The organism is Pseudomonas mandelii (genome assembly GCF_900106065.1).
GTDB classification, from domain to species: domain Bacteria; phylum Pseudomonadota; class Gammaproteobacteria; order Pseudomonadales; family Pseudomonadaceae; genus Aquipseudomonas; species Aquipseudomonas mandelii.
This window is the reverse complement of the sequence record NZ_LT629796.1, coordinates 972166-1029427: the sequence shown is the minus strand read 5'-3', so window position 1 is coordinate 1029427 and position 57262 is coordinate 972166. Positions and strand designations below refer to the sequence as shown.

Here is a 57262-nt window from a genome sequence, read left to right as displayed (position 1 = left end):
CTGGTGGTCGCGGTGGCGGCATTTTTCTGGGCCAATCGGTTGCTGCCGGTGGAGATGGCCACCCGGGCGGATTGGGAAGTGAACAGCTTCTTCATCGTCTGGGGCTTGAGCGTGGTTCACGCAGTGTTACGTTGTGGTCGCGCGGCATGGATCGAGCAATTGGCGCTGGCCGCGTTGCTGTTCTGCGGGGTGCCGCTGTTGAGCGCGCTGACCACGCCGTATCACTTGGGCGTGACGCTGGCTCAAGGTGACTGGACGCTCGCCGGGTTCGATCTGACCTGCCTGGGCAGTGGCCTGTTCCTGGCCTGGGCTGCCTGGAAAATGCAGCGCACCGGGCAGACCGTTCGCGTCGCCAAAGAACGCGCCCGATTGATCATGCTTGAGCAAAAGGTGAACTGAATGCTGTTGGCCCTGCTGCTCTGCTACGGCGGTTTCACCGCGCTGTGTTTATCAATGGATCGGCATCACGGCGAACTGCTGGGGCGCCAGCCGTCTGCCCGGCGACGCAAAACGTTCAAGCTGGGCGGCTGGTTGCTGCTGGCAGTTTCATTATGGGCGGCGGTGGCGAAAACCGGTTGGGGGCTCGGGTTGGTGGAGTGGTTTGCGGTGTTGATGCTCAGCGCCTTGCTGCTGGTGTTGTTGATGCCTTATCGCCCGCGACTGGCCCTGGCGTTGGCTGGGTTGAGCCTGCTTGCCAGTCCCGTCGCCGTGTTGGCGCAATGATGACCAGCGATCCCCCGGAATCCCGCGACGACGAATATCGCGGCGCCCGTGCGCATTTCCTTCAGGTGTTCCTTTCCCAGCGTTCGCAGATGGAAGCGCTGGTGAGCCGGCGTGTCGGCTGCCGCGCTACCGCCGCCGATCTGGTGCAGGACTTGTTTCTGCGTTTCTGGCGGCGTCCGCTGGTGCAGGTCGAGGAACTCAGCACTTACCTGCTGCGTTGCGCCGGCAACATCGCCATCGACCATTTGCGCAGCGAAGGCACGCGGGTGCGGGTCAACGAAGGCTGGATGCCGGATCAACCGGACAGCCAGGGCAGCGAACCACAAGCGGCGCTGGAGGCGGGCAACGACCTGCGTCACGTCGAAGCGGCGTTGCGCGCATTGCCGGAACGTACCCGGCAAATCTTTCTGCTCAACCGCATCCATGGCCGCAAATACGCGGAGATCGCCAAGGCCATGGGCCTGTCCCAAAGCGCCGTGGAAAAACACATGATGCGCGCCCTCGATGCCTGCAAGGCCAGTTTGCGGGAACCGCCAACGCGCACGCCAGGGAAAGCACCGTGAATCAACTCGACCGCGTCACCCCGACGCCCGCTCAAGAGCAGGCTGCACTCGCCTGGCTGAGCCTGTTGCATGACCAACCGAGCAGCGGCGATCAACTCACTTTCAGCCGCTGGCTCCAGGCCGATCCCGCCCACGCCGAGGCTTACGCCCAGGCGCAAGTGCTGTGGGAGTTGAGCGAAATGCCCGCACGGACCCTGGCCGATGAAGACGCTTTCGCCTTGCAGGGTTACCTCAATGCGATGAACCGATCCCGACGCACCCGCGTGCGGCGCTGGTCTGGCGTGCTGGCCATGGCCGCGTGCCTGGTGCTGATGATCGGCATCGGCGCGGGTTGGCAGCCGATGCGCTGGATCGATGATCTGGGGGCGGACTATGTGTCTGCGCCAGGTGAAATTCGCACCGTGACGCTGGCCGATCAGTCGCAAGTGACGCTGGACGCCGACAGCGCCATTGCCGTGGATTTCAGTGGCGGCGAGCGCCACGTTCAGCTGCGTCGCGGTGCCGGATTCTTCAGCGTGACCCACACGGGCGATCCGTTTGTGGTCGACGCTGAAAAGGGCCAGGCCCGGGTGCTCGGCACTCAGTTCGAAGTACGTTTGCAGCCCCATGGTGCGCAGGTCACGGTCCTGTCAGGACGGGTCGGCGTGACAGCGGACAGGCACGCCGAGCAGCAGATTCTGACCGCTGGCCAGCAAGTGGCGTATGGCGAAGGTTCGGCGCAAAAGCTGCGTGTGGTTGATAGTGAAGCGCAACTGGCCTGGCGTCAGGGGTGGCTCAATTACTACAAGGTCACCCTGGCCGATGTGGTGCAGGATCTGGGGCGTTATTACCCGGGGCGGATTGTGCTGCTCAACGATGAACTGGCCGCGCGGCGGGTCAGTGGCAGTTTTCCGAGCAAGGATCCGCAGGCGGTGTTGGGTTCGTTGCAGGGCGTTTTGGGGTTTGAGCAGACCAAGGTGATGGGGCATCTGATTATTTTGCGGTGAGGCTGCCGGCCCCATCGCGGGCAAGTCCGCCCCCCTACAGGTTCGCGCGATCCTTGTAGGAGCGAGGCTTGCCCGCGAAGGCGTCAGGCTTAACGCCACATCACCCCGCAAAAATTATTTTCAAAATTATGATGAGGTAAACCCAACCCCCATCCGTGTAGTGACTGAAACTGCGAGTCATTCGCATCCCGTAGGTTCTACACAGGTCAATGAGCAATGAAGTCCAGGGCAAAACCGGGTTCGGTCAAACAGTGGTTGGGTGCTTCTGCACTGAGTATGTCGGCGTTGGCCTTGCTGCCTTCGAGCGTCGCATCGGCCGCTGAGGCGGGCAATACGCAGCCGCTTACGCCGTTCAGCTTCGCCATCGCTGCCAAACCGCTGCCCCAGGCCTTGAGCGACTTCAGCCGCGTCACCGGAATCAGCGTGGTCTACACCGATGAAGCGCCTTACGGGCTCACCGCCCCGGCGGTCAATGGCCCGTTGAGCGCCGAGCAGGCCCTGCAGCGTTTGCTCAGCGGTTCGGGCCTCACCTTCCGCCGTAGCGATGCTCACACCCTGGTGCTTGAACCGCTGCCCAGCGCCGGCACATTGAATCTGGGCACCACCACCATCAACTCGGTGGCCGATCAGTCCATGAGCTATCAGCCGCCGCCCACCAGCTCGGTGATGCGCTCGTCGGCCTTGCTCCAGGACATCCCGCAGACCGTCAACGTCATTCCGGCCCAGGTCATTCGCGATCAGGCGCCGCGCAATCTGGATGATGCGCTGGCCAACGTCAGCGGCATCACTCAGGGCAACACGCTGGCGAGCACCCAGGACTCGGTGATGACCCGCGGTTTCGGCGACAACCGCAACGGCTCGATCATGCGCGACGGCATGCCGATCGTGCAGGGCCGCGGCATGAATGCGACCGTGGACCGGGTCGAAGTCCTCAAGGGACCGGCCTCGCTGCTGTACGGCATCCAGGACCCGGGCGGCGTGGTCAACATGGTCAGCAAGAAACCCGAGCTTGAGCAATACAACGCCCTGACACTGCGCGGTTCGACCTACGGCGACGGTAAAAACGGCAGCGGCGGTGGCCTCGACAGCACCGGCGCACTGGGTGATTCCGGCTTTGCATACCGTATGGTGCTGGACCACGAAGACGAAGATTACTGGCGCAACTTCGGCACCCACCGCGACACGCTGGTGGCGCCGTCACTGGCGTGGTTCGGCGAAAGCACCACGCTGTTGTTTTCCTACGAACACCGCGAGTTCCTGACCCCGTTCGACCGCGGCACGGTCATCGATCCGCGCACCAACCATCCGTTGGACATCTCGCGCAATGAACGCCTGGACGAGCCCTTCAACAACATGGAAGGCCGCTCGGACCTTTACCACTTCGAGGCCGATCACGAGCTCAACGACAATTGGAACGCTCATTTCGGCTACAGCTGGAACCGTGAAACCTACGACGCCAGCCAGGTGCGCGTCACCGCCATCGACACCCGACGCGGCACGCTGACCCGCAGTATGGACGGCACTCAAAACGCGATCAGCACCGACCGTTTCACCACCGCCAGCCTCGAAGGCAAGGTGAACGTATTGGGTATGCAACACGACCTGGTGTTCGGCATCGATGACGAATACCGCAAGATCTACCGCGAAGACCTGATCCGCCAGAAAAGCCTGAGCACCTTCAGCTACGTCAACCCGGTCTATGGCCGCGAAGTCGCCGGCACCACGGTCAGCCCGGCGGACAGTGCGCAGACCGATGAACTGCGCAGCGATTCGATCTTCCTGCAGGACTCGATCCACCTCACCGATCAATGGATTTTCGTCGCAGGCGCACGCTTCCAGGAATACGACCAATACGCCGGCAAAGGCGTGCCGTTCCAGGCCAACACCGACAGCAACGGTCAGAAATGGGTGCCGCGCGCCGGTCTGGTCTATCGGTTCACCGATGAACTGTCGTTCTACGGCAGCTACACCGAATCGTTCAAACCCAACTCAACCATCGCGCCGTTGAGCGGCAGCAGCACCGTGCTCGACGGCAGCGTCGCGCCGGAAGAAGCCAAGTCGTGGGAAATCGGCGCCAAGCTCGACATGCCAGGGCGCGTGACCGGCAACGTCGCGCTGTTCGACATCAAGAAACGCAACGTGCTGGTGGCCAACTCCGAAGGCCCGGTGACGATTTACAGCGCCGCCGGCGAGGTACGCTCCCGGGGTCTTGAAGTGGATTTGAGCGGCCAGCTCAGCGACCGCTGGAGCCTGATCGGCAGCTATGCCTACACCGATGCCGAGGTCACCGAAGACCCGACCTACAAGGGCAAAAAACTGCAAAACGTCGCGAAGAACAGCGGCTCGCTGTCGGCGGTCTATGACTTCGGCACCATTGTGGGCGGCGATCAACTGCGGGTCGGCGCGGGCGCGCGGTATGTTGGCGAGCGGGCGGGTAACGCGGTCAACGATTTCGACTTGCCGAGCTACACCGTGGCCGATGCCTTCGCGACCTACGACACCAAGGTCGAAGGGCAGAAGGTCAAGTTTCAGCTCAACGTGAAGAACCTGTTTGACCGCACCTACTACACCTCGGCGGCGAGCCGGTTCTTTGTGTCAATGGGGGATTCGCGGCAGATCTCGTTGTCCAGCACACTGGAATTCTGATCGCAGACCGCGTAATCGTTCTTCGCGGGCAAGCCTCGCTCCTACACGTTTTACGTTGTCCGTGTAGGAGCGAGGCTTGCCCGCGAAGACGGCATGACGGGCGCTGCAAATGTCGGGACTAACGCAAAAACGCCTGCCGATACTCGCCGGGCGTTCCACCCAAAACCTGCCGAAACCGATTAGTGAAATGGCTCGCACTGGCAAAGCCGCACGCCAATGCAATCTCTCCCAAAGGCTGCGATGTCGAACGCAACAACTCCCGCGCCCGGCCCAGTCTGCGCGCCAACACATACTGATGCGGCGGCAAGCCAAAGCTCTCCCGAAACATCCTCGCAAAGTGATATTCCGACAGCGTACACAACGCCGCCAATTGCCCCAGGCTGATCGCCTCGGCCAATTGATTGTCGATGAACTCCACCAACTGCCGCCGCTGGTGCGCCGCCAATCCGCCTTTTAACCGCAAGCCCTCACGCATCCCGACTTGGCCGAGCAACACGTGGCTGAGCATTTCGTGAGCCAGGCTGCTGGTGAGCAGGCGCTCGCCGGGTTCGTCCCAGCTGAGGGTGAGCATCTGCCGAAAGCGTCGGGCCTGCGCTGGATCGTCAAGGAAAGTGGCTTCGCGCAATTGCAGTTCGCGAGGCTCGCGGTCCAGCAGCGTGACGCAGCCGAGGGCGAATTGTTCGGGGCTGAAATACACATGGGCCAGGCGAATGTCGCCGTTGATCACCCAGCCCGACTGATGCTCGGCCGGCAGGATGCACAGCTTGTCCGGGCCGCCCTTGGTGCCGGGCTGATCGCGGCGGAACGTGCCGGTGCCGCCGGCGATGTAGCACGACAGTGTGTGGTGGCTCGGCGCTTCGTAATCCTGGGCGTCGTGATGGTTGCTCCACAAGGCTGCAGCCATGCCGTCACCGAGCTCGGCGCTTTGCTCCAGACGAGCATTGGGCGAGCGGTTGAGGGCTTGAAAGACTTGCAGGGTTTCCAGTGTGGGCATGATGGCTTCTCTCCAACGCCTTGCATCCTACTCCGTAGACCATGCGCTGCCAGCCTCTGCCACGACAAAAGCGCAAGTTTATGCAAGTGCGCCCACGCTGGTCGCAGGACACTGAGTTCCTATTGAGGAGCCTTAGTCATGAACCTTTCGCTGTATTTATTGACCGTGCTGATCTGGGGCACCACCTGGATTGCCTTGAAATGGCAGTTGGGTGTGGTGGCCATTCCCGTGTCGATCGTTTATCGCTTCGGCCTCGCGGCACTGGTGCTGTTCGTCCTGTTGCTGCTCAGCCGGCGCCTGCAAGTGATGAACCGTCGCGGGCATTTGATCTGTCTGGCACAGGGCTTGTGCCTGTTCTGCGTCAATTTCATGTGTTTCCTGACGGCCAGTCAGTGGATTCCCAGCGGGCTGGTCGCCGTGGTGTTTTCCACGGCCACGTTGTGGAACGCGCTCAATGCACGGGTGTTCTTCGGCCAGAAAATCGCCCGCAACGTTTTGATGGGCGGTGCGCTGGGCTTGTCCGGGCTTGGCCTGTTGTTCTGGCCTGAGTTGGCCGGCCACACCGCCAGCCCGGAAACCTTGCTCGGCCTGGGCCTGGCACTGCTCGGAACTTTGTGTTTCTCGGCCGGTAACATGCTCTCGAGCCTGCAACAGAAGGCCGGTTTGAAGCCGTTGACCACTAACGCCTGGGGCATGGCGTATGGCGCCGCGATGTTGTCGGTGTGGTGTCTGGTCAGGGGCATTCCGTTCGACATGGAATGGAACGCGCGTTACATCGGCTCGCTGCTGTACCTTGTGATTCCGGGTTCGGTCATCGGCTTCACCGCCTACTTGACGCTGGTCGGGCGTATGGGCCCGGAGCGAGCGGCCTATTGCACCGTGCTGTTCCCGGTCGTGGCGCTGAATGTCTCGGCGTTTGCTGAAGGCTATCAATGGACCGCGCCGGCATTGGTGGGGCTAGTGTTGGTGATGCTTGGCAACGTACTGGTGTTCCGCAAACCCAAGGCGCCGATAGCGCAAGGCAATGGCAAACTCGCCTGAATACGTCGGGGCCGAGTGCGCTTAGCGCTCGGTCCGGAGTGCGACGAATATCAGCAGCGGAAGTATGAAGTCGACAATATGCCGGGCCCAGTCCTTGGCATTCCAGGTTTGTGATTCGTCCATGTTGAACCATTCAACGCCGATCACTTGCAGGCAAACGTAGTAGACAAATATGGCGATCAATAATCCGATGATTGAAAACTTTTTGGCCTCATGGAATTCCTCGGCCGGCGCATTCCTGTAATGGAAAAGATAATAGGCACCAATCAGGCAGAAGGCCGTATAGATCACTTCAAGTGTAATGATGAACCAATAGATCCGGTGGTGGAGCATGGGTGAGGTGATTGCCCGGTAGTTCAGGTTGATGTTTTCCCGGGTGGTGTCCATGCTCAGAATATGACTGACGTACTCATAGTTGGATGCGTAGTCGGTGAAGTTGCTGTACATCACCAGCAGGCCAAAAAAGCTTATATAAGTCATTAGTGCCAGCTTGCTGTATCTGATGATCTTGTCGGTAGTAATACTGTTCAAGGCTAGAGTGCTCCATCACTGTTTTTCGTGGGTCGGATAAGTGGTGGTGAGTGTATAGCGCTTGAACTATTTTAGTGGGCTGACTGAATTGCAAGTTATGTAAGGAGCGGGCAGAGACTTTATAAGTCTCTGCCCGTTTTAGTTAGCCTTTCCACACTTGCGGGTTGACCAGGTCTTGCGGGCGCTCGCCCAGCAGTGCGCTGCGCAGGTTAGCCAACGCACGGTTGGCCATGGCTTCGCGGGTTTCATGGGTGGCGGAGCCGATGTGCGGCAACGTCACCGCGTTTTTCAGCTGGAACAACGGCGACTCGGCCAATGGTTCTTTCTCGTAGACGTCCAGCCCGGCGCCGCGAATGCGGTTGTTTTGCAGCGCTTCGATCAGGGCGGGCTCATCCACGACCGGACCGCGCGCGATGTTGACCAGGATGGCGCTCGGCTTCATCAGGGCCAGTTCGCGGTGGCTGATCAAGTGCCGGGTTTTCTCGCTGAGCGGTACCACCAGGCAAACGAAATCGGCTTCGGCCAGCAGTTCGTCAAGGCTGCGAAATTGCGCGCCGAGTTCTTGCTCCAGCTGAGTCTTGCGGCTGTTGCCGCTGTAGAGGATCGGCATGTTGAAGCCCAGCCGCCCGCGACGGGCAATGGCCGCACCGATGTTGCCCATGCCGACGATGCCCAGGGTTTTGCCGTGTACATCGCAGCCAAACAGCGGTGCGCCGACGGTGGCTTGCCATTGTCCGGCCTTGGTCCAGGCATCGAGCTCGGCGACGCGGCGGGCGCTGCTCATGAGCAGGGCGAAGGCCAGGTCGGCGGTGCTTTCGGTGAGGACATCCGGCGTGTTGGTCAGCATGATCCCGCGTTCGTTGAAGTAGGCGACGTCGTAGTTGTCGTAGCCGACGGAGACGCTGGAGACGACTTCGAGTCTGGCGGCGTTTTCCAGTTGTGCGCGGCCAAGTTTGCGGCCGACACCGATCAGGCCGTGGGCGTGGGGCAGCGCTTCGTTGAACTGGGCGTTGATGTCGCCGTTTTTCGGGTTGGGGACGATGACGTCGAAGTCTTGCTGGAGGCGCTCGACCATTTCCGGGGTGACGCGGCTGAAGGCGAGGACGGTCTTTTTCATGGGAGGAGGGCTCGTCGGGGCTTGGTGAATGCCAAGCACGCTAACATTCTTCCCCGTTGTTGCGCGAGTCCGCGAATTGCCCGGGAGTTTCTGTGGGCGCTGGCCTGTCAGCGATGGCGGCCTTCGGGCCGACCATGTTGTGGTTGACCGGGTACATATCCATTCCTGCGGTTACGGCGGCTGGCGGTTTCGCCCTTACGGCGACTCACTTTTTTTCAAACGCCAAAAAAAAGTAAGCAAAAAAAGGCTCGCCCCAAACGTCCGGCCCCTCGCCTGGGCTCGGCGTTCCTTCGCTCCGGTATCCATCCGGGGACACTGCCCTCCGGTCTGCTTCGCGACGACCTACATGCAGCGTGTTCGACTGCGTCGAACGGCGCTGCGCGCCACTCCCCGGATGAACACCTCCACTCAGCCTCCCGACGGGGCGGGTGGATCAAGATCAAGAGCTGCAGGCGAGCTAACGCTCGGCCTGATGAGTGGTGAGAATCAAAAGCTGTACGCTGAATTCTTGTAGGAGCGAGGCTTGCCCGCGAAGGCGGCCTGACAGCCGACCAATCTCTTTTGCAGGTACCCACCAATCCATTGTGGGAGCGAGCCTGCTCGCGAAGGCTGTTTAACATTCGACATTGAAGTCGTCTGACTCACCGCTTTCGCGAGCAGGCTCGCTCCCACAGGGAAACAGTTCACACCGGAGGATCAGCTATGTGGCGCAGGGTTGGGTACGGCGACGTTATCGAGCATCCGGTTTGCGGCCAGTTCGGCCAGCATGACGATCTGTTGAATGGCCATCGCCTTGTGCCGGTACGGGCCTTCCAGATGGTCCGCGAAGTCGCTCGCCATCACGCTGGCCTGGGCCAATGACTCGCAGGTGTGGGCCAGCAGGTCTTCGTCTTTGATGTCCGGTGCGATCACAAACATGGTGCTGGGTTTGCGGATGGCTGGGGATTTGAGGGCGGCGGGGTTGAGGTAGTGATCCAGCGCGCGTTCGGCGGCTTCGTTGAGTTTTTTGGAATCGAGGGATTCGTAGGGGGAAACGTCGTCGGTTTCCGGAGGGTTCGGTGTTTCTTTGATCATGCGGAAGTTACTCATTGGCAGATGAAGTGGAACTGCCATCTTTCGTTTTCCAGACGAAAGGGTGGCAGCCATGCGCGGACTGGAAAAACCGGGACACCCACCAAAACCCGGTAGACCCGAAGGTCTCCCGCGCACAGCCGCCATAACAAGGATTTGCGTGCAGAAAAAAGCGCCGCAGTATGCCATGGGGTTTGGTAAGTGTTCGCCAGGTTTTCCAGACCTGGCCGCTGATTTTGCAGCGACCCACAAAGCCTACCCATTTCCCGTCTGACCCAACAACCGACAGAACCCGTCGGAAACATTCCCCAAAATCACTGCGTCTGTAGGACCGTGAAATCAGTTCGCCACCCGAGCCCCACCCAGACTCCCACTCAATTCATACGCCACCAATTCCGCCTGATGCGCCGCCAATATCTCCGGCAACGACCCGCGCAAGTACTCGACCCAGGTCTTGATCTTCGCGTCCAGGTACTGGCGCGACGGGTAGATCGCATACAGGTTCAGTTCTTGCGAGCGGTAGTTCGGCATCACCCGCACCAGTGTGCCGTTGCGCAGGCCTTCAATCGCCGCGTACACCGGCAACACGCCGACGCCCATGCCGCTGATGATTGCGGTTTTCATCGCGTCAGCCGAGTTCACCAGGAACGGCGAGCTGTTGATGGTGACCATTTCCTGGCCTTCCGGGCCGTCAAAAGTCCATTTCTCCAGCGGGATCACCGGGCTCACCAGACGCAGGCACGCGTGGTTAAGCAAGTCGCTGGGCTTGTGCGCGCAGCCGTTGGCTTTCACATACGCCGGCGAGGCGCAGACGATGCTGTAGGTGATGCCCAGGCGCTGGGAGACGAACCCTGAGTCCGGCAGTTCGCTGGCGAGCACGATGGACACGTCGTAGCCCTCGTCGAGCAGGTCCGGCACGCGGTTGGCCATGGTCAGGTCGAAGGTCACGTCGGGGTGGGTCTTGCGATAACGGGCGATGGCGTCGATCACGAAGTGCTGACCGATGCCGGTCATGGTGTGCACTTTGAGCTGCCCGGCCGGGCGCGCGTGGGCGTCGCTGGCCTCGGCTTCAGCCTCTTCGACGTAGGCCAGGATCTGCTCGCAGCGCAATAGATAGCGTTTGCCGGCCTCGGTCAGGGCGATGCGACGGGTGGTGCGGTTGAGCAGGCGGGTTTGCAGGTGGGCTTCCAGGTTGGAGACCGCGCGCGAGACGTTGGCCGTGGTGGTGTCCAGTTGCACGGCGGCGGCGGTGAAGCTGCCGGCCTCGGCCACGTAACTGAAGGCGCGCATGTTTTGCAAAGTGTCCATGGGGTGCTCTCGGGTGCGATGGCAAATTGTGACACAAGGTTTCAGAGTCTGAGACCCCGACCAAGGGATTATCGCGTTAACGGTAACAAAGATTCACAGGATTCCCAGCTTATCGCCGTACAGACCGCCCCCTAGAATTGCGCCGGTCATTGTAGGAGCGAGGCTTGCCCGCGAAGGCGGCGTGACAGTCACCAACGATGTCGCCGCCTTCGCGGGCAAGCCTCGCTCCTACAGGACCTCGTACGCCCCTTCTCTCAGGAAATCGCAGCAGTGCCGCGTCGCATCAACAGAGCGCTTCAGACGCTCAGTGTTCTGGCTTTATCCCTGACCCTCGGCGGCTGCATCGGAACCGGAGGAATTGCCCCGCAGGGCAAGGCACTGGAGGCCAATTCACTGGCCACCGACGACGCCATCCAGAGCGCCGCGCAGGACGCTCACTGGCCCACCGCACAATGGTGGCAGGCCTATGGCGACCCGCAATTGAACCGCTGGATCGACCTCGCCGTACAAGGCAGCCCGACCATGGCCATGGCCGCCGCGCGGGTGCGACAGGCCAGGTCCATGGCCGGCATCGCCGAGTCTGCCGAGTCGTTGCAGATCAATGGCGAATCCACCCTCAAGCGCCACAACTGGCCGACCGATCAGTTTTACGGGCCGGGCGAGTTGGCCAACACGACCACCTGGGACAACAACGCTGCACTGGGTTTCAGCTACGCCCTCGACCTTTGGGGCCGCGAAAGCAACGCCACCGAGCGCGCCGTCGACATGGCGCACATGACGGCCGCCGAAGCGCGTCTGGCCCAACTCGAATTGCAGAACAATATCGTGCGCGCCTACATCGAACTGTCGCTGCACTACGCACAACGGGACATTGTCGAGGCGACCCTGAAACAGCAGCAGCAAATTCTCGATCTGGCGCAAAAACGCTTGAACGGCGGCATCGGCACCCATTTCGATGTCAGTCAGGCTGAAACGCCGCTGCCGGAAACCCATCGCCAGATCGACGCGCTGGACGAGGAAATCGCCCTGAGCCGTAACCAACTGGCCGCTCTGGCGGGGAAAGGTCCAGGCGAGGGCGCGCAGTTGCAACGGCCCACGCTGTCATTGGCCGCGCCGCTGAAACTGCCGTCGTCATTGCCCGCGCAATTGCTCGGTCAACGTCCGGACGTGGTCGCCAGCCGCTGGCAAGTGGCGGCCCAGGCGCGGGGCATCGATGTCGCCCACGCCGGTTTCTACCCCAACGTCGATCTGGTCGGCAGCCTCGGCTACATGGCCACTGGCGGTGGGGCGATGGAGTTTTTGACCGGCAAGAAACTCAACTACAGCGTCGGCCCGGCGATCTCGTTGCCGATCTTCGACGGCGGGCGCTTGCGTTCGGAGCTGGGCGAAGCCTCTGCCGGGTATGACATCGCCGTGGCCAAGTACAACCAGACGCTGGTCAACGCGCTGAAAAACATCTCCGACCAGTTGATCCGCCGCGAGTCCATGGACAAGCAGCAAACCTTCGCCGCCGAGTCGGTGGCCGCTGCGCAGAAGACTTATGACATCGCGATGGTCGCCTGGCAGCGCGGGCTCACCGACTACCTCAACGTGCTCAATGCCCAAACCTTGTTGTTCAAGCAGCAGCAGGTCCAGCAGCAGGTTCAGGCCGCACGCCTGAGTGCCCACGCCGAATTGGTGACAGCGCTGGGTGGCGGGCTGGGTGCAGGAAATGATGTGCCGAAGGACAGCCAGACCCAGGCACCGAAAACCCCGGCCCTTTTAAAGAGCCTCTCGAATTGAACACGATGTTCCAGGTACATCCGCATTTGTGGCGAGGGAGCTTGCTCCCGCTTGAGTGCGCAGCACTCACAACATGTGAGGTGGCTGCCCGAATATTGGGGCCGCTACGCAGCCCGGCGCGAGCAAGCTCGCTCGCCACAGAATCTCTTTTGCCTCACGTGCTTCCAGGATACTCATGACTCCCTCGCCTGCACCTCTGCGCTGGCTGTATTCCCTTGAATGGCGCCGGGGTTTCTTCGACTGGGCACGCAGCGACGGCGTGACCTGGGTCTACATTTTCAAAGTGCTGTTCGCCGCGTTCCTCACCCTGTGGCTGGCGATGCGCCTGGAGTTGCCGCAACCGCGCACGGCGATGATCACCGTGTTCATTGTCATGCAACCGCAAAGCGGCCAGGTGTTCGCCAAAAGTTTTTACCGCTTTCTCGGCACGCTGGCCGGGTCAGCGGTGATGGTCGCGTTGATTGCCTTGTTCGCCCAGAACACCGAACTGTTCCTCGGCTCGCTGGCGATCTGGGTCGGCCTCTGCTCGGCCGGCGCGGCGCGTTATCGCAATTTTCGCGCCTACGGTTTCGTGCTCGCCGGGTACACCGCCGCGATGGTCGGTTTGCCCGCGTTGGCCCACCCGGACGGCGCGTTCATGGCCGCGGTCTGGCGGGTGTTGGAGATCTCGCTGGGGATTCTTTGCGCCACCGTGGTCAGCGCCGCGATCCTGCCGCAAACCGCCAGCGCGGCGATGCGCAACGCCTTGTATCAGCGCTTTGGTGTGTTCGCCTTGTTCGTTACCGATGGCTTGCGCGGTCGCAGCAAACCCGAGGCTTTCGAAGCCAGTAACGTGCGCTTTATTGCCGAGGCCGTGGGGCTGGAAGGGCTGCGCAGCGTCACCGTGTTCGAAGACCCGCACATGCGTCGACGCAACGGACGACTGAGTCGCTTGAACAGCGAATTCATGGGCATCACTACGCGCTTCAACGCCTTGCACCAATTGCTCGAACGCTTGCGCAGCAGCGGCGCTGACCACGTGGTGGCGGCGATCAAACCGGGGCTGCAGGATCTTGCGGAATTGCTCGATGGCTTCAGCGGTCGCGCCTTGACCAGCCCCGACGCCGCACGCCTGGCCAGCGCCTTGGCGACTTACAAGGAAAACCTGCCGGCGCGGGTTCGCAGCCTGCGGGCGACCTTTCAGGAGAGTGGTCCGAGCGACGCCGAGCAGCTCGATTTTCATACCGCCTACGAACTGCTCTATCGCTTCGTCGACGAGTTGCACAGTTATGCACAGACCCACGCTTCACTGGCCGATCACAGCCATGCGCGCGAGCAATGGGACGAGCCGTTCACCCCGCAAACCAACTGGATGGCCTCGGCGGCGTCGGGGATACGGGCGGCGTTCATTCTGGTGGTGCTGGGCAGTTATTGGGTGGCAACGGCGTGGCCGAGCGGGGCGACCATGACGCTGATCGCTGCGGCTACCGTCGGTCTGTCTGCGGCGACACCGAACCCGAAACGCATGGCGTTCCAGATGGCCTGCGGCACATTCCTCGGGGCACTGATCGGCTTCGTCGAGATGTTTTTCATCTTCCCGTGGATCGACGGTTTTCCCTTGCTGTGCGTGATGCTCGCGCCGGTGATCGTGCTCGGTTCGTTCCTCACGTCGCGGCCGCAATATGCCGGTGTCGGCCTCGGGTTGCTGATCTTCTTCAGCACCGGTTCGGTGCCGGACAACCTCACCGTCTACAACCCTTACGCGTTCATCAACGACTACATCGCCATGGTGCTCGGCATGTTGGTGTGCGCGGCGGCCGGGGCGATCATTCTGCCGCCGAACAGCCGCTGGTTGTGGCGCCGGCTCGAGCAGGATTTGCGTGGGCAAGTGGTGTATGCGATCAGCGGCAAGCTAAAGGGCCTGGCTTCGAGTTTCGAAAGCCGCACCCGGGACTTGCTGCATCAGGCTTACGGCCTCGCGGTGGGGCAGCCGCAGGTGCAACGGGATTTGCTGCGCTGGATGTTCGTGGTGCTGGAAGTCGGCCACGCGATCATCGAGTTGCGCAAGGAACAGGCGATTCTGCCGGTGCATCCGGCCTACGCCGAATCCCAGCCGTGGCGCCAGGCAATCCGCGTGATGGGGCGCTCGCTGGTGCGGCTATTTCTGCAACCGAGCCCGAGCAATCTGGAACGCGGCCTGATCGCGGTCGACCATGCCATCAGCCGCGTGCAAGCCACCGACGAACCGTTCGCGCCGCACTTCGACACCTCCGCGTTGCGGCGGGTGAAGAGCTATTTGCACTTCATCCGCACCTCGCTGCTGGACCCGCAATCACCGCTCGCCGCCTACGCCGGGACCCGGCCCCAAGGACTTGAACATGCCTCGTGAAATCGCCTTCCACGGCGTGTACATGCCCACCATGACGCTGATGTTTTTCATCGCCGCGGCGCTGGCCTGGGCGCTGGACCGGTTCCTGTCCGGGTTCGATCTGTACCGCTTCTTCTGGCACCCGGCGCTGCTGCGCCTGAGCCTGTTTACCTGTCTGTTCGGCGCTCTGGCGCTGACTGTCTACCGTTGACTCTCTATTTCTGAAGAAGGCCCTGATGAAAAAGCTTTTCAGCCTGCTCGCCACGTTGCTGGTACTGGCCCTTGCGATATGGATCGGCCGGACCCTTTGGGTGCATTACATGGACACGCCGTGGACCCGCGACGGCCGGGTACGCGCCGACATTATCAACGTCGCCGCCGACGTCACCGGGGAAGTGGTGGACGTGCCGGTGCGCGACAACCAGCAAGTGAAGAAGGGCGATCTGCTGATGCGCATCGACCCCGAGCACTACCGCATCGCGGTCAAACAGGCGCAGGCCCTGGTGGCCTCGCGCAAGTCGACGTGGGAGATGCGCAAGGTCAACGCCCATCGCCGCGCCGACATGGACGCCTTGGTGATCTCGAAGGAAAACCGCGACGACGCCAGCAACATCGCCGACTCGGCCCTGGCCGATTACCAGCATGCCCAGGCACAACTGGAAGCGGCTGAACTGAACCTCAAACGCACCGAGGTCCGTGCTGCGGTGGACGGCTATGTCACCAACCTCAACGTGCATCGCGGTGACTACGCGCGCATCGGCGAAGCGAAAATGGCTGTGGTCGATATGAACTCATTCTGGGTGTATGGCTTCTTCGAAGAAACCAAACTGCCGCATGTGCGGGTGGGCGACAAGGCCGACATGCAGTTGATGAGCGGCGAGGTGTTGAAGGGGCATGTGGAAAGCATCTCCCGTGGCATCTACGACCGGGACAACCCGGAGAGCCGCGAGCTGATTGCGGATGTGAACCCGACGTTCAACTGGGTGCGCCTGGCGCAGCGAGTGCCGGTGCGGATTCACATTGATGAAGTGCCGGAAGGTGTTCTTTTGGCGGCGGGGATTACGTGCACGGTCGTGGTTAACTGACTCGGTCCGTCAGGCATAAGACAAAGGCTCAGCCCTTGCAAAACGTCTCATGCAAATGTCGCCAAACCACCTTGCCACCGGCCTGTTTCTCAAACACTACTGTCGAGCGGCGATCCGAGTGCAGGCCCGTCGCATCGGTCTGCTGCTCGCGATAACCCACCACCGCGCCACCGTCGTACAGTGCAATACCCCGCAACTCGCTGAGCTCGATCCTGAAGCCAAGTTTCTTCCCGCCGGCCAGCAAGAACAACTCGCTCAACGCTTCGAAATCCAGCACCCGGCCGAGGGGCGAGATCATGGAAAACTGTGGTGAAAACCGGCTCAGCAGTTGTTCAAGTGCCGAGTCGTCTCGTTCTTCGGCCAGCCATTGTTCGATGGCGACGTGGGCCTGGATGACTTCGTCGAAGTAGTCGGTGTAGTCGGTCATGGTTGTTTCCTGAGTTTTTGCAGCGTCTGGTCTGACGTCTTCGCGGGCAAGCCTGGGCAAATATTGCGAACGACGCGAGCCTGTAGGCGCGAGGCTTGCCCGCGAAAAACGATAACGCAGTCCTACAGTTGCCCCCTAAGCCCAAACCGCTTCATCAACCCCGCCTCCAGCAACCCTTTAGGCAGCAACCCCGCCAACAACGGCAACGCCCGGCTGCCGTTGCCCAGACGAATCAGGCGCGGAGGTTTGCTCTGCTGCACAGCCTTGAGCAAACCACCGGCAAACTCCTTGGCCGGGGTCGGTTTATCCTGAGAGGCCTTGGCCCGCGCACGAATACCTTCGCGCAAGGGAAACCACGGCGATTGCTCGGTGATCAACTGCTCCGCCTCATGCCCGGCATTCTTGGCGAAGCTGGATTCGATGGCGCCCGGCTGTACTTCCATCACGCGCACACCGAACGGCGCCAGCTCCATGCGCAATGCATCGCTCAAGGCATGGACAGCGGCTTTCGAGGCGCAATACGCGCCGGCAAACGGTGTGACCAACACCCCGGAAACGCTGCCGATGTTTACCACGATCCCTTTGGCCCGACGCAATACCGGGAACAGCGCGCGGGTCACGCCAACAATCGCGAACACATTGGTTTCGAATTGGCGCTGCATCGCCGGCACACCGCCGTCGAGCAGCGGCCCCATGGCGCCATAGCCGGCGTTGTTGATCAGCACATCGAGGCCGCCATGTTGCTGGTTGATCCGCTCGCTCAGCTGTTCCAGCGCCGCGCCGTCGTTGACGTCCAGCTGTACGGCCGTGAATCCGGCGGCGGTTAACGCGGCCACATCTTCAGCCTTGCGGGCGCTGGCCCAGACTTCGTATCCGGCCCCTTTGAACACATCGGCGAGGGCGCGGCCGATGCCGCTGGAACAACCGGTAATCAACGCAACGGGCATGGCGCGGTCCTTGTGCAAAAAGAAGTAGGGGGATCAGTCGGAGAAACTACCCTGCAAACGCTCGGCGCGAAACTCCAGGGTTTGCGGGCGATAGCCAGGGCGCAGCGGCGGCAGGGGCAAGCAGTCTTCCCAGTTGGCGCCGGCTTGCAGTTCGCCGGGGCCGCGATAGCGCGGGGCGGTGTATTGATTGTCGGCCAGATTGACCGTATCGCCCGGCGCATACGCGGCGACACGCCAGCGCAACTCGGTCAGCGGCACGTCGTTGCCGTTGTTCATGGTCAATTTCAACGGCCGGTCTGCCGGGCAGTGTTCCGGCGCGTAGGTGATGCGCAACTCCAGGCGCGCCAGTTGCTTGACCTCGCGGTTGTCCATCCAGATCACCCACGTGGCCACCAGACCCAGGCCGATGGCGGCCGCCACCGAGACGGGCAAGGCCTTGGCCGGGTAGCGCAGCAACAGGATCAGCCAGGTAATAACCAGCAAGACGCCGATGAACATGTTTGAACGCTCCTTGAACTCATGGCCACCATCCTACCGAAGGGCTGAGGGAATGGACATTGCGCGTTCCAATGGGACGCGGAGCATCCCGGGCTGAACTCCCACGCAGAGCGTGGGAACGAACAAAAAAAAAGCCCCCGACCAACCCGCTGCGGATAGGGAAAACGCAGCGGACTGGACGGGGGCTTTTGTTTTACTGAACGCTTACTGCGCGATGGTTTTCACCGACACGCCGCGTTCGATCGGGGTGGAGCGACCGTAGATATCTTCGAACCGCTCGATATCGTCTTCACCCAGGTAGCTGCCCGATTGCACTTCGATGATCTCGAGTGGAATCTTGCCCGGGTTGCGCAGGCGGTGAACCGAGGCGATCGGGATGTAGGTCGACTGGTTCTCGCAGAGCAGGAACACGTTTTCGTCGCAGGTCACTTCGGCCGTGCCGCTGACCACGATCCAGTGTTCGGCGCGGTGATGGTGCATTTGCAGGGACAGGCACGCGCCCGGCTTGACCGAGATGTGCTTGACCTGGAAACGGCCGCCCATGTCCACCGAGTCGTAGGAGCCCCACGGACGATAGACTTCGCAGTGGTTCTGGGTCTCGCTGCGGCCCTGCTCGTTGAGGGTGTTGACCATCTGTTTCACGCCTTGGACCTTGTCCTTGTGGGCGATCATCATGGCGTCCTTGGTTTCGACGACCACGATGTTTTCCAGGCCGATCACCGACACCAGTTTGCCGTTGCCGTGGATCATGCAGTTCTTGCTGTCCTGAATGACCACGTCGCCTTTGGTGACGTTACCGTTGGCGTCTTTTTCGTTCACTTCCCACAGCGACGACCAGCAACCGACATCGCTCCAGCCGGCGGTCAGCGGTACGACGCAGGCGCGCTGGGTTTTTTCCATGACCGAGTAATCGATGGAATTGTCCGGGCAGCAGGCGAAAGTCGCTTCGTCGATGGTGACGGTGTCGGCATCCTGTTCGCTGCGTTCAAGCGTCAGCAGGCAGGTGTCGTAGATGTCTGGATCGTGTTTTTTCAGCTCTTCCAGGAAGCGGCTGGCACGGAACAGGAACATGCCGCTGTTCCAGAAGTAACCGCCGGACTGGACGAACTCGGTGGCGCGCTTGACGTCCGGTTTTTCGACGAAGTGCGAGACGCGGCTGACGCCTTCGGGCAGCAGGGAGTCAGCGGTCGATTTGATATAGCCGTAGCCGGTTTCCGGTTTGGTGGCCGGAACGCCGAACAGCACCATTTCGCCGTTTTCGGCAGCGACGGTGGCCAGGGCCAGCGCACGTTGCAAGGCTTTCTGGTCATCCAGCACGTGGTCGGCCGGCAGCACCAGCATCAACTCGTCGCGACCTTCATTGACCAGCATCATCGCGGTCAGGGCCACGGCCGGCGCCGTGTTGCGGCCGAACGGTTCCATCAGGATGCGCTGGGTTTCCAGTTTACGGTTGCTCAGCTGCTCGTTGACGATGAAGCGGTGGTCTTTGTTGCAGACCACGATCGGGGTGTCCATGCCTTCAAACACCAGGCGTTCCAGGGTTTGCTGGAACAGCGTGTGTTCGCCGGTCAGGGCGAGGAACTGTTTAGGGAATTGCTTACGCGAAAGCGGCCAAAGACGTGAGCCGCTACCACCTGACAAGATCACCGGAATCATGTTGTTACTCCTTGAAAATCGTATGGGTCAGAGCTACTGCGTTCTGTCGTTTCACTCTTGTTCTTATTCCGTGTCCCGACTGGCACTGCGGTTCAATGTGGGAGCGAGCCTGCTCGCGAAGGCGGCGTATCAGTCGACATCAATGTTGAATGTCAGACCGCTATCGCGAGCAGGCTCGATCCCACAAGGGAACAGCGTCAGTCAGGCAAAATGTTTAGCGCGTCGAAACCGGGCGTTTTACCCAGACTGGCGACAGGCTGCTGCCTTTACCGGTGACGTACAGCACGGCGGCTTCACCGCGTTCCAGGGCAACCGGTTTCACGTCGCCGACTTTGGTCGCGCCGTCGTACAGGGCCAGGCTGACTTTGACCGGGTTGATTTCACGTTCGCCACGGCCCTTGGCCGCTACGGATGGAACCACTTCGGTCTTGCCGTCAGCGGTTTTCAGGGTCAGGGCCTTGTCGCTGAGGTTCTGCACGCGAACCAGGGATTTCTGCTTGTTCTTGAACGGCGGCTCTTCGATCAGTTGCGGCGCGCCGCTGGCGTTGTTGACCAGGGTGTAATAGTGATCACCGGCCAGTTTCACCGGCAGGGTCTGGCTGCCGACCTTGGCGCTGTAGTCGCCGCCCGGCATGAAGCTGAAGTCGGTGCTGGACAGCGGCGCGACTTCGGCCAGGTTGGTGCTGCCGACGGTGGCGCTGACTTCAGCGTTACCGGCGTTGTAGACACGGACGAAGCTCGAACCTTTCGGTGCAGTCGGGCCGTAGAGTGCAGCGTCACCAGCGAAGGCGGACATCGACAACACGCTCATGCCAGCAACAAGTGCGAAGGTCTTGGCGAGACGGCGAGGAGTAGTAGTGAAAGTCATGGTAGTACCTCTCTCTTTCAGTTTTGCGCCCGGTCGGGCGTCTCGGATTTAGTGTTTGCGGCTACGTTTTGTTGGCGGGCGCCGGCTTCTTTGAGCTCTGCGACCCACTGCGGGTCGGCGTCGCCTATTTCGTTGTTCACAGGCAGATAACGTTCAGGGAACTCCCAGATCAGCACCTGTGGCGGGCTGTTCTTGAAAGCATCACTTTTCAGGTAGCTGAGCATCGGCAGAATCGGGCCGTGGCCGTCTTCGGCGTAATTGACCACGTCGCTGTTCAGCGCTTGTTTCAGCGCCCCGACGAAGTTCCAGTTAGGGTTGGCGCTGTAGCTGGTGCCGATCAGGGCCACCGGCACTTCGGTGTTGGCGAACAGCGCGTCATCACCGGCAGGCTGGTCTTGCGCGACCACGGTGTTGCGCTTTTGCAACGGCTCGGTCTTCGGCATCAGGTTTTCGAACAGCGGGTCCAGCGGCAGGAACAACCGCAGGTCGCCCTTGTGCGTGACCTTCTCCGCAGGTTCGGTGACGAAGCGTTGCGGCTCGCCACTGAGCGGGGTTTTCTCGGCAATGGTTTTGGCCAGGGTCTCGGCGGCGATTTGCGCGCCTTCCGGGGTCCAGTGGGTGTCGGTGCGCAGGAACACTTGCTCGCCGTCCAGCTTGGCTTTGAGCATCGGGCCGAACAGGTCAGGCGCGATGATCTTGTTGGCTGCCACGCGAGCGTGGAAGTCTTCATAGAGGTTGGCGTGAATGCTCGAAGGTTTCACTGCGCCCAGGTGTTCCGGGTACAGGCGAGTTTTGGCCGGCACAATCGCCATCACCAGTTTCACGCCTTTGGCCTTGAGTTCCTGGCGTACGCCTTCTACGAGCGCGTAGTTGCCTTGCAGGTTCAACTCTTCGTTGACGATCGGGTTGAATTCTTCATCGCTGTACAGCCATTGATCGCGGCCGAGCACAACGCCCGGACGACCTTCGTTGAACAGTTTGAAATCCAGCGCGGCCCAAAGGTTGGTGCCCAGGCGCTTGATCGGGAACTCCTCGTCGTAGTGCGTTTCCACAGCCTTGGCCCAGCGGCCATTGAGCACCGTCGCATCGGCGTTGGTGCTGAAGCCGAAGAAGCTGCGCGTCGACCACAGGCCCAGCACCAGCAGGGTCACCATGAACAGGGCGATGTAGAAGATACGTAATGAGCGGGTCATGGTCAGATCCCTCAGAACTGGAAGTAAAGGAACGGCGAGAAGCTTTGCGCCGAGAGTTTGAAAATCGAGGCGATGAACAGCACCAGTACCAGCGTGCGCATCACGTAGCGGGACCAGTCCGCGGTCCAGTAGGCCGGTTGCACGGTGGCTTCAACGCCAACGGTGTAGCCAGGCTCGTGGATGCTGGTCGGGTTGTCGCCCGGTACGGCTTTGATCATTCCAGGCGTGGCAGCGGCCGGGCCGTCGGCCTCGACGTTGACCACAGGCTTGGTCTTCTCAGGCGGCAGGTTGCTGTAGAAATCGCGGATGCCGAAGAACGCCAGGGTCATGTAAGCCACCACCAGGGTCGCCACTTGCAGGCCGGTGAGGCTGGCCGCGTTGAGTTCCGACAACGACCATTCGCCGAAGCTGAACATCGCGCCGTACATGCGACCGGCGACGTGCAGGTTTTCCGAACGGAAGATCACCCAGCCCATGACCACGAGCAGGAAAGTCAGGGCCCAGCGGATCGGGTTGATGCTGCGTGGCGAGGTGTTCAGGCCCAGGGCCTTTTCGATCGCCAGCCACATGCCGTGCCACGCACCCCAGATGATGTAGGTGATGTTCGCGCCGTGCCACAGACCACCGAGCAGCATGGTCAGGAACAGGTTGCGATAGGTCATCAGCGTGCCTTTACGGTTACCGCCGAGGGTGATGTACAGATAGTCACGCAACCAGGTCGACAGGCTGATGTGCCAGCGACGCCAGAACTCGGTGATCGACTGGCTGATGTACGGCTGCTTGAAGTTTTCCATGAAGCGGAAACCCATCATCAAGCCCAGGCCGATGGCCATGTCGCTGTAGCCGGAGAAGTCGAAATACAACTGCGCGGTGTAGGCGAGGGCGCCCAGCCAGGCGTCGCCCGTGGTCGGGTTCTGCAAGGCAAAGCAATGGTCGGCCACCACCGCGAGGGTGTCGGCGATAAAGACCTTCTTGATGAAACCCTGCATGAACCGCGTGGCACCTTCGGAGAACTTGTCGAGGGTGTGGGTGCGGTTGTTGAACTGGTCGGCGAGGTCGCGAAAACGCAACACCGGGCCGGCGATCAAGTGCGGGAAGATCGCCACGAATGCGGCAAAGTCGATCAGGTTGCGGGTCGCCGGGGTGTCTCCCCGATAGACGTCGATGATGTAGCTGATGGACTCGAAGATGTAGAACGAGATCCCGATCGGCAACAGCACGTGGGTCAGGATGAACGGCGACAGACCGACCGACGTCATCATCGCGTTGATGCTGTCGACGCCGAAGTTGGCGTACTTGAAGTAGCCGAGAATGCACAGGTCGACGGCCACGCCCAGCAGCAACCAGCGTTGTGCCGGTTTGGTCCGAACGCCTGCGGCACCGACTTTGAGGCCGATCCAGTAGTTCCACAACGTGACGGCTGCGAACAGCGCAAGGAAGTCCACACGCCACCAGGCATAGAACACGTAGCTGGCGAGCAGCAGCAGCAGGTTGCGATAGCGTATTCCGCTCAAGTAGTACATGCCGAGAAAGATCGGCAGGAACAAAAACAGGAACACGTTGGATGAAAATACCATCCCGGTCTCTCCATGTTTAACCAACAGTCAAGGGCCAACGGCCCCCCCAAACCCCCCATCAAAATCCAGAGGGCATTACTCAAATCTCAAACCTGACACTGACCCTCTGTAGGAGTGAGCCTGCTCGCGATGAGGGCGTGTCAGTCGACATGAATGTTGAATGTCAGGCCGCAATCGCGAGCAGGCTCACTCCTACAAGGTTTTGTGCTTTGGCTACGAACCTTTTTTGCCTTTCTCGTTGGCCGGGTCGTAGACCTTGGTCAGGTCACCCCCGAGGCGGAAGGTCTTGAACGGCTGCATCTCGTGTTTTTTCTCGAGTACATCCGGCGAGCAGGTGTAGAGCGTGCAGAACGGTTCGAGCCAGGCGAATTTCGAGTCGACCTTGAGGTCGGTCATGTCCTGTTCCTTGCCGTTCTTTTTCTCGAACTCGTCCGGGTCTTTAACCCCCGACAACACCCGGTCACCCAGGCGTTTCAGCGCGCCGTTGTTTTCCTGACGCAAGTCCACACCGTTGACCTGAGCGAAACTGGCGATCATCGCGAGCGGCGGCAGGGCGTAGTTGTGATAGGCGAGGGCGCGTTGCTGGCGCTTGAGTTCGTTGGGCAGGAAACCCTGGGCGTCAATCTGATTGGCGCCGACTTTGTATTCCTTCACTGCCCAGTCGAACAGGTCGCGACGGTTGGTGGCGATGGACGTTGCCATCACCGACCAGGCGGACCAGTACGAGTGGTTGTTGGTTTTTTCCAGCGGCAGGTTGTCCCAATCGCTGACCACCTGATCCGCCATTTTGCTGAACCAGGCTTCGATCAACTGCGACTCTTGCTGATGGTTGGCCAGCGGTTGCGAATCGGAGAACTTCAGGCGAATGTAAGCCGACGCCATGCTGCCCAATGCCCATTTGCGCATGGATTTGCCGGTGTGGTTGAAATCCTTGGACATCAACGCATCGGACTTGGCCCAGGCGGTCAACCAATTCAGGGTGCATTCCAGTTGTTCCGGACGACCGTCACGCATGTACTGCATCACGCGCTTGCTGGTGCCGCGCTCCATCTTGGTGATGTCGGCGGTGGTGTCGCGGAAGGCTTTTTCCGAGGCCTCGTTCAGGGTCGAACGGGCCTTGTCGGAGCCTTCATACTTGCTGCGAAATTGCAGTGAGCCGGTGTACGGCGTCGGCATCGCATCACAGCCTTCGCTCTTGTCGCCGGTTTTGACTTTTTCAATCGGCGCGAAGTAACCCTGTGGCGGGCGCAGTGGCGCGGCGGCCTGGGTGGCGCCGGCGAACATCGCCAACGTCAGCAGGGAGGGCGCGAGTAACTTTTTCAAAGTTCGGGTTTGCATGCATGTCATAAGAGGTTGCCTCATTGCCCGGCTTGAGCGGTACGCTGCCCAGCGCCAGGGAATACATTGCGTTTGCAGATTTTCGCTTCGACTTTCTGTGGCGTGGCACCTGCTTCAGGGCCCTGGATTTCGACGGCCAGCACATTCTGCGTGGCCCAGTCTTCGTCCGTGCGCAACTCAAAGGCAAAGCGCCCGTCGGTGTCGGAGGTTTCCGGTTTTTCGATTTTGATGTCCTCGTGGCGACCGTTCATGTACCAGAGGGTGGCTTGCAAAGTTTTCACCGATGGATCGGCGAAGCGGATGTCGACCTGGTGACTGCCGTTTTGCAGGTTCAGGTTCTTGCTGTTGACCATTAATTCGTTCTTGCCCGGTTTCAACGTGGTGCTGCCGGTCATCTGTGCATCCTTTCCTTCGCAACCGTTGTCCAGCAGCGCCATCATCTGGCGGTAGATGGTTTCCTGGTCGAGGCGATAGAGCGGCGAGAATTCCCAGATCAGAATCTTCGGCGGCTTGGTCTGGAACTCTTCGCTGCCCAGGTACTGCAGCATCGAACCTTCCAGGCCACCGCCGGGGAACGCCACGTTGAGGATGTCGGCGCCGATGGCCTCTTCGAGGAAACCGGCGAAGTTGTAGTTCTTGCCACTGTGGCTGGTGCCGACCAGGGTGATCTCGGGATTGCCCGAGTCACTGAACAGGTCGCCGTCGGCCGCTTCGCCCTTGGGCTCGGTGGTGAACTGATCCATGTACTGGATCGCGTAGCTGGTGCCACAGAGTTGACCGGCCATGTTGTGTAATGTTCCGGTCTTGCCCATGCGACCCGACTTATGGCTCTCGAATTCGCGCTTGGGAATGTCAGCGAACTCAGGCAGTTGCTTGATTTTCTCGCCGACGATTTTCGCCGTGCGCTGGGCGCCATACGGCGTCCAGTGTTGGTCGCCGCGGAAGTAGAAGTCGTGGGCCGGCAGGGTGTCGGGCAGCGATTCGTTGGTCAGCGGCGACAGGTCCGGAACCACGTAGCCCATGGCGGCGAAACGGCCGAGCATGGTCTTGTAGTTCTTCAGCGCCTTGTCGAAATCGTATTTGGCTTTTTCTTCCGGATTCAGTTTGTTGCGGTTCACCAGACCACGGGTGGGCTGGTAAACGATGACCAGTTCCACGCCTTTGCTCTTGAACGCATCGTGCAGCTCTTTCATGCGTTTGTAGCCGGCGGGGGTGGTGTCGAATTCGGTGCGCAAGTCTTCCTGGGTCCGGAACAGCCAGTCGCCCTGAGCCTGCACCAGCGTGGTGAAGTTCTGCTGATAACGCGTGGTGTAGTTCTTCGCGTCATGGGCTTCGGGGCACAGGTTGCAGCACGGTTCGGCGCTGAAGCTCGGCGGACTTACTTTACTGGCAGCTTCATCGGCACGGACGCCGGCGCTGGCCGCGAGAATGCCGGCGGTCAGGGCCGACAGGCTGAGTAATTTGATCAAGTGTGGGTGCATAAAATTATCCTCAGTCCTGCATTTCGGTCTGGCGTTCGACAGGGTCGATCAGCACGGCTTTCTGCTGGCGCACCAGCAGGTCGAGAATTTCATCCTGGCGCTCGCCAAGGATCCCGTTGAAGCTGATGCCGCTGGATTTGGTCGGGGCGAGCATGGACACGCGATACAACTCGACGCTCAGCGGCGAGTCGATGGACAGCGGTCCGCTGCCGTTGCCGGCCAGTTCGCCACCGACGATGATCAGCGACACCTGGGCGTCGAACGGGTCGAGCTTGATGTCCCGGTCGGTGTCGCTCAGGTCTTTGATGTGGCCGTAGACGCCCGTCAGGCCGTTGGCCATGGCGAGGTTTTCGTAGAGACGGATGTTCACGCTGTTACGAATACGGATGCCGTGGCGGCGATTGCTGATCACCTTGTTGCCCCACAGCAGGTTGTCAGCACTCTCGTAGAGGGTGATGCCGTCGGTGTGGTTCTTGTAGATCTCGTTGTAGGCGATGACGTTGTTCACGCTGTTACGGTCAATCACCATGCCTGACAACTTGTTGTCGTAGCTGCGGTTGTTGAAGATGAAACTGTCGTTGACCTCACGGGAAATAATGATCCCGTGCTTCTTCTTGGTCCCGAATACGGTGTTGTCCGCGATGATCAGTCCGTGGGAACGGTCATGCGGGTCAATGCCGTAGACGATGTTGTCTTTGTAAGTGTTGCCCTTGACCACGAAGTCGCGGGTCTCGTAGCAGTAGAAGCCGTACCACATGTCCGAGAACTCGGAGCCGACGATCCAGCCGGTCGGTTCAGGACGCTTGAGCACCTTGGCCATGTTCGGCGTGTACTGGGAAATACTCACGCCGTAAGACTTACTGTTGGCGTAGCCGAAACTGGCGATCTTGCTGTTGGCGATGTAGGTCTGGGTGCCGCCCCAGGACAGCAGGAACGGACGGAATTCCTTCGGCGACTTGAAGGCCGCCGGGGCGTTTGCCTTCTCGCTCCAGCCAGTGATTTTGGTATCACGCACAAACAGCTGGCCGTCGTTGACCAGGAACGAACCGGACTCTTGGGACAGGCGCAGTTCCTGGGTCTGCTTGTCGATTTCCAGGATGCCTTTCTCACCTACCACGATCGGCAACTTCGCCAGGAACACACCCGGCGAGGTTTCGCTGAAGTACTGCTTGGGCAGTTTCTTGGCCAGATCCTTGAGGTTCATGTAGCCGTCGTCGACGAAGATCGCCTGTGGGATGCCGTGCTGACGCACCACCCACTCGGCCATCTTGTTATCGCCGCCGATGAAGTCCTTCAGGGCGTTCTCCTGCATCATCCGGCGCACGCTGATTTTGCCGGCCTTGGTGCGCACGACTTTCGCGGCGATGGCTTCGGCGGTGTAGCCGGAGGTGTCCGGCAGCTTCGGCGCAGCCAGTTCCAGCGGCTCGGTCGGCGCGCTGTTGACAGTGTAGGTCTTGGCCTGTTGCAGCCCCTTGGCAATGGTCGCCGGCTGCCCTTTCTGCGCGGGCGCTACCGGCTCCGCAGTGGCGAAGGCCGCCGAGCTGGCCAGCAGCATCGCGCCGGCCAGCAAGGTCAACGAGCCTCTCTTCGGACTGTTCATGTCAGGAACTCCCTTCGCGGTTCGCATCAGAAGCGCCAGATCACGTCGATAAACGCGCGGTGCATGTACGAATCGACGCCTTTGCCATACGCATCGCCCGGCTTGAACACACCGCCACGCAAGCGCACGAGGGCCGAAGGCTCATCGATCGACTGACTCAGGGAGGCCGGCAGCAGGCCTTGCTTGAAGTACTTGGTGACGACCACGTCCATTTCCTGGCCGAGGTCTTTGTTGCCATCTTCCAGCGGCAGGGACGTGCTGGAGAGCACGGCGCCGGTCACGTCGTCGGTGTCGTTCTGCACGGCGTTGATGCCGTTGCTGCCGACCGGCTTGTTGCCGTCGACACGCCAGAATTTGTGGTAGATCACGCTGGCGTCGTATTCGTCGTTGAGCATCCACGAGCCGAACAGCGTAGCGGTCTGCATGTTGTTCATTTCGCCACGGAAGGCTTCGCCGAAACGGTGAACCCGCGAACGGGTACCGGTGTAGTTCGAGCGATTGCTTTCCAGGCCGTTCTGTTCGTAATCGGCGCTGGCGCGGGCATAGGCTGCACCGACTTGCCATTGCGGATCGAGGCGCAGACGCACGCCCAGGTCAGTGGCCCAGCCATCGACGTTGCCGCTGGTCTTGGCTTGTGCCGGCGGAGTGCCGTCGGCGTTCAGCGGATTGACCGTGTCGCGGTCGCCGCTCATGCCGGTGACGCTGCCCCAGTAATTGACGGTGTTGGTGTTGCGCCAGTTGTAGGCATCGCTGTCGGCGGTCAGGCCGATCCAGCTGATGTCGCCGTTCTCTTTCTTGTCCAGAGAATCGGCCGGAACACCAGGTTGCGGATAGTCAAGCTTGCCGTCATCGTGGGTGTGATGACCACGAATGCCGACCCAGTTGCCCGGTGTCCACTGATACGCCGCATCGGCGTAAGCGTGCAGGCGATCCTTGTCTTTCGGAGCCAGCTCGTTGAGGTCGGTGCGGTACTCGCTGAAGCGTTCGGCCACACCGGCGTTGGCACGCAACAGGGTGGTGTCGAAGGTCCAGTTCAGGGCTTCGATGTTGGTGTCGCGCCATTGGCCGTCGTCGTTGCGCAGGCGCTGGCGACCGAGCTTGAGGATCTCGCCAGGGTACGGCGTCAGGCCGCTGTAGCCGACCCAGAACTCGCGCATCGCCAGGTAGTTTTTCTTGCTCTTGCGATCACCGTTGTCGGTGGTCTGGGTGCCGTCGCTGTCGGCCTGCTGCAGCGTGTCGGTCTCGATGATGTCGGTGGACGTCACGGCCTGACCCATGGCGTAGCCGCTCCACGCGCCGCTTTCGCCGTAGATCCATGGACGCAGGTCGAGGCCGACGCCGTTGACGTCGCCGCCGCTTGCGGTGCCCAGATCGGTGTCGTCTTGGGACTGGCCGGTGATTTTCACATCAAGGCCGTAGTTTTTGCTTTCAGTCAGGGCCGCCAGGGTCGGGCACGACCACAACAGGGCGAACGACAGGCCAATACCGGCCTTCACGAATGGATTCAGCTTCATAGGGATTCCTCGCCGTCTTCTTCTTGCAGGGCATGCAGTTCCAGCGTGTTCTGGCTCAAGGCACCACGAACGTCCTGTTCTTGTTTCAACAGGCGTTTGGCCTCGGCGAGCTGGGCAGGCGGCAGTTGGGCTTCGAGTGTTTGCGCAAGCTCGGTGGCTTGCGGGGTGTTCTGCGTCTTGGCCAATTGGCTGAAGACGTAAGCGTTAAGCGGGTCGGGCTTGGTGCCCTTGCCTTGGGAAAACAGTTGGGCAATGGCGAAGTCGGCGCTGTTCTGGCCGTTGCGCGCAGCCTTGAGCAGGTGGTCCAGCGCTTTCTGCGAATAGACCTGGCCCAGGTAACCGCGACGGTAGATCTGGCCGAGGTAGTAATCGGCGGCCACTTCTCGGTCGACGGCTTTCTTGAAGTGTTCTTCGGCGGCCTTCGCGTCGGCCGGCACCATTTTGCCTTCGTAATAGAGCTTGCCCAGCAACAGTTCGGCGCGCGGCTGGTCGGCGGCGCGGCCGTTGTCCAGATACTTCATCATCGTGTCGACGTCGCCCAGTTCCGGGAAGTCGTAGAGCAATTGTGCGAGGCTGACCCAGGAAGCGGGGTAGCCCGGAGCGATGCCTTCGAGCAGCGACTGAGCGGTTTTCTCGTCGGTCTTGCCCAGGCTCGCATCGCCTAATACGCGAGCCACACTGTCCACGCGTTGAGCGGTGACCGTGCCGCGAGCGTGAGCGGCTTGCATCTGCTTGATCAGCTCGGCCTGTTGCTCAGGCTTGGCCTGTTTCTGATAGACCGTGGCCAGTTCGACGTAGCAGATGTCGGTGGTGTTCAACGCCGCTTTGCAGATGGTTTCCACTTCGTCCAGGTGCTGGTCGTAAGTGCCCTGGGTGCGATAGAGCAGCACTTGAGCCAGGCCCGCTTCCGGTTTGCCCTCGGCGCGCCATTGGCTGATCTGCTGCTGGGCGTTGACGTTGGGGAAACTGTGCGGGTATTGCAGGTACAGCATCGCCAGCGGGATCAGGGTGTTGCCTTCACCAGCGGCCGAGGCTTTTTTCAACAGGCCTTCGGCTTCGTGCTGTTCGGCTTCGGTGGAGCCGGGTTTGGCCACCAGCAGACGACCCAGGCGAGCCTGGGCCCGCGGCGAGACGCTGGCCGCGGCGCGATAAGTCGCCTCGGCCTGTTTGATCTGCGCCGGGTCACGGCTATCGACCTGGATATCGGCCAGGCCAACCTGTGCTTCGCTGTAGCCCAGGTCTGCCAGTTGCTGGTAATTCTGCGCCGCCAGCGCGGTGTCACCGCGCTTGAGGGCTTCGTTAGCCAGACGTTGGTCTGGAAGGCCGGCACAACCGGCCAGAGCAATTGCCATGGCCAGGGTCAGCGGGACCGGCAGGATTCTGAGTGGGCTAGTCACGGGCATGTCCTCTGCTTAAATACCGGCGGCCATGGCTTTGTCGATCAGCCAGTTCAGGTTCGGACCACGGGTGCTGTTCACTTCAACCGGGCGACCGGCGAACTTGCTGTCGAGCGGCTCGTCAGGCTGGATCAGCACGCGGATGTCCGAGGAAAGGTCGGCGCTTTTCAGGCTGGTGCTGCTGACGATCTTGCCGCTGCGGGTTTTGTCTTCACCGGCGATCTGGAAGCTGACCGTGTTGCCTGGCAGCACATCGCCGAACTGGCGATAGGAGAAGCGCGCTTCAACATTGGCTTCGCTGTTGCGCGGCACCAGTTGGAAGATCACGTCGCCTTTGCTGGCGTACTGACCGTCGGCGACCAGTTGCTGGGCCACGGTGCAATCGCACGGCGAGGTCAGGGTGCCGGTCATTTGCTTGCCGAACAGTTCTTCAACCTTGGCCGGTTGCAGTTGGTTGTCGTCCAGATGGCCCTTGAGTACGTCGAGCATGCTGGTGCTGAACGTTGCGAGCGGCGCGCCTTTGGCAGCAACGCCGTCAGCCTTGATCAGGCTCTGTACGGTGCCGTCGCGGGGCATGGTGATGTTCATGCCTGCCACGCTGACCAGGCCCGCCTGGGCGTGGCTGACGAAGTACATGCCGTACACCGACTTGAAGATGAAACCGAACGCCGCGAGGCCGACGATGAAAATCGCCAGGCTGAAGGTCACGGCGCGCAGACGACCGAACGCGGTCATGCCGTGGCCACCGTCCTTCATCTTGCGCGCCTTGGTGAAGTTGTCGCGCTGCAGGGTCGCCAGCACTTCACCCATGCTGACGATGTCGCCGGCCAGGTGCGAAGTGATCAGGTGACGCAGGGTGGAAATATCCTGGGGCTCCAGGTTCTGGAACTGACAACCGATGCGGCCGGTCTGGCGGTCGACGGAGCGGATCAGCAATTCCACGTCCATGGCCAGACCGAGGTTATCGATGACGAATTGCAGGCGCGCCTTGTACACATCGCCGGTTTTCAGCGGCAGCTGACCGGCGTTGAAGGCCAGGCCGCCAGCGGAGAGGTCGATCACTCGAGCTTCCACCGGGGTCCGGTCGGGACCGAAGAAACGCAGCTTGGCCGGGATTTTCACTCGGGCGTGTTGGCGCTGGGCTTCTGACTCATGCACTACGTTGGCGTTGACGGCGGTATTCATAGGGGCGTTTTCCTGGTTAATTCAATAAGGGGGCGGTCAGACCATCATCAGCAGCACGGCAACAAAGATGCTGCCGGCGGAGAAGGTCATGGTCCGAGACGACCAGGTGTTGAACCAACGTTGAAAGCTGGCGAGGTCACGGGTCAGGGAAGTGGGCTGGCGAGTCCAGGACTGTTGGTCGAGACGGAAGAACACGTAGATCTTCACCAGCGCGCCGACGATCTGGTTGTAATAGAGAATCGCCGGGTAGGCCGGGCCGATCCGGTGGCCGGACAACGACAGCAGCACGGTCAGGATCAGGCGGGTAATGCCGATCCACAGCAGGTACACCAGGATGAACGCGGTGCCGTACTTGAAGCTGGCGATCAGCGCGACCGTCAAGCCCAGCAACGAGGTCCACATCGACACGCGCTGATCGAACAGCACCACCGAGGTGAACAGGCCGAGGCGTTTAACCCCCAGGCCCAGGGCGCGGGCGTTCTGGCGCAGGTTGTTGCCGTACCAGCGGAACATCAGTTTGCGACTGGCCTTGATGAAGCTTTTTTCCGGCGGATGCTCCACGGTGTGGATCGCGGCGTCCGGCACGTAGAACGTGTCGTAGCCCAGGCGCATCAGGCTGAACCAGCTCGACTTGTCGTCACCGGTCAGGAACTTGAAGCGGCCCAGGCGCCAGTGTTGCAGCGAGTCGCTTTCCACGTCGGCGATGAAGTCCGGGTTGGTGACCACGGTTGCGCGAAACACCGACATCCGGCCGGTCATGGTCAGTACTCGCTTGGACAAGGCCATCGAGCACATGTTGATGTGGCGCTGGGCAAATCGCAGTTTGTGCCATTCGCTCATGATGTAGCCGCCGCGCACTTCGCAGAACTCGTTGGTGGTCAGGCCGCCGACATTGCCGAACAGCTGGAACCACGGCACGGTCTTGAGCACGGTGCCCTCGGCGAGCACGGTGTCGCCATCGATCACTGCAACCACTGCGCGGTCGTCCGGCAGGTGGCGGGAGATGGCGCGGAAACCGTAGGCCAGGCCATCACGCTTGCCGGTGCCGGGAATGCGCACGAAGTCGAGCTTGACCCGATCCGGCGGATTCATCTTCGTCCAAAGGCTTTTCACCAGCTTCTCATCGGACATTTCGACGATGGAGCAGACCATGGTGGTCGGCAGGCCGCAGTCGATCGCTTCGCGAATGACGGAGGCGTAGACCTGGGCGGTGGTCAGCGCGTCGATACGGAAGCTGGTGACCATCAAGAAAACATGGGACGGGTTTGCCGCGTCACCCAGCTTGCGCACTTTGCGCCGCAGGTGCGGGTAGACCACGTACAGAAACAGCATCCCGCGCACAAAGTGCGTGGCGCCCATCGAGTAGCGCCAGATGCCGATGAAACCGATGAGGAAGATAAAATCCTTCGAATCGGAATCGAATGTGGACGCAGGCAACGCCATGGCGATGCCCATCAATAAACTTAGGTAAAACAGCCAACCGGCGGCCTGAAGTAGGCCGTGCTTTAGCCTGTGCATAATCTGCATCCGTCTCTATCTCGGGCGAGCCTGTGGGGTGGCCCGATGGGGTTAAGGCAGGCATAAAAAACCGTAGGAGCGAGGCTCGCCCGCGAAGGCGGTGTGCTTGACACACCGCGTTGCCTGGTTCGCCGGCAAGCCTGGCTCCTACAGGAGCGAGGCGGTGTACCTGACACATCAAGTCGTCTGGTTCGCCGGCAAGCCTGGCTCCTACAGGGAACGGCTTGTTACCAGCAGATGCCTTCGGTACGACCGCTGACGCTGGTGGCTTTGGACATGAAGCCAACCAGGTCGACGACTTGCTTGCCGTGTGGAGCGTTCTGCGCCAGGGCGCGGAATTTCTCGTCACGGTTGCCGAGGATGATCACGTCGGAGTTGGCGATCACGTCGTCGAAGTCAGCGTTGAGCAAGGACGAGACGTGAGGGATCTTCGACTCGATGTAATCCTTGTTCGCGCCGTGGACACGGGCGTATTCGACGTTGCTGTCGTAGATGCTCAGGTCGTAGCCCTTGCCGATCAGCATTTCCGCCAGATCTACCAGCGGGCTTTCGCGCAGGTCATCGGTGCCGGCCTTGAAGCTCAGGCCCAGCAGGGCGACTTTGCGTTTGTCGTGGCTGGAAACGATGTCGAAGGCGTTCTGCACCTGGGACTCGTTACTGCGCATCAGCGAGTTCAGCAGCGGTGCTTCCACGTCCAGCGAGCCGGCGCGGTAGGTCAGGGCGCGAACGTCCTTCGGCAGGCAAGAGCCGCCGAACGCGAAGCCAGGACGCATGTAGTACTGGGACAGGTTCAGCGTCTTGTCCTGGCAGACCACCTCCATCACTTCACGGCCATCGACGCCGACAGCCTTGGCGATATTGCCGATCTCGTTGGCGAAGGTCACCTTGGTGGCGTGCCACACGTTGCAGGTGTACTTGATCATCTCGGCGACAGCGATGTCCTTGCGGATGATCGGTGCGTCGAGCTCTTCGTACAGCGATTGCAGAACGTCGCCCGAGGCCTTGTCGAACTCGCCGATGACGGTCATTGGCGGCAGGTCGTAATCGGCGATCGCGGTGCTTTCACGCAGGAACTCAGGGTTCACTGCAACGCCGAAGTCGACACCGGCTTTCTTGCCGGAGCAGTCTTCGAGGATCGGGATGACAACGTTTGCGACAGTGCCCGGCAGCACGGTGCTGCGAACCACGATGGTGTGGCGGGTGGTCTTGTCACGCAGGACAAAACCGATCTCGCGGCACACCGCTTCGATGTAGTTCAGTTCCAGGTCGCCGTTCTTCTTGCTCGGCGTACCGACGCAGATCATCGACAGGTCGGTGTCGCGAATCGCTTCGGCGAAGTTGGTCGTGCCGCGCAATTTGCCCGTCTCGATACCCTTCTTCAGCAGTTCGCCCAGACCCGGTTCAACGATCGGCGAACGGCCGGCGTTGATCATATCGATTTTGTCTTTGGCAACATCGACGCCAACGACGTCATGGCCCCGTGCAGACAGGCAACCGGCACATACTGCGCCGACGTAACCCAAACCAAATATGCTGATGCGCATCGCAATTACCTCTGTGTTTATCAAGCCATTACATGGCCGGAGTTAATGGTGTTCATCGTTATAGTGCACTCGCAAGTGCGGCCTTACGGGCGCCGCAGTGCCGCGTGCAGGCATACAAAGTTCCGAGTGTCTAAATAAGTGCACTCAAGATGTGCGCAACTAGGCCTTATTATTCTGATATGCCCTGTTATGCAGCCGATCTTCTAATCAGAGGACCGTGTGCAAAGGTCTTGCGCGCTCAATGCCAGGCAATAAGCCCGTAAATCAAGCGGTTGGGTGCTCAGGTGAGCACGTTTATAGGGGCGCAGCCTTGGCCTTGAAGGGGATATTGATAAGCGTATCTCCTGTCCTGTATGTGTTGCCCAAATTAGAGGTCCGGTCTGCAGAAGTTAATGTGACAACTTCGCTATGTGACGCTCTTCTCTGCGTAAGTTATCTCGTACATGCATCGAGAAAATCGTTACCGGTGGTATGAGCTACGCATTTGGACATAGTTCCTGCCCGCCCATCGCCGATTCTGTAATTTCTTGAAATATTGGGAAAGATGGCACTGCTCTCAGATTGATAGCACTTGCCGTTTGGCCCTTTATATATAGGCTTATTATCGAGTCAGATAGTTTTGTGCCACTACTGATAAAAAATTTCAGTGCCACTACTGAAAAAAAACATCAAAGTCGAGTGAAACTAAAGTTAGAAAATCAGGCGATGGATTTCTGGCGCCAATAAGTCGGCGAACAAGGTGGGGAATTGTTGGACGATCAGACGTCGACGCACGACGATTTTTTGCCGTCGTGCGCCGGTCAGGTGCTTACTCTGGCGCGTGATCGCGCAGGAACACCAGATGGTCCGGTTTAGACTGTTCGGCGCTGTAGCGATAGCCTTGAACGTCAAAGTTTTTGAGGTCTGCCGGGTCGTTGACGCGCTCTTCAATGACAAAACGACTCATCATTCCGCGCGCTTTTTTCGCGTAGAAGCTGATGATCTTGTATTGGCCGTTCTTAAGGTCCTTGAAGTCGGTATTAATAATGCGTGCGTTAAGGGCACTGCGTTTGACCGCCGAGAAGTACTCGTTGGAGGCCAGGTTCAACAACACGTCGTCGCCCTGATCGGCCAGGGCTTCGTTCAGCCATTCGCTGATCCGGGTGCCCCAGAACGCGTACAGGTCCTTGCCACGGGCATTCGCCAGTTTGGTGCCCATCTCCAGACGATACGGTTGCATCAGGTCCAGAGGACGCAGCAGGCCGTACAGGCCTGAGAGCATGCGCAAGTGCTGTTGCGCGTAATCGAAATCGGCTTCGCTGAAAGTTTGTGCGTTGAGGCCGGTGTAAACGTCACCCTTGAAGGCGAGCAATGCCTGCTTGGCGTTTTCCGGTGTGAACGCTGGCGTCCAGCTGCCGAAACGCGCGGCGTTGAGGCCGCCGATCTTGTCGGAGACGTGCATCAACTCACTGATCTGCGCGGGCGTCAGGTCGCGCAGTTGCATGATCAATTCCTGGGAGTGGTCCAGGTATTGCGGCTGGGTGAAGCGCTGGGTCGCCGGCGGTGTTTCGTAGTCGAGGGTCTTGGCGGGGGAAATCACCATCAGCATGAAGTCGTCTCCTTTAATCGTGGGGGCGATTCTAGGGGGTTGGACCGGTTGACTCCAGCTATCAAGTCCATAGGTGATCGGTGGTGTTGCACAAACCCTGCAGGAGCAAGGCTTGCCCGCGAAGGCGGTGTGCCAGTTACCGGTGATGCCAACTGACACACCGCCTTCGCGGGCAAGCCTCGCTCCTACGGGGGTCAGTGCGGCTGCGGGAATGTGGGCAGGATCAGCTATAGTGCCGCGCGGGTTTTGTTATGGAGACATCCCATTGCGTATCGTTTTTCTATTATCGGCCTGGCTATTGAGCTTTGGTGCCATGGCGGCGCCGGGCGATGTGGCGACGCTTGATCGCAGCACCTGGCCGGAAAAGCTCAGCAGCCCGACGCTGTTCGACGTGGCATCACGCGCCGAAATCCTCATGTTTTCGCGGGTGCTGCTGGCGAGCGAGTCGCTGGATGAAGCGAGCCTGGCCCAGCGTCTGGGCCTGCGCAAGATTAATCTGGAGGCCGTCAACAACCTGCGCCAGCGCCTGTGGCAGCGACTGCTGACCAACTACAACTTCGCCCAGCAGAGCTGCGATCAGGATGCTTCCTTCTGTTTCCTCGTCGAGGACATGGACACCCTGCGCCAGCAAGCGGCCAAGTTTCAGGTCAGCGACGACAGCTATTACATCAAGTGGTCGGAGCCGAGCCGGTTGTTCCACGCCCAGTATCTGGACGAGCAACTGCGCAAGGCGGCCCTGTTTCCGCAGAGCAGCAGCGAAGTCGATCGTTTTGGTGACTATGAGCGCAACGGCGAAGAGATGCATGACCGGCTGTTTTTGCTGACGTTCGACAGCGCCGCCAATATCACGCCGGACAACACCGGCTGGGTCACCGAGTACCTGCGCAAGTCGAACATGAGTGGCACCTTCTTCGTCCTGGGCAAAGACATTCAGGCGCGTCTGGCCGAGCGCTCGGTGGCCAGTCTGCAAGCGACCTATTCAACGCAGTGCATCGGCGTGCAAGGCTGGGAGTTTCGCTCCCACAGCCACTGGCAGGACTGGCAGGACTCGGTGCGCCGCAGCGTCGAGCTGGTCAAAAGCAAACTGCCGGAGAATTACGTGCCGCTGTTCCGTCCGCCCGATGGCCAGCGTCGTTCTGACGCCGAAGGCTTCTTCAAGGCTCAGGGTTTGCAGGTGGCACTGTGGGACATCGATGCCCAGGATGGCGCCGGCAAGCTCAAGGGCAACCCGAGCGCCCAGCGCGTGTTGACGCTGATGCTGCTATGGCGACATGGGGTGATCAACTTCAATGTGAAGCAGGATGTGGTGAAAACGGCGATGCCCTGGCTCATCACGCAAACGGCGCAAAGCGGGATCGGTTGGGAGGACTGTCAGGACGCGTTTCGCTGAAACCGTAAAAAGCCCGGAATCATTGGGGAGGAGGGCGCGGCGGGGTGATTTTCGAGCAGATTTCGATGCAGGCGGACTTCCGACTTTAACGGGGTGATGGCCATCCGCCTAGTGCTATTGGTCACTCTGAAAAATAAACTTCAAAAAAACGTCAAAGTACTTTTTTCTGTCATGGGTTTTGGAGTATTACGAAGACAGACCGCCGAAACCTGCAACACAGGTGGCGTCTTCCAAGACCCTACTTGTTCGCAGTTCACTTGAATCCTCGCAGGTGAATTCGGTGGCCACTTCGAGGCGCAGCACTGTCACGGTATTGCGTCGAATGGCTCCCACAAAGGTGACCGAGTATGGATGATCACGGACGTAGTTCTTCCTCCAACCAGCCAATCCTTTATGTACTCGATACCAACGTATTGATTCACGATCCAAACGCCCTGCTTAATTTCGAAGAACACCACGTTGCCATCCCGATGACCGTGCTTGAGGAGCTGGACAAGCTCAAGAGCGGGCATCACAGCGTGGCCGCAGAATGCCGTCAGGCGATTCGCCTGATCGACAAGACCCTGGGCGATGCCAGCCCCGAAGACGTCGAGCTCGGTGTGCCGATCCAGCGCGGCAAGAGTGGGCCCAAGGGTTTGCTGTCAATTCTGATGAGCAAGCGTGCCGAACCGAACATCATTCTTCCCGAACACCTGAACGACAACATCATCATCAACCAGTTGATTGACCTGCACGCGCGCGAGCCGAAACTGCCCGTGGTGCTGGTCACCAAAGACATCAACATGCGCCTCAAGGCCCGGGCGTGCGGGATCGCGGCCGAGGACTACAGCACCGACCAACTGGTCGATGACGTTTCGTTGCTGCCCAACGGTTACCACAACATGACCGGCTCCTTCTGGGACCGGGTGAGGAATGTCGAAACCCGTCAGGACCACGGTCGCACCTGGCATCAGGTGCAATTGATCGACAACCTGCCGGCCGTCCACATCAACGAGTTCATCATTGACGAACAGGGCTTTGTCGGCTGGATCAAGGAGATAGAGGAAGACCGGCTGCTGATCCTTGACCTGCACCAGGAACCGCTGCTGCACCAGGAAGCGTGGGGCCTTAAACCCCGTGACATCTATCAGAGCCTGGCGCTATACGCCTTGCTTGACCCGGACATCCACCTGGTCAACCTGTCGGGTGCTGCCGGCTCCGGTAAAACCATCCTGGCCCTGGCGGCGGCGATCGAGCAGACCATGGTCAGCAAGCGCTACCGCCGGATCATCGCGACGCGCAGCGTGCAGGGCCTGGACCAGGAAATCGGTTTCCTGCCCGGCACCGAGGCGGAAAAAATGGAGCCTTGGCTGGGCGCCATCACCGACAACCTTGAAGCCTTGCACATGGATGACGAAAACACCCATGGCAGCGTCGATTACATCCTCAGCAAAGTGCCGTTGCAGTTCAAATCCCTCAACTACATTCGAGGCCGCAGCTTCCAGCAGAGTCTGATCCTGATTGATGAATGCCAGAACCTGACACCGCACCAGATGAAAACCATCATCACCCGTGCCGGCGCCGGTTCCAAAGTGGTGTGCCTGGGCAACCTGGCGCAGATCGACACCCCTTACCTGTCCGCGACCAGCTCCGGATTGACATACCTGACCGAACGCTTCAAGGATTTCCCCAACGGTGTACACATCACCCTGCAAGGGGTGCCACGTTCGATTCTGGCCGAATACGCCGAAACGCATTTGTAACTACGTCACCAGAACCGGGCGGCCCCAAAAGCCGCCCGGTTTTTTTATGCCCAACACAAATCCCCTTGCAGGAGCGAGGCTTGCCCGCGAAGACGACCGCACATTCAACATCAATCTGTCTGACACGCCGCCTTCGCGGGCAAGCCTCGCTTCTGCAAGGGCCATTCATCCAATAATCAAACGTGCGGAAATTTGACCCACAGGTTTACAATCGACGCTCCTGATCAGGAGTAAACCTGTGCTGACTCATCTCGATTCCCAAGGTCGCGCCACTATGGTCGACGTCACCGAAAAAGCCGTGACGTTCCGTGAGGCAACCGCTCAAGCGCTGGTGCGCATGCTCCCCGAAACCCTGCAGATGATCGTCAGCGGCGGTCACCCCAAGGGTGATGTGTTCGCCGTGGCGCGCATCGCCGGCATTCAGGCTGCGAAGAAAACCAGCGATCTGATTCCCCTGTGCCATCCGCTGATGCTCACCGGCGTCAAGGTCGAGCTGAGTGCCGAAGGCGATGACACCGTGCGCATCGTCGCGCGCTGCAAGTTGTCCGGACAGACCGGCGTCGAGATGGAAGCCCTGACCGCCGCCAGTGTCGCCGCGCTGACGATCTACGACATGTGCAAGGCCGTGGACCGTGGCATGACCATCGAAAGCGTGCGGCTGCTGGAAAAACTCGGTGGCAAGAGCGGCCATTTCCAGGCAGATCAACCATGAACGTCACCGTGAAATTTTTTGCCCGCTACCGCGAAGCGCTTGGCGTGGACTCAATCAAGGTTGAAGGCGATTTCGCCACGGTCGACGACGTCCGTGCATTGCTGGCTCAGCGTGATGGTGCCGAGGTGCTGAGCGAGCAGAACTTGATGTGCGCCCGCAACGAGGACCTCTGCCAGCTCGACGAACCGGTGACTGACGGTGACGAAGTGGCGTTCTTTCCGACCGTGACCGGGGGCTGACATGGCGATTCGCGTGCAGTCCACGGCCTTCGATCCGGGTGCGGAAGTCAATGCCATGCACGCCGCCAATGTCGGCGTCGGGGCGGTGGTGAGTTTTGTCGGCTATGTGCGCGACTTCAATGACGGGCTCGATGTGTCCGGGATGTTTCTCGAGCACTATCCGGGCATGACCGAAAAGGCCCTCGGCAAAATCGCCCTGGAGGCTGAACAGCGCTGGCCGCTGCTCAAGCTTGAAGTGCTGCACCGGATCGGCGCCCTTGAACCGGGCGAACCGATCGTCTTCGTCGGCGCCGCCAGCGCCCATCGCCAGGCGGCGTTCGACGCCTGCGCCTTTGTCATGGACTACCTGAAAACCCGTGCGCCGTTCTGGAAGAAGGAAAACACCCGAGACGGACCGCGTTGGGTGGAAGGGCGTGACAGCGATCATACGGCGGCGGATCGCTGGAAGCAGTGATTTCTGCGGTGTCTGCCAGTATGCCTTCGCGGGCAAGCCTCGCTGCTACAGGTTTTGTGTCGTGCGCACATTTTGTGAACAACACAAAACCTGTAGGAGCGAGGCTTGCCCGCGAAGAGGCCATCAGCAACACCAAAAATCCCAATGACCCTCGCCCGACCACCGGCCGGCACATCTCCATTCTCCCCAATTGACGGCTAATACATAAAAGTCCAGTATGGAATTATAAGTACAAAAAAGTATTTCCCCGTTTCCAGCTCTTTCTTCTGTCTTGCCAAACCAACAACAACCCGCGAGAGAACGAACATGAAGAAATTCCCCCTCATCACCGGTCTGGCGCTGAGCCTGTTCGCGTGCAGCACGCTGTTCGCCGCCGAAAAAACCCTGCGCATCGGCATCGAAGCCGCTTATCCGCCCTTCGCGTCGAAAACCGACAAGGGCGAGATCGTCGGTTTCGACTACGACATCGGCAATGCCCTGTGTGCGCAAATGAAGGTCAAGTGCGTGTGGGTCGAAGGCGAGTTCGACGGTCTGATTCCTTCCCTGAAAGTGAAAAAAATCGACATGGCGCTGTCGTCCATGACCATCAACGAAGACCGCAAGAAGTCGGTGGATTTCTCCCACAAGTACTACTTCACTTCATCGCGTCTGGTGATGAAGGAAGGCGCGTCCGTGGATGACCAATACGCCAGCCTCAAGGGCAAGACCGTCGGTGTGCAGCGTGCCACCACCACCGACCGTTACGCCACCGAGGTGTTTGAACCGAAGGGCATCAACGTCAAGCGCTACGGCAACAACGAAGAAATCTACATGGACCTGGCAGCCGGTCGCCTCGACGCCATTTTTGCCGACACCATCCCGTTGAGTGACTTCCTGGCGATGCCGCGTGGCAAGGGCTATGCCTTTGTCGGGCCGGAGTTGAAGGATCCGAAGTACGTGGGCGAGGGTGCCGGGATTGCGGTGCGCAAGGGCAACACCGAGCTGGTGAGCCAGTTGAATACTGCCATTGATGGCATTCGTGCGAGTGGCGAGTATCAGAAGATTTCCGAGAAGTACTTCAAGGCTGACATCTACGGCGATTGATCAACCGCATCGCAGGAACGCCGCCGGGCGGCGTTCCTGCTATGGCGTCAGATCAGGCAACAAACACCTCAGGGCTCAGCCCTTCAATTCCTTCAAATGCTTGTAAACAGTCGCCCGCCCCATGTTCAGCACATTGGCCACATAGTTCGAAGCGCTTTTGCCCTTGAAGGCCCCTTCGGCGTGCAACGCCAGCACCAGTTCACGTTTGTGGTCGCGCGTCAGCAGGTTCAGGCTCAGCTGGCGTTCGCGCAGCCAGGCGTGCAGGAAGGTATTGATGCGCTCCTGCCAGTCATCACGAAACAGAGAGTCCGGTTGCGGAATCAGTTTGCTTGGTGACAGGAACAGGTCGAGCGCGGCCTTGGCATTTTCGAACAGCGAGATGTTCAGGTTGATGCACAGCACCGCCAGTGGGTGGCCATCGCTGTCGCGCAAGACACTGCTCAGACTGCGAATCTTCTGGCCATCCCAATTGAGCTTTTCGTAGGGCCCGATGTTCCGTTCGCTGACATCGTCGCTGAGCATGTCCTCGAGTGCCGCGTCATCGCCCACTTCCCGCTTGGACAGATTGTTGGCGATGTAATCGATTTTTTGCGTGCGCAGATCGTGCAGCACCACCTCGGCGTGAGGGAAGAACAACGTAGCGATCGCATCGGCGATCGCCCGGTAGTTGTCCATGGCCGGGTCTTTTTCAGGTGCGTTCATACGGTGGAACTCCAGGCAGCGTCAGCGCCCTGCAAAAAGGGCGCTGGAAGTTTGCCGCAATCGGGTCGACACGTCACCTGAGGACGAAAATCAACCCAGGCGGGCAGGGGAGAGCATCTCGGCGTCCAGGCCGAAACGGCTGAGCTGTTCGGGCAAGGCTTCACCGCGTACCAGCGCTGCGCTGGCCTGGCCCATGGCAGGTGATGTCTGGATGCCGTAGCCGCCTTGCGCCGCGACCCAGAACAGCCCTGGAACATGTTGATCGAAGCCGCAGATCAGGTCTCCGTCCGCTACGAAGCTGCGCAGACCGGCCCAGGTGCGGGTCGGACGGCGGATGGTCAGGGTGGTGGCTTCTTCGATCTGGTAGATGCCCATCGCGATGTCCAGCTCTTCGGGCTGCACGTCGTGCGGCTCCACCGGGTCGGCGTTGGCTGGCGAGCCGAGGAACATTCCGGCGTCGGGTTTCATGTAGAACGATTCGTCGAGGCTGACCAGCATCGGCCAATGGTGGATGTCCACCCCCTCGGGGCCGGCGAAGATGAACGCCGCGCGCCGCTTCGGTTGCAGGCCCAACGACTTGGCGCCAGCCAGCTCGCCGATCTTGTCGGCCCACGCGCCTGCCGCGTTGATGATGATCGGTGCGCTGAAAGTCTGGTTGTTGGTTTGAACCTGCCACATGCCTTCTGCATTGCGGGTCAGGCTCAGCACTTCGCTGTCGGTGTGGACTTCGCCTTTATTGCGACGGATACCGCGCAAGTAACCCTGGTGCAGGGCATCGGTGTCGATGTCGCTGGCAGTCGGGTCGTAGATCGCACCATGGACTTTTTCACGGCGCAGGATCGGCAGGCGCGCGCAGGCTTCGTCGGCACTGAGCAGTTGCATTTCCGCCACCGTGGCCTTGGCGCTCAGGTATTGATTGTTCAGCTCGGCCGGGTCGCCGGTGAAGTCCACGGTCATCTCGCCACGCGGGGTCAGCAGCGGGTGTTCGCAGAAACCGACTGGCGGGGCGTCGAAGAATTCGCGGCTGGCCTGGGTCAGCGCGCGAACCTGCGGTGTGCCATACGCGGCGGTGTAGAGCGCAGCGGAGCGTCCGGTGGAGTGATAAGCCGGATGGGATTCGCGTTCGAGCACAATCACCCGAGCATGCTGCGACAGCCAGAAACCGGTGGAAGCGCCGGCAATCCCGCCGCCGATGATGATGAAATCTGCCTGGCTCATGAACGTCTCCTGTCGAGCGCAAATGCCGAAATTGTGGAAGTCCCCTGTGGGAGCGAGCTTGCTCGCGATAGCGTTGGGTCAGTCGATACCAATGTTGACTGATTAACCGCTATCGCGAGCAGGCTCGCTCCCACAGAGGATTGTGGTGTCAGGGTTGTAGGCGGTAGATGGCATTGGCCAGTGCGATGTCTTCCAGGCCCAGGCCGATCGAACGAAAGAACACATGACGGTCGTAGTCGGGACGCGGGACCTTTTCGCTGAGCAAATCAGGCAGGTCGCCGACAATCAAGCACTTGTCCCAGCCATGTTGTTCCCCCGCAATCAGCATTTCGCCCGCCGAGCCCGGGGTAGTCAGACGATAGTCGCAGAACACCTGCATGTCATTGAGGCTCTGCGGCGGGACTTCATGGGCGCGCGGGGCGTTGGTGCTGATGGAGGTGATCAGCGCCGGTTTGCTCAGCTTCGAGGGATCGATCACCGGGCCGGCGGACGAGGTGCACAGCATGATCACGTCGGCATCTTCAATCGCCGCTTCGCGACTGTCGGCGATGGTCAGGCGTGGATCGAGGCGTTTCAGCTGTGCCAGCGTTTCAGGGTTCTTATCGCTCAGGCTCGGGGAATAGAGGCTGATGCTTTGCCAGTCACGCAGATCTTTAACGTAATGCAGATGCGCCTGAGCCACCTTGCCGCTGCCGATAATCGCCAGGCGCTGCACCTTCAGCGGAGCGAGGGCATCGACGGCGACGGCGGTGGTCGCGGCCGTGCGTGCGGTGGTCAGTTCGCCGGCATCGCACAGCAGTAACGGTTGGCCGGTCTGCATCGACATCAACAATGTCCAGGCCGTCACCAGCGGACCTTGTTCGCGCACGATGTACGGCGAAGTCTTGACCCCGTAGACGCCGTCTTCAGCCAGCACGCCCAGATAGTTGATGAAGTCGCCGGCACCCTGAGGGAACTCCACCAGCTGTTGCGCCGGTTGCACCGCTAGCCCGGCCGCCAGGTCGCGAAACAGCTTGCGCAGGATCTGCGGCACGTCGACCTGCGCCAGCAGTTCGCGGGCCTGGGGTTGGGTGATCACATAAGGCGTACTGGACATGGTCGGCTCCGGGCGCTGAAAGTAAACTAATTTGTCCATTATGGACTTCTAGTTGTATCGAGCAACATCGGGACGAAAAAAAAGCGCAGTCCGTTTCCGGCTGCGCCTCTTTCAGCAAGGGCCGAGTTACGGACGCTTGCGCTCAACCGCCCGCAGTAGATGCGTCGGCGGTGTTTCACAGCTGATTTTCCGACCCAGCAATGCCTCGATGGACGGTAGCTGGTAGGAGTCATCTTCACCGGCGAAGCTGATGGACACGCCCTCCGCGCCAGCACGACCGGTACGGCCGATGCGGTGCACGTAGTCGTCCGGGACTTCCGGCAGGGTGAAGTTGATCACGTGGCTGATGCCGTCGATGTGGATGCCGCGACCGGCCACATCAGTGGCGACCAGCACGCGGATCTTGCCTTCGCGGAATCCTTCCAGGGTCTTGATGCGCTTGTGCTGCGGCACGTCGCCGGACAGTTGCGCGGCGTTGACGCCGTCACGCACCAGGCGCTCTTCAATGCGCCGCACTTCATCCTTGCGGTTGGCAAACACCATCACCCGCTCCCAGCCGTTGTCGTTGACCAGGTTGTAGAGCAGTTTGTATTTGTCGGCACCGGCAACGGCGTAAATGTGTTGCTCGACGTTTTCGCTGGCCACGTTCTGCGATTCGATCTCGACGATCGACGGGTCGGTGGTCCATTGCTTGGCGAGATTCATCACGTCTTCGGTGAAGGTTGCGGAGAACAGCAGCGTCTGACGTTCGTTCTTCGGCGGCGTCTGGCGAATGATCTGGCGCACTTGCGGGATGAAACCCATGTCGAGCATGCGGTCGGCTTCGTCCAGCACCATGACTTCGACCATGTCCAGATGCACGTCACCGCGCTGGTTGAAGTCGAGCAGGCGGCCCGGGGTGGCCACGAGGATGTCGCAGTGACGGGCTTCGAGGTGCTTGAGCTGCTTGTCGAAGTCCATGCCGCCGACAAACGTCATGACGTTGAGGCCGGTGTACTTGGTCAGGTCGGCGGCGTCCTTGGCGATCTGCACCACCAGCTCGCGGGTCGGCGCGATGATCAGCGCCCGCGGTTCACCCATGTAGCGTTCCTTGGGTGGCGGGGTTTCCAGCAGTTGCGTGATGATCGAAATCAGGAACGCGGCGGTTTTGCCGGTGCCGGTCTGGGCGCGACCGATGGCGTCTTTGCCCGCGAGGGTGAAGCCCAGCACTTGCGCCTGGATCGGCGTGCAGTACGGGAAGCCCAGGTCCTGGATGGCGTGCATCAATTCCGGGGCGAGTTTGAAATCGTGGAAACGGGTTTTGCCTTCCTGGGGTTCAACGGCGAAGTCTTCGAGTTTCCAGGGAATGACCGGCGCTTTCGGTTTCGGTTCGCGACGCGGTTTTGCCGGTTTCGGCGATTCGCTGCGCGGTGGCTCGGCGGCGACAATCTCGACAGGGGGGGCGGCCGGTGTGGTCACAGGCTCGTGTTTCGGTGCCGCTACGGTTGCGGTCCGGCCAGGCTGATTACCGTCGGTGCGGTGGCTGGGGATATGAGACGGAGCGCTGGGAACTGGCGCGAGCTGCTCAGTCTCGCTTTTACCGAACATTTTCTTGAGTGCTTTGAGCACGGTCATCTCATCAATTGGTTAAGGAATATACGCCGGCCAGTGTAATGCAAGAATCGGGCGCGGCGTAGTGGGATGGATCAATGGGTAGCTTTTAGCGTAAACGCTCGGCCAGCCAGACGCCGATGTCGCGAATTTCTTCGGGTAACACTTCGTGGCCCATTGGGTATTCCTGCCATGTCACGGTGACACCATGCTGCTTTAAAAACTCGTAGGCGGTGCGGCCCATCGAGTTTTGAACGACGTCATCGTACTGGCCATGCAACGACAGCACGGGAATGCGTTGCTGGCTGGCCGAAAGCTCCATTTCATCGCTGAAGGTCGGTGCGTAAGTCGAGAGGGCAAGTACGCCACCCAGCGGCCCCTGCCACTTCAGGAAAGCGGTGTGCAAGACCACGGCGCCACCCTGGGAAAAACCTGCCAGAAAGATACGCGAGGCGTCTATTCCGCTGGCGCGCTGCTCTTCAATCAAATCAAAGACTCTCTGCGCCGACGTTTCCAGCTGCTCACGACTGATCGCGCGCGCCGGGCTCATGGCCAATATGTCGTACCAGCTCGGCATCTCGTAACCGCCGTTGATGGTCACGGCGCGGGTCGGTGCCTGGGGCAGAACGAAGCGGGTGGTCAGCAGGGTTTCCTGCAAGGCTTCGGCAACCGGCAGAAAGTCGTAGCGGTCGGCGCCCAGGCCGTGCAGCCATATAACGCAGGCGTCTGCGGGCTTTACGGGTTGAAGAATCAAGGGCTCGGTCATGGCTGCTCCAATTTTGTGCGTGCGCTCTCATTAAGTGCGAGATGTGAGTGCGCGTCGGGTTGATCCGTTAAGAAGATGTCGCAAGGTTACAAGTTTTGCTATTGACCTGTCCCTTAACCGCATCGGCAAGCGGTCTGGTACGGGCTTTGCTATGTGAAAGCGGTGCAACCCATCTCGCGCCTTGCGGTAACACTATCAGTGTACTGCTGGCAGCGGGATAGCAAAGAATCCGGTGATGGATGTTCGCCAGTGGCCGCTACGGGCTTCGCGAACGTGAAAGGGCTACAGCCCGTTCGGCCGATTGGTGAGAAGTGAGTTGTCCATGATGTGGATTTTCTCTTACTAGACTCATAGCTAAGGTCTTTACGTCGGTTGACCCCAAAAAAAGCCAACACGGGTCGACTACGCCTCATAAGGGTGCGACTGGACTCACGCTCCGACACAACAAGAGCAAAACTGGAGGTTTGAATGAAGATGTTGAAATCCACCCTGGCCATCGTGACTGCAGCTGCAGTGCTCGGTGTCAGCGGGTTCGCTCAGGCGGGTGCAACCCTGGATGCAGTGCAGAAGAAAGGTTTCGTACAGTGCGGTGTCAGTGACGGTCTGCCGGGTTTCTCGGTTCCGGACTCCACTGGCAAGATCATCGGTATCGATGCTGACTTCTGCCGCGCTGTGGCCGCTGCCGTTTTCGGCGATGCGACCAAGGTCAAGTTCAGCCAGTTGAACGCCAAAGAGCGCTTCACCGCGCTGCAGTCCGGCGAAATTGACATTCTGTCGCGCAACACCACCATGACCAGCTCCCGTGACGCGGGCATGGGCCTGAAGTTCCCAGGCTTCATCACCTACTACGACGGCATTGGCTTCTTGGTAAACAGCAAGCTGGGCGTCAAGAGTGCCAAAGAGCTCGACGGTGCGACCATCTGCATCCAGGCCGGTACCACCACTGAGCTGAACGTTTCCGACTACTTCCGCGGCAACGGTCTGAAATACACCCCGATCACCTTCGACACCTCCGATGAAAGCGCCAAGTCGCTGGAATCCGGTCGTTGCGACGTACTGACCTCGGACAAGTCCCAACTGTTCGCTCAGCGCAGCAAGCTGGCTTCGCCGAAGGACTACGTGGTTCTGCCGGAAACCATTTCCAAGGAACCGCTGGGCCCGGTCGTGCGTAACGGCGACGACGAGTGGCTGGCCATTGTTCGCTGGGTAGGCTACGCCATGCTCAACGCTGAAGAGGCTGGTGTCACTTCGAAGAACGTCGAAGCCGAAGCCAAGTCCACCAAGAATCCGGACGTCGCACGTATGCTGGGTACCGACGGTGAATACGGCAAAGACTTGAAAGTGAAGAAGGACTGGGTCGTCCAGATCGTCAAGCAAGTGGGTAACTATGGCGAAGTGTTCGAGAAAAACCTCGGCAAAGGCACTCCGCTGGAAATCGACCGCGGGCTGAACGCCTTGTGGAACGCTGGCGGCATTCAATACGCACCACCAGTGCGCTGATGGTTCTATCACCCGGTGGGCCAACCACCGGGTGATGTTCTGTTCCATTACATCCGGGGCACTTCATGCAAAATTCAATCGGCGCACCAAAGCAGAGGCTCAGCCTCAGCGATCCCAAAGTGCGTGCGTGGCTATTTCAGATCATCACCATTGTGGCGGTGGTCTCCATGGGCTGGTATCTGTTCGATAACACCCAGACCAACTTGCAACACCGGGGCATTACTTCCGGCTTCAGCTTTCTGGAGCGCAGTGCCGGTTTCGGCATCGCTCAAACCCTGATCGACTACACCGAATCGGACAGCTATGCCCGAGTGTTTGTCATCGGCCTGCTTAATACGCTGCTAGTGACCTTCATCGGGGTCATCCTGGCGACGCTCCTCGGTTTCATCGTCGGCGTTTCACGCCTGTCGAAGAACTGGATCATTGCCAAGCTGGCGACTGTTTATGTGGAAGTCTTCCGCAACATTCCGCCGCTGCTGCAAATCCTGTTCTGGTACTTCGCGGTGTTCCTGACCATGCCAGGGCCACGCAACAGCCATAACTTCGGCGACACCTTCTTCGTCAGCAGCCGCGGCCTGAACATGCCGGCAGCGTTGACGGCGGATGGTTTCTGGCCGTTTGTGGTCAGCATCGTCGTGGCCATTGTCGCCATCGTGCTGATGAGCCGCTGGGCGACCAAACGCTTCGAAGCGACCGGCGTACCGTTCCATAAATTCTGGGTCGGCCTGGCGCTGTTCCTGGTGATCCCGGCGCTGTGCGCATTGATCTTCGGCGCGCCAGTGCACTGGGAAATGCCGAAGCTGCAAGGTTTCAACTTCGTTGGTGGCTGGGTGCTGATCCCGGAACTGCTGGCGCTGACCCTGGCCCTGACCGTGTACACCGCGGCGTTCATCGCCGAGATCGTGCGTTCGGGTATCAAGTCGGTCAGCCACGGCCAGACCGAAGCGGCGCACTCGTTGGGCCTGCGCAACGGTCCGACCCTGCGCAAGGTGATCATCCCGCAAGCCATGCGTGTGATCATTCCACCGCTGACCAGCCAATACCTGAACCTGGCGAAGAACTCCTCGCTGGCGGCCGGTATCGGTTATCCGGAAATGGTGTCCTTGTTTGCCGGTACGGTGCTGAACCAGACCGGGCAGGCGATCGAGGTGATTGCCATCACCATGAGCGTGTACCTGGCGATCAGTATCAGCATTTCCCTGCTGATGAACTGGTACAACAAGCGCATTGCGCTGATCGAGCGGTAAGGAAAAGCGCATGAGTACTCATACTTTCAAACCCGACATGCCACCACCGAGCAAAGTCTTCGGGCCGATGGCGTGGATGCGCGCGAACATGTTCTCCAGCTGGCTGAACACCGCGCTGACCCTGTTCGCGTTCTACCTGATTTACCTGGTGGTGCCGCCGATCCTGCATTGGGCGATCCTGGACGCCAACTGGGTCGGCACGTCCCAGGCCGACTGCACCAAGGAAGGCGCCTGCTGGGTGTTCATCCAGCAGCGCTTCGGCCAGTTCATGTACGGCTATTACCCGCCGGTACTGCGTTGGCGCGTAGACCTGACCGTGTGGCTGGCAGTCATCGGCGTGGCACCGTTGTTCATCTCGCGCTTCCCGCGTAAAGCGGTTTACGGCCTGAGCTTCCTGGTGCTGTACCCGATCATTGCCTGGTGCCTGTTGCATGGCGGCGTTTTCGGCCTGACCCAGGTGGCGACCAGCCAATGGGGCGGCCTGATGCTGACCCTGGTGATCGCCACCGTCGGTATTGCCGGTGCGTTGCCGCTGGGGATCGTGCTGGCGCTGGGCCGTCGTTCGAACATGCCGGCGATTCGAGTGGTCTGCGTGACCTTCATCGAATTCTGGCGCGGCGTGCCGTTGATTACGGTGCTGTTCATGTCCTCGGTGATGCTGCCGTTGTTCCTGCCTGAAGGCATGAACTTCGACAAACTGCTGCGGGCGCTGATCGGCGTGATCCTGTTCCAGTCGGCCTATGTTGCCGAAGTGGTGCGTGGCGGTCTGCAAGCGATTCCCAAAGGTCAGTACGAAGCAGCCGCAGCGATGGGCCTCGGTTACTGGCGCAGCATGGGGCTGGTGATTCTGCCGCAAGCCCTGAAGTTGGTGATTCCTGGCATCGTCAACACCTTCATTGCGCTGTTCAAGGACACCAGCCTGGTGATCATCATCGGCCTGTTCGACCTGCTCAACAGCGTCAAACAAGCTGCCGCCGACCCGAAATGGTTGGGCATGGCCACCGAAGGCTATGTGTTCGCGGCCCTGGTGTTCTGGATTTTCTGTTTCGGTATGTCGCGCTATTCCATGCATCTGGAACGCAAGCTCGACACTGGCCACAAGCGTTAGGAGTTCTGTAATGAGCGAAGCAATCAAAAAGCCTGTGAGCCCTGAAGGCATTATTCAGATGCAGGGCGTGAACAAGTGGTACGGCCAGTTCCACGTGCTGAAAGATATCAACCTGAACGTCAAGCAGGGCGAGCGAATCGTCCTGTGCGGCCCGTCGGGTTCCGGCAAGTCGACCACCATCCGCTGCCTCAACCGTCTGGAAGAACACCAGCAGGGGCGCATCGTGGTCGATGGCGTGGAATTGACCAACGACCTCAAGCAGATCGAAACGGTCCGTCGTGAAGTCGGCATGGTGTTCCAGCACTTCAACCTGTTCCCGCACCTGACCATCCTGCAGAACTGCACGCTGGCACCGATGTGGGTGCGCAAGATGCCCAAGCGCCAGGCCGAAGAAATCGCCATGCATTACCTGGAGCGCGTCCGCATTCCGGAACAGGCGCATAAATTCCCGGGACAACTGTCCGGTGGTCAGCAGCAGCGTGTGGCGATTGCCCGTGCTTTGTGCATGAAACCGAAAATCATGCTGTTCGACGAACCGACTTCGGCACTCGACCCGGAAATGGTGAAAGAGGTGCTCGACACCATGATCGGCCTCGCCGAAGACGGCATGACCATGCTCTGCGTGACCCACGAAATGGGCTTCGCGCGCACCGTGGCCAATCGCGTGATCTTCATGGACAAGGGTGAAATCGTCGAGCAGGCTGCACCGAACGACTTCTTCGACAACCCGCAGAACGATCGGACGAAGATGTTCCTGAGCCAGATTCTGCATTGATCGGCACTTGGCAGTGAAATAAACCCGGACAGTGTTCCGGGTTTATTTTTGTCTGCGGTTTGCAGTCAGGATGCGAGCGCGGAGGGGGGATGATCGATCGAGGTCCACCAATAGACGTTGCAAGTCTGCACCCTCTTGAAGTATTTGCACGTCGCCCAGTAATTCTGGATGCCGATCAAGCAAAGGGTAATTCTTACTAATCGAAAATCCCGCTTCCTCTCCTGCCCTTTGAACTTAGGCGGTTGCCGTCCTACGCGTAGCTGACTAACATGTCAGAAAATTCATCCTATGATTGGATGAAAGGGCGAATCCTATGTCAGACATTTCTCCACTCGTTAAGCGGTCCCTGGTCGACCAGGCTCTGGATCAACTGCGCCAACGCATCAACGCTGGCGCCTGGCAGGTCGGCCAGCGTTTACCCACAGAGCCAGAGCTGTCCGCCGAGTTGGGCATCAGCCGCAACACCGTGCGCGAAGCCATGCGTGTATTGGCGTTTTCCGGTTTGATCGAAATCCGTCAGGGCGACGGTAGCTATTTGCGGGCGGTGATCGATCCACTGGACACCATGAAAGCCTTGTCGCGCTGCTCCCATGAACAGGCCCGCGAGACCCGGCACATCCTTGAAGTCGAAGCCATCGGTCTCGCTGCTCTGCGCCGAACGGATGAGGATCTGGTGGCCTTGCGCGAAGCATTGGGTGTCAGCGGCAGCCACTATCACGGCGATCTCGACAGCTACATCGCCTGCGATCTGGTGTTCCACCGCCGTCTGGTGGACGCCGCGCACAACCCGACCCTCAGCGAGCTGTATCGCTATTTCTCCAGCATCGTCGGCGCGCATTTGCGCCAGACCCTGAACATCACCCCGCGACGCCAAGAGGTGTTCGACCTGCATATCGAACTGCTTGATGCCGTCGAGCAACGCGACCCGGAACGGGCCAAAGCCCTGTCTAGGCAGTTGATCAATGAACCTTGAAACCGAGAACTCCATGTCGAGCCGCAACAGCAACATCACTCAACCCAAGCGCACGGCAGAACTCGAAGAGCTGCTGATCGACGCCGAGGCCGATGACGAAGAGGTCCAGCAGCGTCATCCCGTCCTGCGTCGCCCATGGCTGTTGCTGCTGGGGCTGATCCTGGTGGCGCTGAACCTGCGTCCGGCGTTGTCGAGCATGGCGCCGATGCTCAGCGAAGTGTCGAAGACCCTCGGCCTGTCGGCGGCCCAGGCCGGGTTGCTGACGACGTTGCCGGTGCTCTGTCTCGGCTTGTTTGCTCCGCTAGCGCCCTTGCTGGCGCGACGTTTTGGCGCCGAGCGCGTGGTGTTGGGCATTCTGTTGATGCTGGCCGGCGGAATCATCCTGCGCAGTTCCTTCGGTGAGATCGGCCTGTTCGCCGGCAGTGTGCTGGGCGGCGCGAGCATCGGTGTGATTGGCGTTTTGTTACCGGGCATCGTCAAGCGCGACTTCCCGAAACAGGCCGGCACCATGACCGGCGTGTACACCATGGCCCTGTGTCTGGGCGCGGCGATGGCGGCGGGGGCGACCGTGCCGCTGAGCGAGCATTTCGATAACAGCTGGGCCTTGGGCCTCGGTTTCTGGGTAGTGCCTGCGCTGGTCGCGGCGGTTTTCTGGTTGCCGCAAGTGGGGCAGAAACACGGCGCACATAACGTCGCGTATCGGGTTCGCGGCCTATTGCGTGATCCGCTGGCCTGGCAAGTCACGTTGTACATGGGCCTGCAATCATCCCTGGCGTACATCGTCTTTGGCTGGTTGCCCTCGATCCTGATCGGTCGCGGCCTGACCCCGACCCAGGCCGGTCTGGTGCTCTCGGGTTCGGTGATCGTCCAGTTGGCCAGTTCTCTGGCGGCGCCCTGGCTGGCGACGCGCGGCAAGGATCAGCGGCTGGCGATTGTGGTGGTCATGCTGCTGACCCTCGGCGGCCTGTTCGGCTGTCTCTATGCACCGATCGAAGGCCTGTGGGGCTGGGCGATCCTGCTCGGCCTGGGGCAGGGCGGTGCATTCAGTCTCGCATTGACCCTGATCGTGCTGCGCTCGCGTGATGCCCATGTGGCGGCCAACCTGTCGAGCATGGCCCAGGGCTTCGGTTACACCCTGGCGTCGATGGGGCCGTTCGCGGTCGGGATCGTGCATGACTGGACGGGCGGCTGGACCGCGTTGGGCTGGATCTTTGGCGTGATCGGCCTCGGCGCCATCGTTGCCGGCCTCGGCGCCGGGCGTTCGCTGTACGTTCAGGTCGTCAGCGAAAAGGTCTGAACTACAGGTAAACAACGTCCAGGGTCGCCGAGCCGTCGAGTTGCACTTCGGCACTCAGGTCCAGTTCGGAGGTGGGCGCGATGACCGTTTCGACCGTCACCCGGCTGGTCAGGTTGCGGATGGCTATCGGGCCGGCGCTGCTGCCTGCGCTGTCGGTAAAGCCGAGATAGCTTCGGGAGCCCATCGGGATGGGCTGGCTGTTCGACGGGCTCCAGGCTTTGCCCCCCGTGGTCGAGTCGGTTCGATAGACCTGCGTCAGGTCGTCCACCACCGTGCTGGCAGGATCGAAGTTCAGCGAATACAAGCCGATTTTATTGTGGCTGTGGTCGTGGTTCAGGCCGTAGTAAATCTCGCTGTTGACGATGGCCGAGCCGTCGCGGTTGTCGCGCATCAGCAGAGCAAAACGCGTGAGCGCATTGCACTGAATGTTGAGGTCGAGTGTCTGGTCGCGCAGTCGAGTGCGTTTGTCGACGTTCAGGTCTTGCCGGGAGATTTTTCCGTAATCGACGAGGCCGCTGTTGGACAGCATCGGGGTGCAGGCAAGTGGGGTGATGAGGCCTGTGACCCTCAGGTCTGTCGATGAGGTGGCCAAGGTGAGCGGCGACGTCAGGACGAAGATCGCCATCGTCAGCGCGTGTGGAGTCTTTTTCATGGGACAGGTTTCGCTGTGTGTGGTGAGCGGAATCAGTCCTTGCCCGAAGCAGGACCTCGGGCAAGATGCACGGCTTACAGGTACTTCATTTCAAATGTGGCTGAACCGTCGATAGTGACATCGTCGGTTAAGGTGAGGCTATCGGCGCGGGCAATGAAGGTGTAGATCATCAGTTCCATCGTGAGGTCTTTCACGGAGATTGGCGTGAGAGTGCCGACAGCGCTTACCGATGTGAGGTTATCCTTCAGGATCTGATAGATGCGCGTCCAACTCGCACCGTTATCAGTTGATCTGATCGAGTGCACAGGTTGTCCGTCCGCAAGCGCGCTTTGGATCGATGGCGTGAAATAACCTATTTTTTCGTTATTGCTGGTCAGGCCCAATCCGAAATACAGGTTGGACGATGATGTTCCGGCTTTGTTATCAATACCGTTAAGTGCAAATGGCGTTGACGCGTCACACGCGACCGTCAGCTGTATCGGATGACTGCCTACTATCGTGTCACTTGTCAGGTTGAGGTCTTTTGCCTGCACCTGGCCGACGTCGACCGTTCCTCCATCGGACAACGAAGGAGTGCAAGCTCTCGGCGTGATGAGACCTGTGACAGTCAGGTCAATGCTCGAAGCCGCCACTGCATAAGGCGCAACGCCAATCAGTGCGGTGGCGGAGAGTGCTGCAAAGTACTTTTTGATCATTATTTGCTCACTTCTAGGGTTGTGTCCTGACTGCCCCGGGCCGCTCAAGTGCGCCCCGAAACCAGCAGGATCGGGCTGGGTGTTACAGGTAAATAATCTCGATCGTCCCCGCGCCATCGAGCTCGATGGCTCGGCTCACGTCCAGGCTGTGGGTGGGGGCGATAACGGCGTCGACGGTCACTGTGGTGCTGAGGTTCTGGATCAGCACCGGGCCGGCACTGCTGCCGTCGTTGTCGGTGAACGCCAGGTAACGGCTTTTGCCGATAGCGATCGGGTTGGCGCTGCCGGTGTTCCAGGCTGTGCCGGCGATGCTGGAGTGGGTTTGATAAAGGCGGGCGAAGCCGTCGGCATTGGCGTCGGCCGGGTCGACGTGCAGTGAAAAACGGCCAATCCTGTTGCCGCTGCCGTCCTTGCCCAGGCCGTAGTCGATCTCGCTGTCGAGCATCGCCGAGCCTGAGCGGTTGTCGTGCATGATCAAGGCGAAGGACGTCGGCGCGTCGCAGCCGACCCTCAGCGTCAACGACTTGGGCGGCAGGCGTGTGTCCTGGTCTGCGTGCAGGTCTTTTTTCGACAGGGTGCCGAAGTCGACCACGCCGCCGTTGGACAGCACCGGCTCGCAGGCCGCCGGAGCGAAGCGGGCGCGCAAGGTCGCCTCGCGGGTGCGTCCGGCGGCGACGGCGTCGAACACCCCGAAGGCTTCCCAGGTCACCGCGTCACGCACCTGCATGCCTTGCTCTTGAGCCCAGGCCGTCAGCTGAAGCTGGGCCGAGAAACTGCGCCCTTGCACCGCCACGCCGGCCTGCACCGGGACGATCCCGTGCTCCGGTCGCCAGATCAGGCTCGACGCCATTTCTGCCGGCGGCTGACCGACCCCGGCAATCAACCCGATCTCGACCGATTGGCCATCGAGCACGGCATCGCGAATACGCATCTGATAGCTGCCGCGTTCGGCAAAGTGAAAGCGTTCGGCGGTCGCGGCCATCGCCCGGTAGAACAGGCTCATGTCGATGGGCTGCGCACAGCTCAAGGTCAGGCTGAGCTGGCGTTCACCGAGGTTGCGCTCCGGTGCGGCATCAGGCCGTATCGCCCGGTTCATCAGCCCGTAATCGAGCACCGGCTGGCTCAGGTTGAACTGGCAGTCGTCCATGGACGCCGAGGCCACTGGCGTGAATCCACTCAGTGCCAGGAGCGCGAGGGTCAATAGCAGAAAGTGCAACAGGTTCATGAAGTCATCCTCAGAGGGCTCGGCACTTGGCGGGGGCGGTTTCGTAGTACGCGTCGGCGTCGGCGTCGGTGGGCAGCTCGAAGCGCAGTTCGCAGCGCTCCAGCTCCGGCGCGCTGATCCACAACGCACGGCGGTCGAGCGCGTTGGGCAAGAACACCAGGCCGCCGTCCTGCACCAGGGTCACGAACTCGCCATCCTCGGTGTTCACGGAGGCACCGCGCGGCAGGGGCGCGCCGTTGGCGGTGGTGGCCTTGAGTAAGGCCCGGCGGGTCA

General features: G+C 60.2%; 52 protein-coding genes (2 of these 52 running past the window's edge). 22 read left to right on the top strand and 30 right to left on the bottom strand.

Going from position 1 to position 57262, the window contains the following annotated elements:
* The 5 genes from BLU63_RS04720 to BLU63_RS04700 form a co-directional block, all read left to right on the top strand.
* Positions 1-399, top strand: partial view of a PepSY-associated TM helix domain-containing protein gene (locus BLU63_RS04720; protein WP_083374970.1) — the 3' portion only. It extends 1182 nt beyond the left edge of the window; the window shows 399 of its 1581 coding nt (coding positions 1183-1581); its start codon lies off the left edge, out of view; its stop codon occupies positions 397-399.
* Positions 400-723, top strand: coding sequence for a DUF3325 domain-containing protein (locus BLU63_RS04715; RefSeq protein WP_010463167.1), 324 nt, complete (start codon positions 400-402; stop codon positions 721-723).
* Positions 720-1286: an RNA polymerase sigma factor gene (locus BLU63_RS04710; RefSeq protein ID WP_042932359.1), complete on the top strand. Its 567-nt coding sequence runs from the start codon at positions 720-722 to the stop codon at positions 1284-1286. The genes BLU63_RS04715 and BLU63_RS04710 overlap by 4 nt, the downstream gene beginning before the upstream one ends.
* A complete protein-coding gene (locus BLU63_RS04705) occupies positions 1283-2272 on the top strand; it encodes a FecR family protein (protein ID WP_083374969.1) in 990 nt (329 codons plus the stop codon). The genes BLU63_RS04710 and BLU63_RS04705 overlap by 4 nt, the downstream gene beginning before the upstream one ends.
* Before the next feature lie 216 nt (positions 2273-2488).
* Entirely contained in the window at positions 2489-4918 is a 2430-nt protein-coding gene (locus BLU63_RS04700) for a TonB-dependent siderophore receptor (protein WP_083374968.1), read from the top strand.
* A 118-nt stretch (positions 4919-5036) separates the two neighbouring features.
* On the opposite strand, the gene BLU63_RS04695 is transcribed toward BLU63_RS04700, so the two are convergent.
* On the bottom strand, positions 5037-5912 hold the full coding sequence (locus tag BLU63_RS04695) for an AraC family transcriptional regulator (protein ID WP_010463159.1): 876 nt from the start codon (positions 5910-5912) through the stop codon (positions 5037-5039).
* 138 nt (positions 5913-6050) lie between these two features.
* On the opposite strand from BLU63_RS04695, the gene BLU63_RS04690 reads away from it, so the two are divergent.
* Positions 6051-6953: a DMT family transporter gene (locus BLU63_RS04690; RefSeq protein ID WP_083374967.1), complete on the top strand. Its 903-nt coding sequence runs from the start codon at positions 6051-6053 to the stop codon at positions 6951-6953.
* A 21-nt stretch (positions 6954-6974) separates the two neighbouring features.
* On the opposite strand, the gene BLU63_RS04685 is transcribed toward BLU63_RS04690, so the two are convergent.
* The 4 genes from BLU63_RS04685 to BLU63_RS04670 all read right to left on the bottom strand — a co-directional run bounded on the left by BLU63_RS04685 (position 6975) and on the right by BLU63_RS04670 (position 10980).
* Positions 6975-7484 (bottom strand): DUF2165 family protein, encoded by a 510-nt coding sequence (locus BLU63_RS04685; protein ID WP_010463155.1) that lies wholly within the window; start codon positions 7482-7484, stop codon positions 6975-6977.
* 142 nt (positions 7485-7626) lie between these two features.
* Positions 7627-8601 carry a 2-hydroxyacid dehydrogenase gene (locus BLU63_RS04680; protein ID WP_083374966.1) on the bottom strand — a complete coding sequence of 325 codons (975 nt, stop codon included), beginning with the start codon at positions 8599-8601 and terminating at the stop codon, positions 7627-7629.
* 696 nt (positions 8602-9297) lie between these two features.
* The gene (locus tag BLU63_RS04675; protein WP_077748257.1) at positions 9298-9675 is read right to left on the bottom strand and encodes a DUF6124 family protein; all 378 of its coding nucleotides are present in this window, start codon (positions 9673-9675) and stop codon (positions 9298-9300) included.
* A 336-nt stretch (positions 9676-10011) separates the two neighbouring features.
* Positions 10012-10980 (bottom strand): LysR family transcriptional regulator, encoded by a 969-nt coding sequence (locus BLU63_RS04670; RefSeq protein WP_077748258.1) that lies wholly within the window; start codon positions 10978-10980, stop codon positions 10012-10014.
* A 270-nt stretch (positions 10981-11250) separates the two neighbouring features.
* Between BLU63_RS04670 and BLU63_RS04665 the strand changes: the two genes are divergently transcribed.
* The 4 genes from BLU63_RS04665 to BLU63_RS04650 all read left to right on the top strand — a co-directional run bounded on the left by BLU63_RS04665 (position 11251) and on the right by BLU63_RS04650 (position 16194).
* Complete coding sequence (locus tag BLU63_RS04665) at positions 11251-12762, top strand: efflux transporter outer membrane subunit (RefSeq protein ID WP_083374965.1); 1512 nt, start codon at positions 11251-11253, stop codon at positions 12760-12762.
* Between the two features lie 175 nt (positions 12763-12937).
* Complete coding sequence (locus BLU63_RS04660; RefSeq protein WP_010463144.1) at positions 12938-15130, top strand: FUSC family protein; 2193 nt, start codon at positions 12938-12940, stop codon at positions 15128-15130.
* Positions 15120-15320, top strand: coding sequence for a DUF1656 domain-containing protein (locus BLU63_RS04655; RefSeq protein ID WP_007896379.1), 201 nt, complete (start codon positions 15120-15122; stop codon positions 15318-15320). Before BLU63_RS04660 ends, BLU63_RS04655 begins: the two co-directional genes overlap by 11 nt.
* A gap of 25 nt (positions 15321-15345) precedes the next feature.
* Complete coding sequence (locus tag BLU63_RS04650) at positions 15346-16194, top strand: efflux RND transporter periplasmic adaptor subunit (RefSeq protein WP_010463139.1); 849 nt, start codon at positions 15346-15348, stop codon at positions 16192-16194.
* Between the two features lie 28 nt (positions 16195-16222).
* Here the strand turns inward: BLU63_RS04650 and BLU63_RS04645 are convergent, their stop codons facing one another.
* The 16 genes from BLU63_RS04645 to yaaA form a co-directional block, all read right to left on the bottom strand.
* A complete protein-coding gene (locus BLU63_RS04645) occupies positions 16223-16621 on the bottom strand; it encodes a hypothetical protein (protein WP_010463136.1) in 399 nt (132 codons plus the stop codon).
* A gap of 122 nt (positions 16622-16743) precedes the next feature.
* Positions 16744-17568, bottom strand: a complete 825-nt coding sequence (locus BLU63_RS04640) for an SDR family oxidoreductase (RefSeq protein WP_083374964.1) — start codon at positions 17566-17568, stop codon at positions 16744-16746.
* 33 nt (positions 17569-17601) lie between these two features.
* Positions 17602-18066: a multidrug transporter gene (locus tag BLU63_RS04635; RefSeq protein ID WP_083374963.1), complete on the bottom strand. Its 465-nt coding sequence runs from the start codon at positions 18064-18066 to the stop codon at positions 17602-17604.
* 204 nt (positions 18067-18270) lie between these two features.
* Complete coding sequence (locus BLU63_RS04630; protein WP_010463132.1) at positions 18271-19722, bottom strand: mannose-1-phosphate guanylyltransferase/mannose-6-phosphate isomerase; 1452 nt, start codon at positions 19720-19722, stop codon at positions 18271-18273.
* 214 nt (positions 19723-19936) lie between these two features.
* Positions 19937-20590, bottom strand: coding sequence for an alginate O-acetyltransferase AlgF (locus tag BLU63_RS04625; protein WP_042932354.1), 654 nt, complete (start codon positions 20588-20590; stop codon positions 19937-19939).
* A gap of 17 nt (positions 20591-20607) precedes the next feature.
* Complete coding sequence (locus BLU63_RS04620; RefSeq protein WP_010463127.1) at positions 20608-21783, bottom strand: alginate O-acetyltransferase; 1176 nt, start codon at positions 21781-21783, stop codon at positions 20608-20610.
* Between the two features lie 11 nt (positions 21784-21794).
* Positions 21795-23360 (bottom strand): MBOAT family O-acyltransferase, encoded by a 1566-nt coding sequence (locus BLU63_RS04615; RefSeq protein WP_077748261.1) that lies wholly within the window; start codon positions 23358-23360, stop codon positions 21795-21797.
* 213 nt (positions 23361-23573) lie between these two features.
* Positions 23574-24707 carry a mannuronate-specific alginate lyase gene (locus BLU63_RS04610; RefSeq protein ID WP_010463124.1) on the bottom strand — a complete coding sequence of 378 codons (1134 nt, stop codon included), beginning with the start codon at positions 24705-24707 and terminating at the stop codon, positions 23574-23576.
* 11 nt (positions 24708-24718) lie between these two features.
* Entirely contained in the window at positions 24719-26179 is a 1461-nt protein-coding gene (locus tag BLU63_RS04605; protein WP_083374962.1) for an alginate O-acetyltransferase, read from the bottom strand.
* 10 nt (positions 26180-26189) lie between these two features.
* A complete protein-coding gene (gene algG / locus BLU63_RS04600; protein ID WP_077748264.1) occupies positions 26190-27779 on the bottom strand; it encodes a mannuronan 5-epimerase AlgG in 1590 nt (529 codons plus the stop codon).
* A gap of 26 nt (positions 27780-27805) precedes the next feature.
* Positions 27806-29293 carry an alginate export family protein gene (locus BLU63_RS04595; protein ID WP_083374961.1) on the bottom strand — a complete coding sequence of 496 codons (1488 nt, stop codon included), beginning with the start codon at positions 29291-29293 and terminating at the stop codon, positions 27806-27808.
* Positions 29290-30696 carry an alginate biosynthesis TPR repeat lipoprotein AlgK gene (gene algK, locus BLU63_RS04590; RefSeq protein ID WP_010463115.1) on the bottom strand — a complete coding sequence of 469 codons (1407 nt, stop codon included), beginning with the start codon at positions 30694-30696 and terminating at the stop codon, positions 29290-29292. Before algK ends, BLU63_RS04595 begins: the two co-directional genes overlap by 4 nt.
* 9 nt (positions 30697-30705) lie before the next feature.
* Complete coding sequence (locus BLU63_RS04585; RefSeq protein WP_077748266.1) at positions 30706-31875, bottom strand: alginate biosynthesis protein Alg44; 1170 nt, start codon at positions 31873-31875, stop codon at positions 30706-30708.
* A gap of 36 nt (positions 31876-31911) precedes the next feature.
* Positions 31912-33393, bottom strand: coding sequence for a mannuronan synthase (gene alg8, locus BLU63_RS04580; protein WP_370654476.1), 1482 nt, complete (start codon positions 33391-33393; stop codon positions 31912-31914).
* Between the two features lie 227 nt (positions 33394-33620).
* Positions 33621-34937, bottom strand: a complete 1317-nt coding sequence (locus BLU63_RS04575; RefSeq protein ID WP_010463110.1) for a nucleotide sugar dehydrogenase — start codon at positions 34935-34937, stop codon at positions 33621-33623.
* A gap of 808 nt (positions 34938-35745) precedes the next feature.
* Positions 35746-36525 (bottom strand): peroxide stress protein YaaA, encoded by a 780-nt coding sequence (gene yaaA / locus BLU63_RS04570; RefSeq protein ID WP_010463107.1) that lies wholly within the window; start codon positions 36523-36525, stop codon positions 35746-35748.
* Between the two features lie 265 nt (positions 36526-36790).
* Between yaaA and BLU63_RS04565 the strand changes: the two genes are divergently transcribed.
* The 6 genes from BLU63_RS04565 to BLU63_RS04540 all read left to right on the top strand — a co-directional run bounded on the left by BLU63_RS04565 (position 36791) and on the right by BLU63_RS04540 (position 42145).
* Complete coding sequence (locus BLU63_RS04565) at positions 36791-37915, top strand: polysaccharide deacetylase family protein (RefSeq protein WP_083374960.1); 1125 nt, start codon at positions 36791-36793, stop codon at positions 37913-37915.
* Between the two features lie 347 nt (positions 37916-38262).
* Entirely contained in the window at positions 38263-39657 is a 1395-nt protein-coding gene (locus tag BLU63_RS04560; RefSeq protein ID WP_010463104.1) for a PhoH family protein, read from the top strand.
* 238 nt (positions 39658-39895) lie between these two features.
* Positions 39896-40369, top strand: a complete 474-nt coding sequence (moaC, locus tag BLU63_RS04555) for a cyclic pyranopterin monophosphate synthase MoaC (protein WP_010463102.1) — start codon at positions 39896-39898, stop codon at positions 40367-40369.
* Complete coding sequence (gene moaD, locus BLU63_RS04550) at positions 40366-40608, top strand: molybdopterin converting factor subunit 1 (RefSeq protein ID WP_010463101.1); 243 nt, start codon at positions 40366-40368, stop codon at positions 40606-40608. Before moaC ends, moaD begins: the two co-directional genes overlap by 4 nt.
* 1 nt (position 40609) lies before the next feature.
* Positions 40610-41062 carry a molybdopterin synthase catalytic subunit MoaE gene (gene moaE, locus BLU63_RS04545; RefSeq protein ID WP_010463100.1) on the top strand — a complete coding sequence of 151 codons (453 nt, stop codon included), beginning with the start codon at positions 40610-40612 and terminating at the stop codon, positions 41060-41062.
* A 306-nt stretch (positions 41063-41368) separates the two neighbouring features.
* Positions 41369-42145 carry an ABC transporter substrate-binding protein gene (locus tag BLU63_RS04540; RefSeq protein ID WP_010463099.1) on the top strand — a complete coding sequence of 259 codons (777 nt, stop codon included), beginning with the start codon at positions 41369-41371 and terminating at the stop codon, positions 42143-42145.
* 75 nt (positions 42146-42220) lie between these two features.
* Here BLU63_RS04540 and BLU63_RS04535 read toward each other — a convergent pair whose 3' ends face one another.
* The 5 genes from BLU63_RS04535 to BLU63_RS04515 form a co-directional block, all read right to left on the bottom strand.
* Positions 42221-42847 (bottom strand): helix-turn-helix transcriptional regulator, encoded by a 627-nt coding sequence (locus BLU63_RS04535; protein WP_010463098.1) that lies wholly within the window; start codon positions 42845-42847, stop codon positions 42221-42223.
* A gap of 90 nt (positions 42848-42937) precedes the next feature.
* Complete coding sequence (locus BLU63_RS04530) at positions 42938-44065, bottom strand: NAD(P)/FAD-dependent oxidoreductase (protein ID WP_083374959.1); 1128 nt, start codon at positions 44063-44065, stop codon at positions 42938-42940.
* Between the two features lie 148 nt (positions 44066-44213).
* On the bottom strand, positions 44214-45161 hold the full coding sequence (locus BLU63_RS04525) for an ornithine cyclodeaminase family protein (protein ID WP_174604224.1): 948 nt from the start codon (positions 45159-45161) through the stop codon (positions 44214-44216).
* Positions 45162-45287: 126 nt separating this feature from the next.
* Positions 45288-46775 carry an ATP-dependent RNA helicase RhlB gene (rhlB, locus tag BLU63_RS04520; RefSeq protein ID WP_042932351.1) on the bottom strand — a complete coding sequence of 496 codons (1488 nt, stop codon included), beginning with the start codon at positions 46773-46775 and terminating at the stop codon, positions 45288-45290.
* Between the two features lie 85 nt (positions 46776-46860).
* Positions 46861-47517 (bottom strand): alpha/beta hydrolase, encoded by a 657-nt coding sequence (locus BLU63_RS04515; RefSeq protein ID WP_010463094.1) that lies wholly within the window; start codon positions 47515-47517, stop codon positions 46861-46863.
* Between the two features lie 468 nt (positions 47518-47985).
* Here BLU63_RS04515 and BLU63_RS04510 point away from each other — a divergent pair, with 468 nt between their 5' ends.
* From BLU63_RS04510 to BLU63_RS04485, 6 genes are all read left to right on the top strand, one after another.
* Positions 47986-49017 carry an amino acid ABC transporter substrate-binding protein gene (locus BLU63_RS04510; protein WP_010463093.1) on the top strand — a complete coding sequence of 344 codons (1032 nt, stop codon included), beginning with the start codon at positions 47986-47988 and terminating at the stop codon, positions 49015-49017.
* A gap of 65 nt (positions 49018-49082) precedes the next feature.
* Complete coding sequence (locus BLU63_RS04505) at positions 49083-50264, top strand: amino acid ABC transporter permease (RefSeq protein ID WP_010463092.1); 1182 nt, start codon at positions 49083-49085, stop codon at positions 50262-50264.
* Positions 50265-50274: 10 nt separating this feature from the next.
* Positions 50275-51372: an amino acid ABC transporter permease gene (locus BLU63_RS04500; RefSeq protein ID WP_083374957.1), complete on the top strand. Its 1098-nt coding sequence runs from the start codon at positions 50275-50277 to the stop codon at positions 51370-51372.
* Positions 51373-51382: 10 nt separating this feature from the next.
* A complete protein-coding gene (locus BLU63_RS04495) occupies positions 51383-52147 on the top strand; it encodes an amino acid ABC transporter ATP-binding protein (protein ID WP_010463090.1) in 765 nt (254 codons plus the stop codon).
* A 313-nt stretch (positions 52148-52460) separates the two neighbouring features.
* Positions 52461-53120 carry a FadR/GntR family transcriptional regulator gene (locus BLU63_RS04490; protein ID WP_010463089.1) on the top strand — a complete coding sequence of 220 codons (660 nt, stop codon included), beginning with the start codon at positions 52461-52463 and terminating at the stop codon, positions 53118-53120.
* Positions 53110-54417: a CynX/NimT family MFS transporter gene (locus BLU63_RS04485; protein ID WP_010463088.1), complete on the top strand. Its 1308-nt coding sequence runs from the start codon at positions 53110-53112 to the stop codon at positions 54415-54417. Before BLU63_RS04490 ends, BLU63_RS04485 begins: the two co-directional genes overlap by 11 nt.
* Before the next feature lies 1 nt (position 54418).
* Here BLU63_RS04485 and BLU63_RS04480 read toward each other — a convergent pair whose 3' ends face one another.
* The 4 genes from BLU63_RS04480 to BLU63_RS04465 form a co-directional block, all read right to left on the bottom strand.
* Positions 54419-55069, bottom strand: a complete 651-nt coding sequence (locus BLU63_RS04480; RefSeq protein ID WP_010463087.1) for a DUF1120 domain-containing protein — start codon at positions 55067-55069, stop codon at positions 54419-54421.
* A gap of 74 nt (positions 55070-55143) precedes the next feature.
* Entirely contained in the window at positions 55144-55764 is a 621-nt protein-coding gene (locus BLU63_RS04475; RefSeq protein ID WP_010463086.1) for a DUF1120 domain-containing protein, read from the bottom strand.
* Positions 55765-55846: 82 nt separating this feature from the next.
* Positions 55847-56989, bottom strand: coding sequence for a DUF1120 domain-containing protein (locus BLU63_RS04470; protein WP_083374956.1), 1143 nt, complete (start codon positions 56987-56989; stop codon positions 55847-55849).
* A 10-nt stretch (positions 56990-56999) separates the two neighbouring features.
* Positions 57000-57262: the 3' portion of a fimbria/pilus outer membrane usher protein gene (locus BLU63_RS04465; protein WP_083374955.1), read on the bottom strand. Its footprint extends 2203 nt past the window's final position; only the last 263 of its 2466 coding nucleotides appear in the window; its start codon lies beyond the right edge, outside the window; the stop codon is at positions 57000-57002.

Excerpts from the sequence above, each read along its gene's own strand:
- BLU63_RS04715 (WP_010463167.1), top strand. The coding sequence starts at position 400 with ATGCTGTTGGCCCTGCTGCTCTGCTACGGCGGTTTCACCGCGCTGTGT.
- BLU63_RS04710 (WP_042932359.1), top strand. The coding sequence starts at position 720 with ATGATGACCAGCGATCCCCCGGAATCCCGCGACGACGAATATCGCGGC.
- BLU63_RS04700 (WP_083374968.1), top strand. The coding sequence starts at position 2,489 with ATGAAGTCCAGGGCAAAACCGGGTTCGGTCAAACAGTGGTTGGGTGCT.
- BLU63_RS04695 (WP_010463159.1), bottom strand. The coding sequence starts at position 5,912 with ATGCCCACACTGGAAACCCTGCAAGTCTTTCAAGCCCTCAACCGCTCG.
- BLU63_RS04690 (WP_083374967.1), top strand. The coding sequence starts at position 6,051 with ATGAACCTTTCGCTGTATTTATTGACCGTGCTGATCTGGGGCACCACC.
- BLU63_RS04680 (WP_083374966.1), bottom strand. The coding sequence starts at position 8,601 with ATGAAAAAGACCGTCCTCGCCTTCAGCCGCGTCACCCCGGAAATGGTC.
- BLU63_RS04675 (WP_077748257.1), bottom strand. The coding sequence starts at position 9,675 with ATGATCAAAGAAACACCGAACCCTCCGGAAACCGACGACGTTTCCCCC.
- BLU63_RS04670 (WP_077748258.1), bottom strand. The coding sequence starts at position 10,980 with ATGGACACTTTGCAAAACATGCGCGCCTTCAGTTACGTGGCCGAGGCC.
- BLU63_RS04660 (WP_010463144.1), top strand. The coding sequence starts at position 12,938 with ATGACTCCCTCGCCTGCACCTCTGCGCTGGCTGTATTCCCTTGAATGG.
- BLU63_RS04655 (WP_007896379.1), top strand. The coding sequence starts at position 15,120 with ATGCCTCGTGAAATCGCCTTCCACGGCGTGTACATGCCCACCATGACG.
- BLU63_RS04650 (WP_010463139.1), top strand. The coding sequence starts at position 15,346 with ATGAAAAAGCTTTTCAGCCTGCTCGCCACGTTGCTGGTACTGGCCCTT.
- BLU63_RS04645 (WP_010463136.1), bottom strand. The coding sequence starts at position 16,621 with ATGACCGACTACACCGACTACTTCGACGAAGTCATCCAGGCCCACGTC.
- BLU63_RS04640 (WP_083374964.1), bottom strand. The coding sequence starts at position 17,568 with ATGCCCGTTGCGTTGATTACCGGTTGTTCCAGCGGCATCGGCCGCGCC.
- BLU63_RS04635 (WP_083374963.1), bottom strand. The coding sequence starts at position 18,066 with ATGTTCATCGGCGTCTTGCTGGTTATTACCTGGCTGATCCTGTTGCTG.
- BLU63_RS04630 (WP_010463132.1), bottom strand. The coding sequence starts at position 19,722 with ATGATTCCGGTGATCTTGTCAGGTGGTAGCGGCTCACGTCTTTGGCCG.
- BLU63_RS04625 (WP_042932354.1), bottom strand. The coding sequence starts at position 20,590 with ATGACTTTCACTACTACTCCTCGCCGTCTCGCCAAGACCTTCGCACTT.
- BLU63_RS04620 (WP_010463127.1), bottom strand. The coding sequence starts at position 21,783 with ATGACCCGCTCATTACGTATCTTCTACATCGCCCTGTTCATGGTGACC.
- BLU63_RS04615 (WP_077748261.1), bottom strand. The coding sequence starts at position 23,360 with ATGGTATTTTCATCCAACGTGTTCCTGTTTTTGTTCCTGCCGATCTTT.
- BLU63_RS04610 (WP_010463124.1), bottom strand. The coding sequence starts at position 24,707 with ATGACATGCATGCAAACCCGAACTTTGAAAAAGTTACTCGCGCCCTCC.
- BLU63_RS04605 (WP_083374962.1), bottom strand. The coding sequence starts at position 26,179 with ATGCACCCACACTTGATCAAATTACTCAGCCTGTCGGCCCTGACCGCC.
- algG (WP_077748264.1), bottom strand. The coding sequence starts at position 27,779 with ATGAACAGTCCGAAGAGAGGCTCGTTGACCTTGCTGGCCGGCGCGATG.
- BLU63_RS04595 (WP_083374961.1), bottom strand. The coding sequence starts at position 29,293 with ATGAAGCTGAATCCATTCGTGAAGGCCGGTATTGGCCTGTCGTTCGCC.
- algK (WP_010463115.1), bottom strand. The coding sequence starts at position 30,696 with ATGCCCGTGACTAGCCCACTCAGAATCCTGCCGGTCCCGCTGACCCTG.
- BLU63_RS04585 (WP_077748266.1), bottom strand. The coding sequence starts at position 31,875 with ATGAATACCGCCGTCAACGCCAACGTAGTGCATGAGTCAGAAGCCCAG.
- alg8 (WP_370654476.1), bottom strand. The coding sequence starts at position 33,393 with ATGCACAGGCTAAAGCACGGCCTACTTCAGGCCGCCGGTTGGCTGTTT.
- BLU63_RS04575 (WP_010463110.1), bottom strand. The coding sequence starts at position 34,937 with ATGCGCATCAGCATATTTGGTTTGGGTTACGTCGGCGCAGTATGTGCC.
- yaaA (WP_010463107.1), bottom strand. The coding sequence starts at position 36,525 with ATGCTGATGGTGATTTCCCCCGCCAAGACCCTCGACTACGAAACACCG.
- BLU63_RS04560 (WP_010463104.1), top strand. The coding sequence starts at position 38,263 with ATGGATGATCACGGACGTAGTTCTTCCTCCAACCAGCCAATCCTTTAT.
- moaD (WP_010463101.1), top strand. The coding sequence starts at position 40,366 with ATGAACGTCACCGTGAAATTTTTTGCCCGCTACCGCGAAGCGCTTGGC.
- moaE (WP_010463100.1), top strand. The coding sequence starts at position 40,610 with ATGGCGATTCGCGTGCAGTCCACGGCCTTCGATCCGGGTGCGGAAGTC.
- BLU63_RS04540 (WP_010463099.1), top strand. The coding sequence starts at position 41,369 with ATGAAGAAATTCCCCCTCATCACCGGTCTGGCGCTGAGCCTGTTCGCG.
- BLU63_RS04535 (WP_010463098.1), bottom strand. The coding sequence starts at position 42,847 with ATGAACGCACCTGAAAAAGACCCGGCCATGGACAACTACCGGGCGATC.
- BLU63_RS04530 (WP_083374959.1), bottom strand. The coding sequence starts at position 44,065 with ATGAGCCAGGCAGATTTCATCATCATCGGCGGCGGGATTGCCGGCGCT.
- BLU63_RS04525 (WP_174604224.1), bottom strand. The coding sequence starts at position 45,161 with ATGTCCAGTACGCCTTATGTGATCACCCAACCCCAGGCCCGCGAACTG.
- rhlB (WP_042932351.1), bottom strand. The coding sequence starts at position 46,775 with ATGACCGTGCTCAAAGCACTCAAGAAAATGTTCGGTAAAAGCGAGACT.
- BLU63_RS04515 (WP_010463094.1), bottom strand. The coding sequence starts at position 47,517 with ATGACCGAGCCCTTGATTCTTCAACCCGTAAAGCCCGCAGACGCCTGC.
- BLU63_RS04510 (WP_010463093.1), top strand. The coding sequence starts at position 47,986 with ATGAAGATGTTGAAATCCACCCTGGCCATCGTGACTGCAGCTGCAGTG.
- BLU63_RS04505 (WP_010463092.1), top strand. The coding sequence starts at position 49,083 with ATGCAAAATTCAATCGGCGCACCAAAGCAGAGGCTCAGCCTCAGCGAT.
- BLU63_RS04500 (WP_083374957.1), top strand. The coding sequence starts at position 50,275 with ATGAGTACTCATACTTTCAAACCCGACATGCCACCACCGAGCAAAGTC.
- BLU63_RS04495 (WP_010463090.1), top strand. The coding sequence starts at position 51,383 with ATGAGCGAAGCAATCAAAAAGCCTGTGAGCCCTGAAGGCATTATTCAG.
- BLU63_RS04490 (WP_010463089.1), top strand. The coding sequence starts at position 52,461 with ATGTCAGACATTTCTCCACTCGTTAAGCGGTCCCTGGTCGACCAGGCT.
- BLU63_RS04485 (WP_010463088.1), top strand. The coding sequence starts at position 53,110 with ATGAACCTTGAAACCGAGAACTCCATGTCGAGCCGCAACAGCAACATC.
- BLU63_RS04480 (WP_010463087.1), bottom strand. The coding sequence starts at position 55,069 with ATGAAAAAGACTCCACACGCGCTGACGATGGCGATCTTCGTCCTGACG.
- BLU63_RS04475 (WP_010463086.1), bottom strand. The coding sequence starts at position 55,764 with ATGATCAAAAAGTACTTTGCAGCACTCTCCGCCACCGCACTGATTGGC.
- BLU63_RS04470 (WP_083374956.1), bottom strand. The coding sequence starts at position 56,989 with ATGAACCTGTTGCACTTTCTGCTATTGACCCTCGCGCTCCTGGCACTG.